45 protein-coding genes, 3 tRNA genes and 1 pseudogene (1 of these 49 running past the window's edge) are annotated in these 57,671 nt (G+C 58.1%); 38 read left to right on the forward strand and 11 right to left on the reverse strand.

The window, feature by feature from the left end:
* Nucleotides 1–52: 52 nt before the first annotated feature.
* The 3 genes from VNM72_09965 (at nt 53) to VNM72_09975 (ending at nt 742) form a co-directional block, all read left to right on the forward strand.
* Nucleotides 53–127, forward strand: a tRNA-Val gene (locus tag VNM72_09965).
* Between the two features lie 70 nt (nt 128–197).
* Nucleotides 198–275 (forward strand) — tRNA-Asp (locus VNM72_09970).
* Between the two features lie 233 nt (nt 276–508).
* Nucleotides 509–742: a hypothetical protein gene (locus tag VNM72_09975; GenBank protein HXF05728.1), complete on the forward strand. Its 234-nt coding sequence runs from the start codon at nt 509–511 to the stop codon at nt 740–742.
* Between the two features lie 289 nt (nt 743–1,031).
* Here the strand turns inward: VNM72_09975 and VNM72_09980 are convergent.
* A tRNA-Glu gene (locus tag VNM72_09980) sits at nt 1,032–1,108 on the reverse strand.
* A gap of 276 nt (nt 1,109–1,384) precedes the next feature.
* On the opposite strand from VNM72_09980, the gene VNM72_09985 reads away from it, so the two are divergent.
* Complete coding sequence (locus tag VNM72_09985) at nt 1,385–2,818, forward strand: tetratricopeptide repeat protein (protein HXF05729.1); 1,434 nt, start codon at nt 1,385–1,387, stop codon at nt 2,816–2,818.
* Between the two features lie 93 nt (nt 2,819–2,911).
* On the forward strand, nt 2,912–3,697 hold the full coding sequence (locus VNM72_09990; GenBank protein HXF05730.1) for a DsbA family protein: 786 nt from the start codon (nt 2,912–2,914) through the stop codon (nt 3,695–3,697).
* Nucleotides 3,698–3,791: 94 nt separating this feature from the next.
* On the opposite strand, the gene VNM72_09995 is transcribed toward VNM72_09990, so the two are convergent.
* The 4 genes and pseudogenes from VNM72_09995 to queC form a co-directional block, all read right to left on the reverse strand.
* Complete coding sequence (locus VNM72_09995; protein HXF05731.1) at nt 3,792–4,880, reverse strand: sorbosone dehydrogenase family protein; 1,089 nt, start codon at nt 4,878–4,880, stop codon at nt 3,792–3,794.
* 321 nt (nt 4,881–5,201) lie between these two features.
* Nucleotides 5,202–5,543: pseudogene (locus tag VNM72_10000) on the reverse strand (peroxidase-related enzyme).
* Between the two features lie 15 nt (nt 5,544–5,558).
* A complete protein-coding gene (locus tag VNM72_10005; GenBank protein ID HXF05732.1) occupies nt 5,559–5,804 on the reverse strand; it encodes a carboxymuconolactone decarboxylase family protein in 246 nt (81 codons plus the stop codon).
* A 68-nt stretch (nt 5,805–5,872) separates the two neighbouring features.
* The gene (queC, locus tag VNM72_10010; protein HXF05733.1) at nt 5,873–6,574 is read right to left on the reverse strand and encodes a 7-cyano-7-deazaguanine synthase QueC; all 702 of its coding nucleotides are present in this window, start codon (nt 6,572–6,574) and stop codon (nt 5,873–5,875) included.
* Nucleotides 6,575–6,693: 119 nt separating this feature from the next.
* Between queC and VNM72_10015 the strand changes: the two genes are divergently transcribed.
* Nucleotides 6,694–7,755 carry an alcohol dehydrogenase catalytic domain-containing protein gene (locus VNM72_10015; GenBank protein HXF05734.1) on the forward strand — a complete coding sequence of 354 codons (1,062 nt, stop codon included), beginning with the start codon at nt 6,694–6,696 and terminating at the stop codon, nt 7,753–7,755.
* A gap of 136 nt (nt 7,756–7,891) precedes the next feature.
* Here the strand turns inward: VNM72_10015 and ispH are convergent, their stop codons facing one another.
* Nucleotides 7,892–8,866 carry a 4-hydroxy-3-methylbut-2-enyl diphosphate reductase gene (gene ispH / locus VNM72_10020; protein HXF05735.1) on the reverse strand — a complete coding sequence of 325 codons (975 nt, stop codon included), beginning with the start codon at nt 8,864–8,866 and terminating at the stop codon, nt 7,892–7,894.
* Between the two features lie 413 nt (nt 8,867–9,279).
* Here ispH and VNM72_10025 point away from each other — a divergent pair, with 413 nt between their 5' ends.
* Nucleotides 9,280–9,603 (forward strand): hypothetical protein, encoded by a 324-nt coding sequence (locus VNM72_10025; protein HXF05736.1) that lies wholly within the window; start codon nt 9,280–9,282, stop codon nt 9,601–9,603.
* Nucleotides 9,604–9,880: 277 nt separating this feature from the next.
* Nucleotides 9,881–10,672, forward strand: coding sequence for a 7-cyano-7-deazaguanine synthase (locus VNM72_10030; protein HXF05737.1), 792 nt, complete (start codon nt 9,881–9,883; stop codon nt 10,670–10,672).
* A 35-nt stretch (nt 10,673–10,707) separates the two neighbouring features.
* On the opposite strand, the gene VNM72_10035 is transcribed toward VNM72_10030, so the two are convergent.
* Nucleotides 10,708–11,778, reverse strand: coding sequence for a tagatose 1,6-diphosphate aldolase (locus tag VNM72_10035; GenBank protein ID HXF05738.1), 1,071 nt, complete (start codon nt 11,776–11,778; stop codon nt 10,708–10,710).
* Nucleotides 11,779–12,121: 343 nt separating this feature from the next.
* Between VNM72_10035 and VNM72_10040 the strand changes: the two genes are divergently transcribed.
* From VNM72_10040 to ftsH, 4 genes are all read left to right on the forward strand, one after another.
* On the forward strand, nt 12,122–12,781 hold the full coding sequence (locus VNM72_10040) for an MBL fold metallo-hydrolase (protein HXF05739.1): 660 nt from the start codon (nt 12,122–12,124) through the stop codon (nt 12,779–12,781).
* Nucleotides 12,774–13,982 carry an acyl-CoA dehydrogenase family protein gene (locus VNM72_10045; GenBank protein ID HXF05740.1) on the forward strand — a complete coding sequence of 403 codons (1,209 nt, stop codon included), beginning with the start codon at nt 12,774–12,776 and terminating at the stop codon, nt 13,980–13,982. Before VNM72_10040 ends, VNM72_10045 begins: the two co-directional genes overlap by 8 nt.
* Nucleotides 13,979–15,445 (forward strand): tRNA lysidine(34) synthetase TilS, encoded by a 1,467-nt coding sequence (tilS, locus tag VNM72_10050; protein HXF05741.1) that lies wholly within the window; start codon nt 13,979–13,981, stop codon nt 15,443–15,445. Before VNM72_10045 ends, tilS begins: the two co-directional genes overlap by 4 nt.
* Before the next feature lie 258 nt (nt 15,446–15,703).
* Entirely contained in the window at nt 15,704–17,644 is a 1,941-nt protein-coding gene (gene ftsH, locus VNM72_10055; GenBank protein HXF05742.1) for an ATP-dependent zinc metalloprotease FtsH, read from the forward strand.
* A gap of 78 nt (nt 17,645–17,722) precedes the next feature.
* On the opposite strand, the gene VNM72_10060 is transcribed toward ftsH, so the two are convergent.
* Genes VNM72_10060 through ftcD form a run of 3 tightly spaced genes read right to left on the reverse strand, consistent with a single transcriptional unit; the run spans nt 17,723 to nt 21,591 of the window.
* Nucleotides 17,723–18,949: a glycoside hydrolase family 2 TIM barrel-domain containing protein gene (locus VNM72_10060; GenBank protein HXF05743.1), complete on the reverse strand. Its 1,227-nt coding sequence runs from the start codon at nt 18,947–18,949 to the stop codon at nt 17,723–17,725.
* Between the two features lie 30 nt (nt 18,950–18,979).
* Nucleotides 18,980–20,023: a glycosyltransferase family 4 protein gene (locus VNM72_10065; protein ID HXF05744.1), complete on the reverse strand. Its 1,044-nt coding sequence runs from the start codon at nt 20,021–20,023 to the stop codon at nt 18,980–18,982.
* Nucleotides 20,020–21,591 (reverse strand): glutamate formimidoyltransferase, encoded by a 1,572-nt coding sequence (gene ftcD, locus VNM72_10070; GenBank protein ID HXF05745.1) that lies wholly within the window; start codon nt 21,589–21,591, stop codon nt 20,020–20,022. Before ftcD ends, VNM72_10065 begins: the two co-directional genes overlap by 4 nt.
* 391 nt (nt 21,592–21,982) lie before the next feature.
* Here ftcD and VNM72_10075 point away from each other — a divergent pair, with 391 nt between their 5' ends.
* The 26 genes from VNM72_10075 to glmS all read left to right on the forward strand — a co-directional run bounded on the left by VNM72_10075 (nt 21,983) and on the right by glmS (nt 55,923).
* Entirely contained in the window at nt 21,983–23,653 is a 1,671-nt protein-coding gene (locus tag VNM72_10075; protein HXF05746.1) for a M20/M25/M40 family metallo-hydrolase, read from the forward strand.
* Nucleotides 23,654–23,781: 128 nt separating this feature from the next.
* The gene (locus VNM72_10080; GenBank protein HXF05747.1) at nt 23,782–25,464 is read left to right on the forward strand and encodes a methylmalonyl-CoA mutase family protein; all 1,683 of its coding nucleotides are present in this window, start codon (nt 23,782–23,784) and stop codon (nt 25,462–25,464) included.
* A gap of 4 nt (nt 25,465–25,468) precedes the next feature.
* On the forward strand, nt 25,469–25,879 hold the full coding sequence (locus tag VNM72_10085; protein HXF05748.1) for a cobalamin B12-binding domain-containing protein: 411 nt from the start codon (nt 25,469–25,471) through the stop codon (nt 25,877–25,879).
* 152 nt (nt 25,880–26,031) lie between these two features.
* A complete protein-coding gene (locus tag VNM72_10090) occupies nt 26,032–26,838 on the forward strand; it encodes a Uma2 family endonuclease (GenBank protein HXF05749.1) in 807 nt (268 codons plus the stop codon).
* Between the two features lie 319 nt (nt 26,839–27,157).
* Nucleotides 27,158–27,607: a thioesterase family protein gene (locus VNM72_10095; protein ID HXF05750.1), complete on the forward strand. Its 450-nt coding sequence runs from the start codon at nt 27,158–27,160 to the stop codon at nt 27,605–27,607.
* A gap of 300 nt (nt 27,608–27,907) precedes the next feature.
* A complete protein-coding gene (locus tag VNM72_10100; GenBank protein HXF05751.1) occupies nt 27,908–28,888 on the forward strand; it encodes a hypothetical protein in 981 nt (326 codons plus the stop codon).
* Between the two features lie 61 nt (nt 28,889–28,949).
* Nucleotides 28,950–29,963 (forward strand): polysaccharide biosynthesis/export family protein, encoded by a 1,014-nt coding sequence (locus VNM72_10105; protein ID HXF05752.1) that lies wholly within the window; start codon nt 28,950–28,952, stop codon nt 29,961–29,963.
* Nucleotides 29,964–29,999: 36 nt separating this feature from the next.
* Nucleotides 30,000–32,285: a polysaccharide biosynthesis tyrosine autokinase gene (locus VNM72_10110; GenBank protein ID HXF05753.1), complete on the forward strand. Its 2,286-nt coding sequence runs from the start codon at nt 30,000–30,002 to the stop codon at nt 32,283–32,285.
* Nucleotides 32,282–33,040 (forward strand): CpsB/CapC family capsule biosynthesis tyrosine phosphatase, encoded by a 759-nt coding sequence (locus tag VNM72_10115; protein ID HXF05754.1) that lies wholly within the window; start codon nt 32,282–32,284, stop codon nt 33,038–33,040. Before VNM72_10110 ends, VNM72_10115 begins: the two co-directional genes overlap by 4 nt.
* Nucleotides 33,041–33,067: 27 nt before the next feature.
* Nucleotides 33,068–34,450, forward strand: coding sequence for a tetratricopeptide repeat protein (locus tag VNM72_10120; GenBank protein ID HXF05755.1), 1,383 nt, complete (start codon nt 33,068–33,070; stop codon nt 34,448–34,450).
* Nucleotides 34,450–35,937, forward strand: a complete 1,488-nt coding sequence (locus VNM72_10125; GenBank protein HXF05756.1) for an O-antigen ligase family protein — start codon at nt 34,450–34,452, stop codon at nt 35,935–35,937. Before VNM72_10120 ends, VNM72_10125 begins: the two co-directional genes overlap by 1 nt.
* A gap of 42 nt (nt 35,938–35,979) precedes the next feature.
* Nucleotides 35,980–36,471 carry a transcription termination/antitermination NusG family protein gene (locus VNM72_10130; GenBank protein HXF05757.1) on the forward strand — a complete coding sequence of 164 codons (492 nt, stop codon included), beginning with the start codon at nt 35,980–35,982 and terminating at the stop codon, nt 36,469–36,471.
* A 165-nt stretch (nt 36,472–36,636) separates the two neighbouring features.
* The gene (locus VNM72_10135) at nt 36,637–37,581 is read left to right on the forward strand and encodes an SDR family oxidoreductase (GenBank protein HXF05758.1); all 945 of its coding nucleotides are present in this window, start codon (nt 36,637–36,639) and stop codon (nt 37,579–37,581) included.
* Between the two features lie 82 nt (nt 37,582–37,663).
* Complete coding sequence (locus VNM72_10140; GenBank protein HXF05759.1) at nt 37,664–39,121, forward strand: oligosaccharide flippase family protein; 1,458 nt, start codon at nt 37,664–37,666, stop codon at nt 39,119–39,121.
* 4 nt (nt 39,122–39,125) lie between these two features.
* On the forward strand, nt 39,126–40,238 hold the full coding sequence (locus tag VNM72_10145) for a glycosyltransferase (protein HXF05760.1): 1,113 nt from the start codon (nt 39,126–39,128) through the stop codon (nt 40,236–40,238).
* A 71-nt stretch (nt 40,239–40,309) separates the two neighbouring features.
* On the forward strand, nt 40,310–41,983 hold the full coding sequence (locus VNM72_10150; GenBank protein ID HXF05761.1) for a hypothetical protein: 1,674 nt from the start codon (nt 40,310–40,312) through the stop codon (nt 41,981–41,983).
* 14 nt (nt 41,984–41,997) lie between these two features.
* Nucleotides 41,998–43,125, forward strand: a complete 1,128-nt coding sequence (locus tag VNM72_10155) for a glycosyltransferase family 4 protein (GenBank protein HXF05762.1) — start codon at nt 41,998–42,000, stop codon at nt 43,123–43,125.
* Nucleotides 43,122–44,381: a glycosyltransferase gene (locus tag VNM72_10160; GenBank protein HXF05763.1), complete on the forward strand. Its 1,260-nt coding sequence runs from the start codon at nt 43,122–43,124 to the stop codon at nt 44,379–44,381. The genes VNM72_10155 and VNM72_10160 overlap by 4 nt, the downstream gene beginning before the upstream one ends.
* Complete coding sequence (locus tag VNM72_10165) at nt 44,378–46,219, forward strand: carbamoyltransferase (GenBank protein ID HXF05764.1); 1,842 nt, start codon at nt 44,378–44,380, stop codon at nt 46,217–46,219. The genes VNM72_10160 and VNM72_10165 overlap by 4 nt, the downstream gene beginning before the upstream one ends.
* 3 nt (nt 46,220–46,222) lie before the next feature.
* Nucleotides 46,223–47,509 carry a glycosyltransferase family 4 protein gene (locus VNM72_10170; protein ID HXF05765.1) on the forward strand — a complete coding sequence of 429 codons (1,287 nt, stop codon included), beginning with the start codon at nt 46,223–46,225 and terminating at the stop codon, nt 47,507–47,509.
* On the forward strand, nt 47,482–48,576 hold the full coding sequence (locus VNM72_10175) for an NAD-dependent epimerase/dehydratase family protein (GenBank protein ID HXF05766.1): 1,095 nt from the start codon (nt 47,482–47,484) through the stop codon (nt 48,574–48,576). Before VNM72_10170 ends, VNM72_10175 begins: the two co-directional genes overlap by 28 nt.
* Before the next feature lie 51 nt (nt 48,577–48,627).
* Nucleotides 48,628–49,857, forward strand: coding sequence for a glycosyltransferase family 4 protein (locus tag VNM72_10180; GenBank protein HXF05767.1), 1,230 nt, complete (start codon nt 48,628–48,630; stop codon nt 49,855–49,857).
* Entirely contained in the window at nt 49,826–50,848 is a 1,023-nt protein-coding gene (locus VNM72_10185) for a DUF362 domain-containing protein (protein HXF05768.1), read from the forward strand. The genes VNM72_10180 and VNM72_10185 overlap by 32 nt, the downstream gene beginning before the upstream one ends.
* 497 nt (nt 50,849–51,345) lie before the next feature.
* Nucleotides 51,346–52,359 (forward strand): GDP-mannose 4,6-dehydratase, encoded by a 1,014-nt coding sequence (locus tag VNM72_10190; GenBank protein ID HXF05769.1) that lies wholly within the window; start codon nt 51,346–51,348, stop codon nt 52,357–52,359.
* A gap of 327 nt (nt 52,360–52,686) precedes the next feature.
* Nucleotides 52,687–53,946, forward strand: coding sequence for a right-handed parallel beta-helix repeat-containing protein (locus VNM72_10195; GenBank protein ID HXF05770.1), 1,260 nt, complete (start codon nt 52,687–52,689; stop codon nt 53,944–53,946).
* Nucleotides 53,947–54,057: 111 nt separating this feature from the next.
* Entirely contained in the window at nt 54,058–55,923 is a 1,866-nt protein-coding gene (gene glmS / locus VNM72_10200; GenBank protein HXF05771.1) for a glutamine--fructose-6-phosphate transaminase (isomerizing), read from the forward strand.
* A 77-nt stretch (nt 55,924–56,000) separates the two neighbouring features.
* On the opposite strand, the gene VNM72_10205 is transcribed toward glmS, so the two are convergent.
* Nucleotides 56,001–57,671, reverse strand: partial view of a GAF domain-containing protein gene (locus VNM72_10205; GenBank protein HXF05772.1) — the end only. The gene runs 2,301 nt beyond the window's last position; 1,671 of the gene's 3,972 nt are visible here — the last part of the coding sequence; its start codon lies beyond the right edge, outside the window; the stop codon is at nt 56,001–56,003.

Below are 57,671 nucleotides of genomic sequence, written 5' to 3' on the forward strand. Positions count from 1 at the left end.
GTGCTTGACAAACCGTTAAACCGACCGGTAACATGATGCTTCTTCTGATCACGGGCGGTTAGCTCAGTGGAAGAGCACCTGCCTTACAAGCAGGGGGTCACTGGTTCGAGCCCGGTACCGCCCACCAGATACCTTGAAAGCGGTGCGGTGGGTGGGAAAGAAGAGAGAAGCGAGCGGATTTTGTGGGAAGTAATGGTGGGGCGGTAGTTCAGTCGGTTTAGAACGCCGGCCTGTCACGTCGGAGGTCGCGGGTTCGAGTCCCGTCCGCCCCGCCATATCACCCGAGAGGAGTAATCCCCCGCGCCTTCATCATCGGCTTGCTCCTCCGATTGCTGAGAGAAAGCGAAGGCTTTCTCCCCGCCGTTAGACATCCCCATCCAGATCTTCAAATAACATGCAGAGATACAGGGACACAAGGGGACAGTTCCCCTCACTTCTGGTTGTGTCCCGAGGGTGTATTTTTTGCCCCCCTCCGGTGCACTAATAGGTTGGAGGTGATGTATTAACCATGAGAAGTCAGTACTTCAGCCGGCAAGAGGCCGAGGCAAAGATTGGCAAGCGTATCCGTAACCTTGTCCCTCTTCCGGGAATTGAGCGCGGAACCGACGGAGTTGTCATCGGTGCTGATTTCTCCGGCAAAGGGTACCGCGTAGCCGTACAATGGTGCACTCCCAGAGGGAGCCGGCCCGCCGTCGAGTTGTTCTACCGCGACGAATACTACGCATTTTTTGAAGAAAATTAGGCGGGTCACTCGATCTCTTCCCCCCGAGAAATGAGTTCTCGTTAAGGTCACGTGGGGCGTGGCCCTCAGGATCTCTCTAACACGCGATTTTAGTCGTCTTGTGGGTTGCCTGCCTGGAGTACGGGCACGGGGAACTTACGCAGCGAAGCTCTCACTGGGAATCAGCAAGGAGACTGGCCCTTGCGTGCTTCGGGGAAGCCTATAATGTCAGGCCCCTTCCGCATTCCAGGTGGCAGATGAGAATCGGTTGGGAACATTGGTGGTGCCACCTGATTCTTCTTTGGGGGCGTGGTACCGCTAGCCGGACTTGAACCGGCAGTCTCCGCCTTGAGAGGGCGGCGTGTTAGCCCGTTACACCATAGCGGCACCATCCAAAACCAGCCAAGATTCTACTCGGCCCGCCCGGTGTCGTCAACTCCCTTTACCGGGGAAGAAAGGCTGTTCTGTTGATCCGCGCGGGGGCACCAAGCGAATCCTTCGGTACACTCATTCAAAGGTGAGCGCCAATTTCCTTTTGCCAAAAATCAATTTGATTCAAAATTTCTTGGACGTATTGTCGGATATGGTATATTATAGGCCTTCCGTTGAGGTAGGCGGTGGTGTCTAACGCATTTCAAAAGTTAGGGGGGCAGGGAGGCAAAAATGACAAAAACGCTTCTTCGCGCAGAGCCCACCAAGCTCGTTTCCCTCCTCAACAATGGAGATTTCGAGCGTGCGTGGCAGCTCTGGGAATCTCTCAGACCAACGCGAGACCCTTTCCTGAAGATTCTGGGTGCAGAGATTGAGCTGTATTTCGCACGGCTCACGGAGGCACAAGCTGAGTTAAGCGACATTGATGATGTCTCGCTCGACCTGGTGAGCGGGGCGCGGTTGGCGCGTGTTCGGGGGATGATTCATTACTGGCACTTTGAATACGAACAAGCGGAAAACTACCTTCAGACAGCTTACCACGTCTATCGGTTCCTACTTCGGGACGAATATGAGACGGCGGTGACACTGTGCGATCTCGGACGACTGAGGCGGCGGCAAGGTCGTTTGCCTGAAGCTGAGCAGGCGCTCGCTGATGCCCGACGCTTCCTCCCTGCATCGGAGGGAAATCGAGCCACCCTCTTCCTTCAGGGGATTATCACTTTCAATCTGGCTATGTGCCGGCATCAACAGGGAGATTTAGACGTCGCCCATACTCTCTACCAGGAGGCGATTGATCTGCTGCAGCGAACAGAAAGGCTCCGCAACTATGCTCAGGCTTTGAGCAGCTATGGGGCTCTGCTCAATCACTTCGGGGAATACACACAGGCGGTCGGGGTCTTCGTGCGTGCCCGTCAGATTTTCGACCGTTTTGGTATTTTCGATGATCTCGCTCACACGACCAATAACCTCGCACGAGCGATGTTGTGTCTGGGTCGGTATAAAGAAGCGGAGTCGCTCGTTCGGGAAGCGTTCGAACTCCGACAGCGTGTGAGCGATCTGTCGGGAGCGGCTGCCTGCATGGAAGTGTTGAGCGAACTCTATCTGGCCAAGGGAGAGCTTGAGAAGGCTTACGATGCTGCCGTGAAAGCCCTCTCCTACGCGGAGGCCGTTCAAAACGCCTTTGAACGTGCGCACGCGCACATTGCTCTGGGACGGGTTGCACTTCGTCGTAGAGATTTCTGGCGAGCTCAACGGTATCTGACTGAGGCGCTCACCGCCGCCGAGAAAATGAATAACAAACGCCTGGAGGCCAAAGCGAAGGTCTATCTGACCGAGCTGTACTTCCAGACCTCGCCGGCCAAAGGATGGCAGTTCGCTGAGCAAGCGAAGGCCCTTCTTCAGGAGTATGGTGAGAAGCTTCTGCGCGATGAATTCCATCGGATCTGTCAACGGGCTCAGACGGCCCCCATTCGGATTAATGAGAACAACGAGTTGGTCATCAGCGGTACGTTCATCCCGAACTGGTACGCCGCCAAGGAAGCTCTCGAGCGATTTTTGATCAAAAATGCCCTGGAGCAGACCGGGAATAATCTCACCAAAGCCGGAAAGCTCCTCGGCGTAACCAAGGTTCACATCTACCACAAGCGTCGGGAATTTGAGACATAAGGGGGAGACAGATACCCGATGGGGAGGGCGCTCTGATGCCCCACCCGACGACAACTCCTGAGAAGAGTCTCACGAAAACCAAGGAGTGACACAATGAAACAACGAACCTTTATTCTTATGCTTCTCGCCGTTTTGACGAGCTGCCCCTCAGTTAAGGTGCGGGCTCAATCGTCGCAAGCCTCAGGTGCCGAAGACATCAAGGCTCTCAAGCAAGAACTTGAGGCGGTCAAAAGCCGGCAGGCCCGACTGGAACAGGAACTCCAGGAGTTAAAGAAGGCACTGGCGGCCCGGGGAATCCCCGTCGGACCCACCGAGGTGGTGATTGATGTCACCGGCACTCACTTTAAGGGGGATCCAACAGCGCGCATCGCCGTAATTGAGTTCTCCGATTATCAGTGTCCGTTCTGCGGCAGGCACGTCCGAGAGACATTTCCACAGATCGAACGTGACTACATTGAGACGAAGAAGATTCGCTACTATTTCCTAGATTTTCCTCTGGAGAGCATCCACCCACAAGCCTTCCGTGCGGCTGAGGCAGCAAATTGCGCGGGAGAGCAAGGCCGATTCTGGGAGATGCATGCGCGGCTATTCGCCAATCAGGCGGCTCTCGGGCCGGATCAGCTCATCGCTCACGCGCAAGCCCTGTCACTCGATCTTTCCCGATTTCGGAGTTGTCTGGAGAGTGGCAAGTACGCGGATAAAATCCGCAGCGACCTGCGGAATGGACAGAGATTGGGAGTGTCGGGAACTCCTATGTTCTTGATCGGATACGTTGAGGCCGATGGCACGCGAGTCAAGGGGGTGAGATGGATTCGCGGGGCCCAGCCCTTCGCAGCATTCCGTGATGCCCTTGACGCACTGCTGACGTCAAACAAATGACCTCCAATCCGTCCTCCCGAGTCGTTGCAATTCTGAAGGCGATACTGTCGTGAATACAGGTAACGACCGCACCGATCGTTGATGCGGTTTGCTCCTACCTCCTATAGCTAATTCGATAGATGACATTAGCCTGATCGTCGGAAACCAGAAGCGACCCATCGGGCATCACCAAGACATCAACCGGTCGCCCCCACGCTCGACTTCCCTGGAGCCACCCTTCAGCAAAGACCTCATAGGAAACGGCTCTATTGTTCTCAACGCGCACGCGGGTGACGCGATAGCCGATAGGTGTACTCCGATTCCACGATCCATGCTCGGCGATGAATATGCTGTTTCGGTACTCAGCCGGGAAAAGCGTGCCCGTGTAGAAGCGCATTCCCAGCGCCGCGACATGAGGACCGAGTTTCATCGCCGGTGCAACGAATTCCTCGCAGCGACGGCGGCTGCCAAATTCTGGATCCGGAATGTCTCCGCCGTGACAATAGGGGAAACCGAAATGGCGTCCCGCTTCCGGAGCGACATTCAGCTCGTCGGGTGGAAGGTCGTCGCCGAGCCAGTCCCGACCGTTATCGGTGAACCAGAGTTCGTGAGTCTCCGGGTGCCAGTCGAATCCCACCGTGTTTCTTACCCCGTGGGCGTAAACTTCGAGGTTGCTTCCGTCGGGCTTCATTCGGAGGATTGAAGCGTAGCGCGGGTCGCTTCGCTCGCAGACATTGCAGGGGGCTCCAACCGGAACGTAAAGCAGACCGTCCGGGCCAAAGGCAATGAATTTCCATCCGTGATGCCGATCCCGAGGGAGCGTATCAATAACAACAACGGGGGCCGGGGGGTTCGTCAACCGGTTTTCAATATCGTCAAAGCGCAGGATCCGATTCACTTCCGCCACGTAGAGCGAGCCATTACGGACAGCCACTCCATTGGGCATATTGAGCCCCCGCGCTATGGTGATGACCTCATCAGCGCGATAGTCCTGATCGCGGTCAATGACGGCGTAGACATTGCCGGCCGTTCGTGATCCCACAAAGAGAATTCCCTTCGGGCTGAGCGCCAGAGAGCGAGCATTAGGAATATTGGCGGCGTAGACGGAAATTTCAAATCCCGGCGGGAGTTTAATTCTGTCGAGCGGTAGATTCTGTGCCGGTGCAGAGGGATTTATCCCCGCTCCCGAACAGAAGACTGTCATACACAAGCCGAGCAGGATTGTGGTGCCCGCGCTCATGGATGTGTGCGAAAAGAAGGGCCGCGTGCGATTACGCTTCTCAATGCCTGAACACGGGCTCTGACTCTTTCTCATCACCATTCCTCCCTCTTCAAACCTGATCGTCTCGCTCCGGTTGCCTCATGCGGTCGAACCGGGTTCGTTGAGACAAGGAGATTCTAGGGAAGGCCCTCCCTCAGGTCAAACGCGCACGCCGGAGACCGGCGGGCGGTCTTCCCATCCACCGATGTCCCGTTTGCCAGGGAAGGGGACATCCGGGCCCGAGCAGATGAACCCTCGCCGATCTCAACGTCTTCCTTGAGCCGCATTGCCGGACTCAATTTCCCGCTCGTCCGTCAGGGAGGCTACGTACATCTCCGGCTCGGGATCAACCCCAAGGGCATCCGCGATACGGTTGATGTAATTGAAATAGGCGATGACCTGGACGGCGTCGAGGATATCACGATCACTTAGTCCCACACGACGGAGTCGGTCCAGATCAGCCGGCTGCATGGCGGATGGTGTCCGCGTCAGCTTTTCAGCAAATTCACAGAGAGCGCGCTGGCGTTCCGTGAGTGGTGCCCGTCGGTAATCCCGTTTGACATGAGCGACGAGGTCCGCGTTGCCAGTTTCCTTACGGAGATCCTCCCCGTGCGCTTCGACTCAGTAGAAACAGTTATTGGCCCAAGAGGTGACCACGGCCAGCAGCTCGCGTTCAGCTCGCGAAAGTTCTGACGGTCCGTACATCAGCGTGAGGTAGAGTTGCATTCCCGCACGTAAGGCTGCCGGATTGAGACTCTGAACCTTGACGATATTGAATACCTTTCCCGCCCGTCGCCGGGCGGCGTCATATTCTCGTTGTAACAAGTTATCCGCTTCGTGCTCCTCGATGATCCGAATCCAGGCCATTGCTCCTCCTTATAGATGACCCGAAGGCTGAAAATCCGTTCTCTGGCCCACTCGCCGGCAAGCGGGTATTACCGGTTGGCATAGGGAAGAGGATCCGTCAATCCAGCTTCACTGAACCCCTTGAGACGGAACTGGCAGCTATCGCAACTGCCGCAGGCCAGGGGCCGCTCGTCTCGCCATACGGGATCGTAGCAGCTCCAGGTAAGAGAGTAATCCACGCCAAGGGTATGACCGAGTTGAATAATCTGTCCTTTGGTCAGCTCCAGCAGAGGAGCGTGAATACGGAAATGCGCTCTGCCTTCCACTCCCGCGCGGGTCGCCAGATTGGCCAGATGCTCAAAAGCACGCAAATACTCCGGGCGGCAATCGGGATACCCGCTATAGTCAACGGCGTTGGCTCCGATGAAAATATCTTCTGCACCGAGGACCTCGGCCCAACCGAGCGCCAGTGCCAGAAAGATAGTATTTCGGGCGGGAACGTAGGTGATGGGGATGCCCTGGCTCAGTTGGTCGGACGGGCGCCCTTTGGGTACAGGAATGTCCGCTGTGAGTGCTGACCCTCCGATCTGTCGGAGATCTATTGTGAGGATAACGTGCTGCCGCGCTCCAAGATGCTCGGCGACAGCCCGCGCCCGCTCCAGTTCAAGCCCATGTCGTTGTCCGTAACGGAACGAGAGGGCGTAAACGTCGAACCCGTCACGGCGGGCAACGGCCAGTGTTGTCGTAGAGTCAATCCCTCCGCTGAGGAGCACGACCGCCTTTTTCCCCATAGAGGCGACAGTATAACTCCGTGAGGGCCCGGTGGCCAGATTCCCTTTTTCTGGAATGCGCGAGATCGTTGCTCTGCTCATCGGGGGAGGCTATAATACGCGGCTTTTTCTCGGAGGCTATGACGAAAGTAGCGGAGACGATGAAAGCGGCCGTTCTCTACGGTCGGCAGGACGTGCGAATCGAGCGAATTCCTCTGGCTCGTCTTTTGCCCGGCGAAGTGTTAGTGAAGATTGAAGCCGCCCTGACCTGCGGCACTGACGTGAAGGTTTATCGTCGAGGCTACCATGCCCGGATGATTCATCTTCCGTCAGTTTTCGGCCACGAGTTTGCGGGAACGATTGCAGCGGTTGGTGACGGTGTCCGGGAATTTACGTCTGGCATGAGAGTGGTAGCGGCGAACTCCGCCCCCTGTGGTCGGTGCTTCTACTGCCATCGCGGGGAGCATGCCGTCTGCGATGACCTCCTGTTTCTCAATGGGTCCTACGCCGAGTATATCACTATTCCCTCGCGGATCGTGGAAACCAACCTGTTACCGATACCCGATCACCTTTCTTATACCGCGGCTGCGATGGTGGAGCCTGTCGCCTGTGTTCTTCGTGGACTGGAGGAGAGTGACATTCGCCCTGGGGATACCGTCGCGGTTCTTGGATTGGGCCCGATTGGCCTTCTCTTCGTCGCTCTGGCAAAGTGGCGAGGCGCTCGTGTTCTCGCCTTCGGGAAACGCCGTTCGCGCTTATCCCTGGCCGAACACCTTGGAGCCGATGCCGTCTTTGACGTGGACCGGATTCCTCATGTTCCGTCTCAGGTTCGTGCCCTCACATCCGGTCGAGGGGCGGATCGCGTCATCGAGTGTGTGGGTCATCATCGAGCGTGGGAACTGGCTCTGGGATGCGCGCGAAAGGGAGCCATCGTCACACTCTTCGGCGGATGCGCGTCAGGAACAACCGTCACACTGGATACGCACCGGTTCCACTATGACCAGCTCACCATCAAGTCGCCCTTCCATCACACACCGAGGCACGTCCGCGAAGCCCTGCGACTGATCGCTGACGGAATCATCGTCCCCGACAGATGGATCTCTCATCATGCCCCACTCGATGATCTTCCCAGTGTAATGGCTCATCTGATACAGCCCAATGGGACACTGAAAGTCGCAATCTACCCGAACGGGACCCGATGAAGGGCCCGGCCCGAACGAGAACCCTCTTCCCGAAGCAAGGAGTGATCCCCTTGTTCGATCGGGGTGGGGCGATCACCTTCATGAAGGGCCCCGGAACCTGATGATCCGACCAGAAAGCAGAGGCCCTTGGATCCGCTCATCTGAGCGTGTGAGGATGGAGGATTTCAGGCGGTAGGGCAAAGGAGACGTTTTCATCTTCGGCGGGGAGCTCTTCGATCTCGGTGGCACCAAGCGCTCGCAGATGGTCTACGACGCGAACCACGAGAGGTTCGGGGGCTGATGCTCCGGCAGTAACACCCACGACGGCCACCCCCTCCAGCCAGCGACCATCAATTTCCGATTCGTCGTTGATGACGTAAGCGGGTACACCCGCTGCCAGAGAGACTTCGCGCAATCGTTGGGAGTTGGAACTGTTGTGCGACCCGATGACGAGCACAAGATCAACGAGCTGACTGAGCTGTTTCACAGCATTTTGCCGATTTTGGGTAGCATAGCAGATGTCATCTTTGGGCGGGGACTGAAGAGCAGGAAATCGCCGACGGAGGGCGGCCACGATGTGAGCTGTATCATCGAGACTGAGCGTCGTCTGCGTGAGATAGGCGACCTTCTCGGGGGTTTCCACCTCTACGCGCTCGGCTTCCTCGACGGAGCTGACCAGTTGCATCGGCGCCTCCCCCATCGTTCCTTCGACTTCCTCATGACCGGGATGCCCGATGAGGATCAACGAATAGCCTTCCCGGGCGAATCGAACAGCTTCCAGGTGGACCTTGGTCACCAGAGGGCACGTGGCATCAATGACCCGAAGACGGCGCTTCTCAGCCGCCGCGCGCACCTGGGGCGAAATCCCATGGGCGCTGAAGATGCAGGTCGCTCCTTCGGGAATCTCATTGACATCGTCAACAAAAATGACTCCTCGGCGACTGAGATCTTCAACGATATGACGGTTATGAACGATCTCGTGGAAGACATAAATGGGCAATGGAAAAAGTCGCAAGGCTCGCTCTACGATGTCAATAGCCCGCACTACACCGGCGCAGAATCCTCGTGGTTTGGCTAAGATGACCTTCCGCAGCGCCATATCTTTTCGCCGTTGAGTGTTCAAAACTACCATTTCTCGTTTGACAGTGCAATTGTCTATGACAGCCTTCACTATCCCGGGCTATTCCCACAAAAGGAGCAATTACGCCACATCACCCCATTCAGAGCCTTATCGTTGTCGTATGTCTGACCATTGCAACGACGGCTGCGAGAGCGCCGATGAAGGGCCAGGCCGCTCCCGATTGGACTTTCAACGCCACCATCATTGAGGCCTTTCGCTGCCCGATGTTTTGCCACCGCTATTTTCACCCCCAAACCACCAGCTCACGCCCGCCGTGAGGATCATGGAGGTGTGTTGAAACATTACTGCCGGTTCAACAATGCCTTTCGGGTGAACGGGGACACTACGGCCCCGTCACACTGGACGGGCTCTGGGTTGCCGGTGAGCTCGGCGGCGATTTTTAAGCCGGACAGTTTGACTGGGCAGTGCTGATCCTCGACCGATCAACCACCAGGGAACAACGGGAGGCGGTTCAAAAGATCCTCGGTTACGTCTATCCGGTGAAATGGGATTCCTTCACGGTGGGTGCGGACGGAACGATGCGGAGTTATACGAAAGACAGCGTTGTCGCTGAACTCGATGGGGGAAAGACAGCAGAAGTTGTGCTGCGACGCCATCCTGGGAATACGGTTCAACCGGAGGTCATTCACAATCTCTGTTATTGGGGCGTTCCCCGGAATGACGGGTTGTCGAGGCTTACCGCGTCGGACCGGAGGCTTACGAGTACCGTGGAACGAACGGATCCATGATCACTATTGACATCACGTCCAGAGATACGAGGTAGCCTCCCGGACGGGCCCCTCGGGCTGTGATGGTAAGAGAAAGTCACCCCTCGCAAATGTACGATTGGGCGGGAGGAAGCGCGTGTTTCCCACCGGTTATCCCTATCAAGAAATTCTCCCGGTGAACGATCTCCCGATCTCGTTCCTCTGTCTGTGACGCCTCGCGTCATGACTTTTTCCGCGAACGAAGTGCTATACTTACGATCTGCGCGGGAGATCATTCGCCGAAACAGGAGCGATAGAGATGGGTAAACAGAGCAGAGCAGACGAGCGGGAATCCATAGCTGAAGGCCAGGGGCAGGACCCAGTGCAGGCGGGAGAGAAGGACAATCGCCTGAACAGTGCGCAGAGAGGAGAGGACAGTGGGGGAAACAGTTCCATTTGCGTCCTGACAAGCGGTGGCTTGGATAGCGGTGTCCTCGTGGCTGAAGCAACGACACACTATGATGGCGTGTGGCCCGTTTTTGTCCGAAGCGGCCTCCGCTGGGAGGAGGTTGAGCTTTTCTGGTTGACGCGATTCCTTCAATCACTCTCAGCACCAGCGCTTCGACCGCTGAGAGTTCTCGATTTTCCTTTGACGGACATTTATGGTCAGCACTGGAGCACCGGCGGAGGAGGGGTTCCCGGTCGGGAGGCCCCGCTCGATTCGGTTTATTTGCCGGGTCGAAACATCATCCTGCTGGCGAAGGCGGCTGTGTTTTGCAGTCTCGCCGGGATCAAAGAAATTGCTATCGGTACACTTCGCGCCAATCCCTTTCCCGACGCCAGCGCGGAGTTTTTCCGTCGCATCGGAGAGGTCTTCAGCGAGGGACTCGCCTACCCCGTTCGCGTTTGTGCGCCTTATCATTCGCTGTCCAAGGCGGAAGTCATTCGTCTTGGAGCACGGTGGCCGCTGGAGCTGACGTTCTCCTGCATTTCACCCGAGGGGAATCATCATTGCGGGCTATGCAGCAAATGTGCCGAACGACATCAGGCATTCGTTGATGCTGGCATCCCTGACCCGACCCTTTATGCGACGAACTTTCCCTCCTCGTGAAGGCGCATCCGGCTTGATCCCCCAGATGTCATTCTCTAGGCCTGATAGCGTCGGTGCCATTCGGGCCCGTGATCACGCAGCCGAATATCCCGTTTACTGCCGTAGCGACGGTGGGCGAACCAGGGGCGAGCCTGTTGAACGATCTCGATCAGCCGCTGGAAGTTGGAACGGGCGTCGGACCGGAGGGCTTCCACGAGTTTCGTCTCGTCCGGATATCGGGCCACAGCATCCTTCCAGATCGCGCGCCCGGCGAGGAAACCACTGGCACCGGCTTCTACTGCCAGCCTGGTGTTTTCGATGAACTCCTCAATGTCAACGCCGGCGCTGAGGATGACCCAGGGGACCTCGGCGGCCTGATCGAGCATCCGACAATACTCTTTCACCTGCTCCAGGTCGTACACCGGGGGCGAATCTTTCTTTCCGAAGGGCGAGGATTGAAATTCGCGGCAGTATTTTAAGTTGGCCGGAAATTCCAGTTTGAGGATGTCCACCCGATATTCCGGTCGAGAGAACTCACGGGCACTCCGGATAACGAGATCCGGCTTCGCTCGGGCATAGTCTGGGGTGCCCGTACCCGACCCATCCAGAGCGTAGGCCACCAGCTCAAGGACGAAGGCGATATCGTGTTGGGCACATTCCTCGCCCACGCGGCGTACGAGGTCCTGCTGATGACGGCGGGCTGCTTCATCCCCATCAGGGTGGTAATAGAGCAACAGTTTGACGGCATCGGCGCCTGCTGCCCGCGCTTTAGCCACGGACCAGCCCTCGATGAGCCGGGTATAGCGGTTTCCGTTAATCGTGTCGTACTTCGTCTCCTCATAGGTCAAAAGAAGTCCCGGCCCGCGGGGAATGTCATGAATCGAGTAGGGGTATCCATACACCGGGTCTGTGAGCACAGCCGATGCCAGGGGGGCGAGTTCTCGCGTCACGAGCTGCTTGACGCGAGCAACCTCATCGAAGGTAATCTGCTCCTTTGGGCGTCCCGATGATTTCGCGAGAGAATCAATGAGCGATCCCCGTTGATCAATGGCCATCATCGTGAAGCGACCAGCTTCGTCGGCCAGCCGCGTGAGGCCGCGCAATTTTCCCGCCGAAAGTTCCGCCATGTCCGACCTCCTCTTCGTCTATCTTGCCCTGACCGTAGGCGAACCATTCTAACCGATAATCGGTACGCATTGCCAGAACCGGTAAGGCTCTCTTTCTCATGTCTGAGGACAGAGCGTGAAAACCAAGCGCTCTTTGTTTCCGTCCGCGAGAAAGCTAGATCTGACCCTGACGGGAGGGAGAATGATTTCTCTCAGACTGCCGTGAATTTTGCCTCCGGATCCTGTGCCTCGAACGGCGTTCGGGGGCCAAGATAGGTGTGCGGTGTCAGCTCACGGCCTTCCGAAGTGATTGCTTGCACGGGTGGGGATTTTCGTTGAAAATTTGTCAGGCGGAGAGAGAGTTATGGTCGAAACAGGAGAACGCGCGGTGATTCTTGAGAGCCATCCCGTAGGGCCGCTGATGATGAACACTTACGTCCTGGGCTGCCCGGTGACACGAGAAGCTGTGATCGTTGATCCCGGGTATGAAGCGGATGTGATCCTGGGGATGTTGAAGAAGCATCACCTCCGGCCCGTTCATATCCTCTGTACGCACGGCCATCTCGATCACGTCGGCGCGGTTGCGGAAGTGAAAGCGGCGACGGGGGCGCCCGTTGCTCTTCATCCGAACGATTTATTTCTCTATGAGCGGGCGACCGAGTGGGCTCCTCTTTTCGGAATGCGCGTGACGCCGCCTCCGCCTCCCGATCGCTTCCTCGCCGAAGGAGATGAAATTCGTTTCGGTCAGTTCTCTCTTCGTGCTATTCACACACCGGGCCACACGCCGGGCGGGATGTCCTATTTGATCGGCACATGGGTGTTTGTCGGCGACACTTTATTTGCCGGTTCGGTGGGACGCACCGATTTGCCCGGCGGTTCTTGGACGGACTTGATCCGCTCGATCAAAGAAAAACTCTTTCCCCTCGGCGATAGCACCATCGTCTATAGCGGTCACGGCCCGGTGACGACCATCGGCCGGGAGAGACGAACCAATCCATTTCTTCAAGGGGGAGATTATGATTGACTTTCAGCTCACCGAAGATCACCTCGCAGTCGAGAAGATGGTGCGCGAATTCGCCCAAAAGGAGATCGCACCGCGCATCAAAGAACTCGATGAAAAGGGGGAGACCGATCCCTCGATTCTGCGTAAGATGGGCGAACTGGGCATTCTCGGAATCTGCATTCCGGAGGAGTACGGAGGAGCCGGATTTGATTACATCTCGCTTGGACTGGCCTGCGAGGAGTTGGAGTACGTGGATACGGCCTTTCGCGTCCCCATGTCGGTTCATGTCGGACTGAATTCGCTCACGCTACTCACATGGGGAACAGAGGAGCAAAAGCGACGCTATCTTGTTCCCCAGGCGCGGGGAGAAAAGCTGGCCACATACGCCTTGACCGAACCCAACGCCGGTTCGGATGCCGTTGGCATCCAGACGACGGCCATCCGGGATGGGGACGATTATATTCTCAACGGTGAGAAAGTATGGATCAGCCTGGCCGATCTGGCCGACCATTTTCTTGTGATCGCCTGGACTGACCTGGAGAAGAAGAAGGTTCGGGATCACACGGGAATCTCCGCTTTCATCGTCGAGCGCGGAATGGCAGGAGTCACAACGGGCACCATTCACGGCAAGCTCGGCATTCGCGCGGGGAATACCGGCTGGATCTCGTTTCAGGACGTGCGGGTGCCGAAGGAAAACCGGCTCGGCGAGGAAGGCGAAGGGTTCAAGATCGCCATGTTTGCTCTCGATCAGGGACGTTACACTGTCGCTGCTGGGGCGACCGGATTGATTCGCGCCTGTCGAGATGCCTCGGTTCAGTACGCGCTGCAGCGGCGCACCTTTGGCCGTCTCATCGGTGAGCACCAACTCATCAAAGAGATGATCGCCGAGATGGAGGCCGACTACAATGCCTGTCGCTTGCTCTGGCTGCGGGCCGGTTGGATGAAGAACGTCGGACTCCGGAACACAAAGGAAACCTCATTGGCCAAGTGGGTGGCCACCGTCGCCTCGGAACGCGCGGCCTCCAATGCCGTGCAAATCTTCGGGGCCTACGGCTACTCCAACGAGTATCCAGTCGAACGCTTCTATCGCAATTGCAAGGGGGCCGTGATTTACGAGGGAACCCGCGAGATCCACAAATTGATCCAGGCTGACTATCTGCTGGGTTTCCGCAGCGATAAGCCGCTCCGTTGTTCTTTGCCGAAATGGGAGCCGAAGAAGTGAACCGATCGCTGCCTGCTCATGGGTCAGATCTCGGGCAACGAGATGTGCCCGTCGGCGTTGTGACCTTTCTCGACAAAGTGAGGCGGACGATTCGCCGATACCGGATGGTGGAGGATGGGGATCTCGTGGTGGTGGCTGTTTCCGGAGGGCCTGATTCGCTCGCGCTGCTTCATGTTTTACGACTCCTACGGACAAAGACTTATCCTCGACTTCGTCTGCATGTGGCCCATCTCAATCATCGGCTGAGGGGAGAGGAGTCGGATGCTGATGAAGAGTTTGTTCGACATCTCGCCGAAGAGTTGGGCCTTCCGGTGACGACGGCTCGGATGGATGTGGCAGCACGTGCGCGGGCCCAGCGACGAAACGTTGAGGACGTCGGACGAGAAATTCGCTATCAGTTTCTCCGCACTGTTGCCCGAGACCTCGGAGCTGACCGAATTGCTACCGGTCATACGCTGACGGATCAAGCGGAAACGGTTCTCCTGCGCCTCGTTCGAGGGACGGGGGGAGACGGGTTGAGCGCCATTCATCCGGTGGTGGACCATTTGATCATCCGTCCGCTTCTTGGCGTTCGACGAGAGGAAACGCGGGACTTTTGCCAGCAGTTGGGCATCGCCGTGAGGGAGGATCGGACGAATCTCAGCCTCGCTCTGAGCCGGAACCGAATCCGGCTCGAGGTCCTGCCTTTGTTAAACCAGCTCAATCCGCAGGTCGTGGAAGCTCTGGGACGCGCAGCGGAAAATCTTCGCCTCGACGAAGAGTATTTCGACGAAGTCGTTCGGTGCCTCTGGCCGGAACTTACCATGAGGGTAGAGAGGGAAAGGGTCGCGTTATCGGTCGAAAGGCTAAACACCCTTCATCCCGCTATCCGGTGGCGCGTCATTCGTCGCGCAGTGGCCGAACTGAAGGGGCACTGGCGGCGGTTGACGCATGCTCATTACATGGCGGTTGACTCGCTTCTCGCTAACGGGCGGAGCGGGCGGCAGATCGAACTTCCTCTGGGGGTGCGCGTGCAACGGGAATTCGATGCCCTCATCGTCTCCTTCCCAGGCGAACCGATCATGTCATATCGGTATGAGCTTGCCGAGAGCCAGCCGGTTCAGGCCGGGGAGTTCACCATCACGCTTCGGCGTGGCGTTAGAGCAGAAGAGGCCGTGCATTATACCGGCTCGATCCGACTCGATGAGAGGAAACTTCCGAGGCATCTTGCCGTGAGGAATCGTCGGCCCGGTGATCGTTATGTCCCAGCAGGGAGGCATCATCCCCGAAAGGTCAAAACCCTCATGCACGCCGCGCGTATCCCTCTTTCGCAGCGGGCGTGGTGGCCCCTGGTTGTGACATCCGATGACCAGATCGTGTGTGCACCCGAACTTCCTCCGGCCGCTGCATTTGTCCCTGATGAGACGACGGATACCTTCGCGCTCATCACCTTCTCTCGGTTGGGCTCTCAGCCCATTAAGTAAAGAGGTTGGCGGTTTCGGCAACGGATGTGCGACAGTCATAGTCAAGGGGAGGACCAGGATCAGGGTGGTTGACAGGATCGGAGGAAGGCACCGATCCCTTCAATGAGTTGTGGCTGAGGCTGAGCGTTTGTGATAAACTATCGGCCTGGAGACACAACGATGAGACGGAACCAACCGCGCGGGCGAAGAAGACATCTGAGAGGCGTGGTGATACTGAACGGACGGGTTCGCTGATCTCATCAAGGAGGATCACAGGGCTTGGATTCAAAAGCGAAACAACTTGTCTTTTGGGTGCTGCTGGTTGGGACGGCGCTCCTGCTCTACAATCTGTTTCAGAATTCGAGTCGGACGACGATGGCCGACATTCCCTTTTCTCAACTGGTGACGTACATTCGCACGCGCCAGATTGAGTCGGCCGTCCTTCAAAACGACCGTATTACGGGCAAGCTCCGGAACGGCCAGCACTTCCGCTCCGACATCGCCAATCCGCAGGTGGCTGCCAAGGTCGCTGAGATGCTCACCGATCCCCAGATCAACACCGACGGGCTACCAACGGTGACCTTTAAGGACGGCAGCAGCGGCCAGTGGATTTCCGTTTTCCTGACCTGGATCCTGCCGTTTCTCTTGTTCGCCGGATTCTGGGTCTTCATGCTGCGGCAAATGCAGGCCAGCGGCAACAAAGCGCTTAGCTTCGGCAAGAGTCGAGCGCGCCTGGCGTCGAACCATCAGAAGCGCGTGACATTCAAGGATGTGGCCGGCGTGGATGAAGCGAAAGAGGAGCTGCGCGAGATTATTGACTTCCTGAAAGATCCTCAGAAATTCCAGAAGCTTGGCGGTCGCATCCCCAAGGGCGTCCTTCTTATGGGTCCTCCGGGCACGGGCAAGACGCTGCTGGCTCGTGCGGTCGCCGGGGAAGCGGGCGTTCCATTTTTCTCCATCTCGGGATCGGAATTCGTTGAGATGTTCGTCGGCGTGGGAGCCTCGCGCGTGCGCGATCTCTTTGAGCAGGCGAAGAAGCACGCCCCCTGCGTCGTCTTCATTGATGAGATTGACGCGGTCGGACGTCATCGAGGCGCCGGGCTCGGAGGCGGCCACGATGAGCGGGAACAAACCCTTAATCAGCTACTCGTCGAGATGGACGGGTTTGAATCCAATGAGGGGGTGATCCTCATCGCCGCGACGAATCGTCCCGACGTGCTCGACCCGGCCTTGCTCCGACCGGGGCGGTTTGATCGCCGCATCATCGTCAACCGGCCGGATTTGAAGGGGCGGGAGGAAATTCTTCGCGTTCACACGCGCAAGGTGCAACTGGGCGAGGATGTTGACCTCAAGGTTATTGCCCGAGGAACTCCGGGATTCACCGGAGCCGATCTGGCCAATCTCGTCAATGAAGCGGCACTGATTGCCGCACGCTACAACCGGAAGGCTGTCACCATGCTTGATTTTGAAGAGGCCAAGGATAAGGTTCTCATGGGAAGCGAGCGGCGTTCGGTTATGCTCAGTGAGCAAGAGAAACGGAACACAGCCTATCATGAAGCCGGTCACACGGTCGTGGCGCTTAAGGTTCCTCACGCCGATCCGATTCACAAGGTAACGATCATCCCACGCGGGTTGGCGCTCGGCGTCACTCAGCAACTGCCTGAATCGGATCGCCATATGCACACCCGCGAATACCTGGAGAGCCAGATCGCCATCATGATGGGTGGGCGCGTGGCGGAAGAAATTTTCCTCGGGAGCATGACGACCGGGGCCAGCAATGATCTGGAGCGCGCAACTGAAATTGCCCGGGAAATGGTCTGCAAGTTCGGCATGTCGCAGCTTGGCCCGTTGACTTTCGGCAGCAGCGATGAAGCCATCTTCCTCGGGAAGGAGCTGGTCCGTCATCAGAACTACAGCGAGGATACGGCGATCAAAATTGACCAGGAAGTGAAGCGGATCGTCATGGAGCAATACCAGCGGGCCCGCCAGATCATTGAGGAGAATCGCGAAGGTGTGGAGCGTCTCGTCCAGGCGCTTCTGGAGAAGGAAACACTCGATGCGCAGGAAATCGAGCGGTTGGTCAGCGGTCTTCCGCTCGAATCGAAAGAAGCCGTGACCTCTCCAGTGCCATCCACGGAGCCGAAAACGGAGAAAGAACCGAGCCGTCGGAAAAAGCCAATTATTCCGCCTGTCCCGGAGGATAACCCCGCTACGGCATGAGTTGCCCGTAAGCTTGCCCTGCGCTCACATCCTCCACAGGTCGGGCGATGCGCCCTCTAGCTTCAAGCCAGAATGGGATTACTCTGCCCCCTCCCTTTTGCTCCACCAAACGCAAAACCGGCTGTAAAGATGAGGCAGATGTTCGCCGGGACGCTCGGTGAACGTATCGGGCTGAATATCTATCCAGGAAAAATCATCCTGGGGAGGACGGCGTTTCTTCCCTTTCCAGGAGGACACCGTTTTTACGGCAGCTTTGGGGGTGCCATCTGCTCGCCAGAGGCCAAACCAGCGTTCGTGTGGAGCCCGGTCGAGTGGCGGGAGGCCCCAGAGGTCTTGCACGTAATCGCTATAGCACCAGAGCATCGCTCCCATACATCCGACGTCATGGAGTGCCATCAAGGCCCGGTCAGTGTACTGACTGGCCTCCTCCTCGCGCAGGAGTGGAACGGGTGAGGGCACTTCTCCCTCTGGCGGGCTCGTCGGTGCGCCGAACTCCTCGAACAAAACCTCTCGCCTGCCAAGCCACCGCGTCAGCAGTGCAAGGAAGGGAAGGACACGGGCATCGGTAGGACCCTCAGCCCACCGAGCGTATACCGGGTAGCCATGCATGGAGAGGAAATCGCACACGCGACCGGCCTCGGCAGGTCCGAGGCGACGGTCTTCTTCGAGGTCTTCTGCATGGAGACCAACCGTGATGGGCCGATGTGGATCGTACTGGCGAATTGTCGCTGCCATGCGCTCCAACCAATCTACCGCCGCCGTCGGCGACGGGGGCTGGACACAGTTGGAACTTTCGTTGCCCAGGTCCCACGCCCAGATCGCAGGGTGGTCCCGCAGCGAACCCACGATCTCTCTGATGAGAAGTTCTTGAGCACGCGCGATGTCCTCGTCCGTGTACCAGTTCCTGATCGTCGCGGCAACGACCCGACCCCCTGAGACGATCGGAAATCGTGAGCCATCACTGCCGGAAGCGAGAGCCCATGGCGGAATCCAGTTGGCTCCGCTCATGTGCCCGGTGAAGAAGGTCGGTATAAGGGAGAGTCCCAGGCGGAAGCCGCAATCGGCGACGAATCGAAGCCGGCTGACCGTATCACGAGAAATCCGGTTCGGTGCCGGTTGAAAATCCTCCCAGAGAAGAAAGATTCGCACGCTATCGAAACCCGCCTCGCGGATTCGGCCGAAGTCGCGCTCGACATCCGAAGGATTGAACCGTTGCCACCAGAAAAACGCCGTTGTCGCCGGCCAATAGTTGATCCCGAGCCGGAATGATAGTTCCTGAGAATTTCCCGTTGGTTCCTCTCTCATCGCGATCCAGGATAGTCGCGGGAGGAGTGATCACTCTCTTCGCTGCGCGTGTCGTCGCAGCACTTCGTGATACGCGCGAATATATTCGTCAACCATTCGCTCCTGCGAGAAGTGCATTTCGACATGGCGGCGCACGCGTTCCCGGTTGATCTGAGGAAGACGAGCCACAGCCTCGACAGCCTCGTCCACCGTGTCCACGATGAACCCCGTCTCGCCATCCCGAATGATCTCGGGAACGGAACCGCGCCGTCGAGCGATGACGGGTGTCCCGCAGGCCATCGCCTCGATCATGCTCAGCCCGAACGGTTCATTGAAATTGATCAGATGAAGAAGGGCCCGTGCTCCACCCAATATATCGTTATGACATTCGGGGCCGACGGAGCCGAGATACTGAATGCGATCGCCGTCGAGGAAAGGAGCTACCTCGCGTCGAAAATATTCCTGGTCGTGAATGATCCCGGCGATGAGCAATCGCAGCCCCGTTCGACGAGCAACCTCGATAGCCTCGGCGACGCCCTTGTCATGATGGATGCGCCCGAAAACGAGAAGATAATCTCCCGGTTCTCGACGAAGTCGGTAGTCTCCAAGAGGGATACCGTGATGGATGGTCGCAATGTAATCGAGCCGGGGATGGCGGTCGGCATGGCTTATAGCGACGTAGTAGACCGTCCCGTTGTACTTTTCATAGACGGGCAAGATGCGTTCGGAAGAGAATCCATGAATGGTCGTGAGAACAGGCGTCTGAATCAGTCGGCTGTAGGTGAGAGGAAGGAAGTCGAAGTGGTTGTGTATCAAATCGAACTCGTGCGCGCGCTCGAAGACGGCGGAGATGTGCAAGCATTCCAAGACTTTAACGTCGAGCGTGGGATCTTCCGAGTAGGGACGCGGGCATACAGCCGAAAGACGCGCGCGTGTGACGGAGTCCGCCGTCGCAAACAGTGTGACATCTAATCCCCGATCCACAAGCCCCTCGGTCAGGAGCGAGACGACTCGTTCCCACGGTCCATAATGGCGCGGAGGCACGCGCCAGGAGATGGGGGCTAACATGGCGATGCGCAGGGGTTCTCTCGTCATATCCAGGCGCATTGAGAACGGAAGACATTTTCGATCTTATCGGCCAGCGCTGCGGCGCGGGTCGTTAGTTCGACAACACGCCGACGTTGCTCGTTGTTGAATTCCTCATCGGTGATGGAACTCAGGTTGATGAGGACGTTGTAGGAGGCCCCTTTCACCGCGGCGATAGCCATCTGGCACCCGACAGCCACATCCGAAAGCGCATTCGGGTTGCCGATGTCCGCAAGCTCAGCCAAGAGTTCCAGTACGGTGCAAGCATCCATCGCCGTTTCCAGAGGGATCCTGGCCGCCTCTCTGGTTGCTTTCTGAACGGCTTCGGCGCGAACCAGCCGGTCAGCATCGGTATCGGCGGGAAGACGAGAGGCTGCCAGGACGCGATCGAAGCTTTCGGCATCCCTCTCGATTGCCATCGTGAGCGAATGGCGCAGGTGAGTGAGCCGGTCGAGAATATCTTTGACTCTGGACTCTCGGTCAGCGAACTTCTTCTTGCCAATGGTGAGGCGACAGACCATTTCTCCTAGGGCAGCGGCCAGGACACCAGCGAAAGCAGCCACGCTGCCGCCGCCGGGTGTCGGTGTTCCCGCGGCAACGCGGTCGGGGAAGGACCCGATGCTCTCGGCACCTGAGGATAAACCCGCGTCAGTTGTCCCTCGCTGCGCTTCGGCCAGAGCCGCGTTCAGTCGGTTCTCCAGAATCTGATCAGGAGTGAAATTCTCCAGTTGCAGATACCACTCAGCGCACTGATCCAGCGCTGCCTGAGGAACGAGCCCGACGATCTCGCTACTTAGGACGCTCACACCGTATCGTTCGGCTTCGCGCTTGACCATCTCGAAAGCGCGAAAGATGGGGGTCGCTTGATAATCGGTGAGGTTCATGGAAACCTGAACGAGTCCCCGATCCTTCAGTTCAAAGCCAAGAGCCTTGACGTACCGGAGTCCGCCATCCCGGCCGCGAACGGCGCGGGCGATCTTCCGGGCGACATCAAGATTGGTTGTGTTGAGGTTCACGTTATAAGCGATGAGAGGTTGGCGCGCCCCGACAACGGTCGCTCCCGCCGTGGGATGGATCCTGGGCTCGCCAAAGTCAGGACGGCGATCCGGATCCGTCCTGATTGTTTCCCTCAAACCCTCAAATTCACCCCGGCGGATATTGGCTAAGTCAACCCGATCGGGTCGCGTGGCAGCTCGCTCGTAGAGATAGACGGGGATGCCTAATTCCTCAGCGATTCGTCGCCCCGTCCGGCGAGCCAGCTCCACGCATTCGTCCATTGTGACGTTGCGAATGGGGATGAAGGGAATGACATCGGTCGCACCGATGCGGGGATGTTCTCCCTTGTGCCGGTTGAGATCAATCAATTCTGCAGCCCGTCGGGTGGCTCTGACCGCTGCTTCCACGGCGGCATCGGGGTCGGCGACAAACGTGATGACCGACCGATTATGATCGGGATCCATCTCGCGATCGAGAAGAACAACATCGGGAACGGAGCAAATGGCTGCCACGATCTCATCCACAACCTCTCGCCGCCGTCCTTCGCTGAAGTTCGGCACGCATTCGACAATCCTTTTCATTTTGACTTCGCAGGCCTCCGTCGCTCACTTTTTTATCGCTTCTGATCGGCCCGCGCCCCAGGGGCGACGGGCACTCTCTCCCATCTGACATCTCCCCGATCCGACGAGATGTCGGATGGGTCTAATACTATAGGCCGTCGAGAAGTGTGAGCGCAAAGGGTGCTTTCATCCACCAGTCCCGTGTGATAGAATGCCAGCCCGCGTCATGGGGAAAACACCATGGGTCAAGCCGGTAACTGATGCACGTGACCGTGGCCAGGGGGCGTCGTGATGATCCCTCCGATGGATGGGCATGGCATTATACCGGATTCCCATGAAAGCGGCTCGCCGTCAGGCAAGTGGCGACAGCCAAAAGATCATTTTATGAAATCTCACCAGCGAGGAGGGTGACATGTGGAGACAAGTTAAAGCGGCAGTGCTGCTCGTAATGCTTATGCTACTCGGTCCGAATCCTCTCCTGGCTCAAGGACCACAGGAGAAGGTGGATTTGGACGTGATCGCTAAGATCAAGGAAGAGGGGCTTCAGCGATCGCGATACATGGAGATTCTCAGTTATCTCACCGACGTTTATGGTCCGCGCCTCACCGGCTCCCCACACTTCAAGGAGGCGGCCGAGTGGGCGCGACAAAAATTCACCGAATGGGGACTGCAGAATGCTCATCTCGAGCCCTGGGGACCATTCGGTCGTGGGTGGTCGCTGGAAGGCTTCACGCTGAATATCATCAAGCCGCGGTTCGCGCCGCTCATCGGCTATCCTAAGGCATGGTCGCCAAGCACTAAGGGTACGGTGCGCGGTCCCGTCGTTTATCTCGATGTCAAGAGCGAGGGGGACCTGGAAAAATATCGGGGCAAGCTCAAGGGAGCTATCGTCTTGATTGCGCCGGAGCGCCAGGTGAGCGCTCACTTCCAGCCGCAAGGGGCGCGCCTCTCTGACGAACGTCTTCTGGCGCTGGCCAATGCGGATCCTGCGGCCGGTCCCGGTCGTCGGTTCCAGCCCTCGCCCGAGCAGCGTGCTGCTCAGCAACTGGAAATGAAAAAGTGGCAGTTATGCTATTCGGAAGGAGCGGCGGTTGTTCTAGAGCCCGGTCGGGGAGACGGGGGCACGATTTTCGTAGGAGCAGTGACGTATCCCGTTTCGCCCGACACGCCGTTTGATCGGCGGCCCCGTCCCTGGGCCCAAGATGCTCCACCGGCAATCCCTCAGGTCGTCGTGGCTGTCGAGCATTACAATCGCCTTGTCCGAATGATTAACAAGGGAGTTCCGGTTGAGCTTGAGGTGGGAATTACGAGTCAATTCCATGATCAGGACCTCAACGGCTACAACGTCATCGCCGAGATTCCTGGCACTGATCTCAAGGATGAGATCGTCATGCTGGGTGCGCATTTTGATTCCTGGCATTCGGGCACAGGGGCAACCGATAATGCCGCCGGATCGGCTGTCGTCATGGAAGCTGTCCGCATCCTTCAGGCCCTGGGGATTCGCCCTCGCCGGACGATTCGCGTTGCTCTCTGGGGTGGAGAAGAACAGGGATTGCTCGGTTCGCGCGCATATGTGGCTGAGCATTTTGGCCGACGAATTGATCCGCAGGGCCCGCCCGGCAGTGGGGGGTCCGATCGGTCCGACTCGTCGGCGAGCCCTCGATTCGAGCTTAAACCGGAGCACGAACGATTTTCCGCATACTTCAATCTCGATAACGGGACAGGCAAAATCCGGGGCGTTTACATGCAGGGCAACGAGGCAGTACGACCGATCTTTCGCGCCTGGCTCGCCCCCTTCCGCGACATGGGCGCATCAACGCTGTCATTGGCCAATACCGGAGGGACCGATCACCTTTCGTTCGACGCTATCGGGCTGCCCGGATTTCAGTTCATCCAGGATCCCATCGAGTACGACACCCGGACTCACCACTCGAATATGGACGTCTATGATCGGATTCAAGAGGAGGACATGAAGCAGGCCGCGGTCATTATGGCTTCGTTTGTCTATCATGCTGCCATGCGGGATCAAAAGCTCCCGCGTAAGCCGCTGCCGGGTACCGTTGTTGCTGCCGCCAGACGGTAGCGCCAGTTCGTGCCCGGTGACGTTATCCGGAAGGGCAGCCAAAAGCGATGGTTTGACAGCCCCGCGCTGGCTGCCCTACCATTAGGACGGTCATCATCTCGGAAGTCTCAAGCGAGGAGCATCTCGGCATGACAACGACGAAAGAGATAACAACCAGTCTGGAGGACGCTCTCAGCCGATGGGAAGAGGAGACGCTTAAGCCCACGCTGGCGCGAATGCCAGAACGGGCGGAGCAGTTTACCACTACATCTCTCGTGCCGATCAAGCGGCTGTACACACCGCTTGATATCGAGGATATTGATTTCTATCGCGACATCGGCTTCCCCGGAGAGTATCCCTTCACGCGGGGAATCCATCCGACGATGTACCGGGGGAAGCTCTGGACCATGCGCCAGTTCGCCGGCTATGGAACGGCCTTCGACACCAATAAACGGTTCAAGTACCTTCTCGAACAAGGTCAAACGGGTCTGTCCGTGGCCTTCGATCTCCCGACGCTGATGGGGCTGGATTCCGATCATCCTCTGTCGGAGGGTGAGGTTGGCAAATGCGGCGTTGCTGTCTCCAGCCTCGAAGACATGGAGGTGCTCTTTGACGGGATTCCGCTGGAGCAGGTGACGACCTCCATGACGATCAATGCCCCGGCAGCCGTCATTTTCGCCATGTATCTCGTCGTCGCCGAGAAACAGGGAGCCGACTGGAAGAAGATCTCGGGGACGATCCAGAACGATATTCTCAAGGAATACATCGCTCAGAAAGAGTGGATTTATCCTCCGCGCCCGCACATGCGGCTGATCGTTGACACGATTGCTTTCTGCACCCGAGAGGTTCCTCGCTGGAATACGATCTCCATATCCGGTTATCACATTCGTGAAGCGGGAGCGACGGCCCTGCAGGAACTGGCCTTTACGTTGCGCGATGGGATCGAGTACGTGGAGTGGTGCATGGCCGCTGGTCTGGATGTTGATGAATTTGCTCCCCGGTTGTCGTTCTTCTTCAACTGTCATAATGATTTCTTCGAGGAGATCGCCAAGTTCCGGGCAGCGCGTCGCGTCTGGGCGAAGGTCATGCGCGAGCGATTCGGGGCTAAGAACCCGCGCTCCTGGATGTGCCGGTTCCATACGCAAACGGCCGGATGCAGTTTGACCGCGCAGCAGCCCTACAACAATGTTGTGCGCACGGCGATTCAAGCGCTCGCGGCTGTGCTTGGGGGGACTCAAAGTCTCCATACGAACTCCCTCGATGAGGCGCTGGCCTTGCCCACCGAGTTCGCCGCCACGCTGGCCCTGCGAACGCAACAGATCATCGCGCACGAATCGGGCGTCACCAATACGGTTGATCCTCTTGCCGGAAGTTATTTCGTCGAACGCTTGACCACCGATATGGAGCGCGGCTGCTTCGAGTACTTTGAGAAGATTGATGCCATGGGCGGGATGATCGCGGCCATTGAACGCGGCTTCCCGCAGAAGGAGATTCACGAGGCCGCCTATCAGTATCAGCAAGCCATTGACCGCAAGGAAAAGATCATCGTCGGCGTCAATGAGTACGTCGTTGACCGGGAGCCTCAGGAAATTCCCATTCTCTACATTGACGAAAGCGTCGCTGAAATCCAGAAGCAACGTCTGCGGGATCTGCGCAAACGTCGGGATAACGACAGGGTGCGCAAGAGCCTCGACGCTTTGAAGAGAGCGGCTGAGGGGACGGACAACACCATGCCCTATATCCTCGAGTGCGTTCGTGCTTACGCCACGCTCGGCGAGATTTGCGATGCGATGAAAGAGGTCTTTGGCGAATATCAGGAGCCTCCTTTCTAACCCTATGGTGGACCGAAGGATTCGCGTTCTTATCGCTAAACCCGGTCTGGACGGACATGACCGGGGAGCGAAAGTCATTGCGCGGGCATTGCGCGATGCCGGAATGGAGGTCATCTACACTGGCCTGCGTCAGACCCCGGAGCAAATCGTCACCGCGGCCATCCAGGAAGACGTTGATGTCATTGGTCTCTCCATCCTCTCCGGGGCCCACATGACGATCTGTCCGCGCGTCATGGAGCTTGTCCGGCAAAAGGGGCTGACGGATGTTTTGGTCGTCGTCGGTGGGATCATCCCCGATGAAGATATTCCCAAGCTCAAGGCCATGGGAATAGCCGAAGTCTTCCTGCCGGGAACGCTGCTGGAAGACATCATCCGTTTCATTCGAGAGAACGTCAGACGACAGGCGAGCGTGTAAACGGTGGGTGCTCGGGGGCCCGATTCCTGATTCTCCTGATGCCGGGAATTGCAAACCATACCCGCCTATGCATGGAAGACGCGCCGCCGGTCGCATGGCAGTCTCGCGGAGAGAGAAATTCAGGCTGAAAGAATTGCTCACAGAGAGTGAATATGACGACACCGATTGAAACAGTTCCCTCGCTGGCGGAAGAGGTGGCTGCTGCCATCAAGGAGCTGTATGCGAAGGTGCAGAATCTGGTCACCGAGGATGACGAACCCGTGGATAATCTCTACTCGGAGAAGCAACAGCGTCTGTTGACCGAGCCACTCTATAGCTCGTGGGCGGGGCCTGAGCCGGAGGTCGAAGGAGGTCAGCGGCGCCCGTTTCTCGTCTCGGCGAACGTGGGTTTGTTCTTCTCGATCAATGAGCCGCCACTTGTGCCCGATGTCTTTCTCAGCCTGGATGTGACGATCCCTGAGGACTGGCATGAGAAACACCGCCGCACCTACTTTTTCTGGGAGTTCGGCAAGCCGCCTGACGTGGTGATTGAAGTCGTCTCCAATCAGAAGGGGAATGAGCTGGGCAGCAAGCGGCTCAGCTATGCGCGGATCGGCATCCCCTATTACATCGTGTATGATCCGGCCCGGCAGTTGAGCGAGCAGGTCCTGCATATCTTCCAGCGCAACGGGACTGAGTACGTGGCGCGGACCGATCCCTATTTCAAGGCAGTGGGGTTGGGGGTAACCCTCTGGGAGGGAGTCTTCGAGGGCGTTCGGGATACATGGCTACGTTGGTGTGATAGTAGAGGAGAGGTTATCCCTACAGGAGCCGAACGTGCGCAGCGAGAAGCCGAGCGCGCCCAGCGAGAAGCCGAACGCGCGCAGCGAGAAGCTGAGCGCGCCCAGCGGGAGGCTGAACGCGCAGACCGACTGGCCGCCAAACTGCGGGAGCTGGGCATTGATCCCGACACGATCTGAAAAGATCCGAAATCATCTGCTGGCGGCTCGACCGCACGGCGGTTTTGACTGACTGGAGATGACTTCTTCGGCATACGAGCACGCTCGACATCATTCTTCTCCTGATGGCCTGATGAATGCTCATCGGAGGGGGCTTTCGTTTTCATCTGCAACCGGCCTTCCCCCGGTCATTCCTGGTTCGATTCGGAGGTATTATTCGTGGCGCGAACGTTGCCATCCCGAAACAATGTAAATGGAACGCGGACCGTAGATGAACTCGGCGGGACGCGGAGATAAGGCAATGCGTGTCCGAATATGGTGACTTTTGGAGGGGAGAATCATGAAGGCGACGGATCGTATTCCTGTGGGTGCGAGTGCGACCAAGTCGTGGGTTGTGACAAAAGAATTGACCATTGCCCGTCGAGATGACCGATTACCACCTGTGTTTGCTACGCCGATGATGATTTATCTCATGGAAATTGCCTCAGCAGAAGCGATTCAATCTTACCTGCCAGAAGGATGGTTATCGGTTGGTGTGCTCGTGAACGTCAAGCATCTGGCCCCGACGCCGGTTGGAGCAACTGTCACAGCGCGCGCAGAGGTCATCGCCGTCACCGATTCATCGGTCACGTTCGCTGTCGAAGCCTATGACGGGGTGGAAAAGATCGGCGAAGGAACCCACGTCCGCGTGCCGGTTGAGCTGGAACGCTTTCTCAAGCGGGTGAGGAGCAAGACGACTCCGCCGACCCTGCTCGAACCGGGAGGCAATTGCTCCGCACAGATGCAATGAGAGAATGAAAGAGAAAGGAGACGCAGCCGAGCAGGTGATGGATCAAGCCCCCTAAGCGGCCTCCCTTTTGCTGTCCAAGGGGAGCGCTGCGGAAAGGGCGAAATACGAAGAGGTTCCCCTTTTCGGAGCGATCATCGGATGCTCGGTGTCTTAACTTAACGTGATTTCTCAATCCTGTGGTGTAAATGGGAAAATCTGCTTGACACTCGGGTGGCAAGCTCATACAATCTTGGCCGTGTACATGACGATAATTTGAGGCGCTCCGTCTATGGGTGTCGGCTGAGACAGGCGGATGATTCTATGGCGCTACATGTGGTTGCGGAAGCGACAGCTCGATCAGCACAACAGGGAGATGACGGCGGGGCTCAAACGATAGGCTGGAGCGGCCTCCTCTTTATGGTCGGGCGATGGATTCTCCTGGGACTTTTGGTGATGATGAATCTTCTCCCCGCTCGCGGTAACCAGGGCTCAGGGGTGAGGTCGGGCCTCACCGGTCGAGTTCCGGTGGGGGAACTCATCCTGATCGGCGATGGAGAGGTCAGGATCAACGGCTGGCGGGCTACCTGGGGGAGCACGGTGTTCGAGGGAAGCGAGATTGTGACGACATCGAGCGTGGCTTTTGTGAAACTCATGAATGGGGCCGGAGCCATCGTGATTGAACCCTCGAGCCAGGTGAAAATCTCTCGTCGAGTAGCGACACCGGTCGTGCGGGTCATACGAGGGAAAGTAATGGTTCGCAGTCAGGAGCCCTTTGAGCTGGAGACACCGGACCGGACGATTCGCTCGATGGGAGAGGAGCTTTATTCGGTTGTTGTCTCGGAGAAGCGGGTGCGGGTGGAATCGGCCAGGCCTTCGCAGACGCTTTCCGTCGGCCGTGTGCTGGCCATGGCGGCGCCAGCCGTTGCGGGAGCGGCTCTGATTCAGGCCGCATTGGGCTCGCATCCTGCGCCAGCCATTCGCCGGGCCACCAGTGAAGAGCAACAACGAGTGGTTATCGAGTGTCGGACAGAGAAACTTCCCGGTCTGGGATTGCGCGTGGTTGGGAAGGTGCACCGTGGGTTTGTTCCTGTAGCGGGAGCACCGGTCATTATCCGGGTGATGTTCCGCAGTCAGCTCATGATGCCGCTGGTCTCGCATGTTTTGACCGGGACAAGCGGGCCCCATCGCGGGTTCTTTCAAACGGTTCAGGCGGCGACGCAAACCGATTTAAGTCGAGGTGGCGTCGTCGAAGTGGTGACCCAGGTGGATCATGAGCTGGCTCATAACCGATGTCTCTTTTAGGTAGAGTCACTACTGCCGATAACTCATCGGGAGCGTGCCGACGACTCGGCAAGGAGGGACGATGATGACAGCAAAGACAATCGGCCTCCCTCTCACGCTGGTCCTGGTGCTGACTTTGGGGGTCCCGGGACAGAATCAGAATCCCCCTTCGCAGCAATCCCGTCCCGCCACGGAGAATCCGGATGCCCCTCGATCCTCAGGGCCCGCCGAATCCGAGGAAGATTATATTATCGGGCCGGAAGATTTGCTGGAGATTCGCGTCTTCGAGCAGCCGGATTTGAGTGGTGAGGTTCGCGTCTCGGCCCGGGGATTCATTCGTGTGCTACCGTTTCCCGATCCGATCAAAGCGGCGGGACTCACCGAGCTGCAACTGGCCGATCTCATTCGTGAAAAGCTGACGACGCTTTTGCGTAATCCCCAGGTGGTGGTCCGGGTGAAGGAATCACGGAGCCGCTTCGTCGCCGTCATCGGAGCCGTGCGGAAGCCCGATCGGTATGAAGTGGTTCGGGGAATGCGGTTACTCAATCTGCTGGCGGCAGCCGGAGGTCTCACGGAAAATGCCGGCCATACGGTGCACATCATCCGCACGGGAGGCATGATGCCAGCCGATGTCATAACTTCAAACGAAGGCCCCACCCCTACAGTTGATGTTGTTGATCTCCGCCAACTGATGAGTGGTCAGATCGAGGCGGTCAATGTCATCGTTCGTCCCGGGGACATCGTGAGCATTCCCGAAGCCGATCAGATTTTCGTCACGGGGAATGTGACCACTCCGAGCGCCTTGCGCATCCGGGGCGATATGACGCTCACCAAAGCGATTGCCATGGCCGGCGGCTTAAAACCGCATACGCAGAAGAATAAGATCACCATCCTCCGTCCCATTCCCGGAAAAAGCGAGCGGGTGGAGATCGTCGTTGATCTGGAGAAGATCGAGAAGGATCATTCGCAGGATCCAGTTCTTCAGGCTAACGATGTGGTTTTCGTGCCGTCCTCCTCGGCACGCAATATCGGCATGGCGATGCTGAACGCCTTCAGCCTCGGCGCTGCTTCACAACTCATCTGGTTGTTGCGCTAGAGATGATCCGAATCCGACAGGGAGGGAGAGAACTCAGTGCCTGATTCTGACGACAGACCCTATTTGCCTGCCACGCCCTCATCGGAGCCTCCGGCGGTGCCACCGGGGAACGTGGTGAAATTTTACCCGGCCAGTACCTTCTCCTCCCGGTCAAGCGAGTGGGGAGAGCGAGATGTTCATTTGCTCGATTACTGGCGGATCATCAAGAAGCGTCGGTGGATCGTGCTCGGTGTCGTCTTCATCATCGTGACCGTGGTGACCATTCGCATGTATCGGATGCCTTCGATCTACGAATCGAGTGGACGGATCATCATCAACCAGCAAACGCCGCTGCGACTGACGCGCGAGAAGGAAACGTCGCCCGAAGTGTACACCAACGATCTCCAGTACCTGGAGACGCAGCAGAACGTCTTGCGAAGCCGGGAGCTGGCCCGTCGCGTCATCGAGGAGCTGCACCTGGAGACCCACCCCGATTTTGCCGACATCGTCAGCCGACTCCCTGACCCCGAGCAGCGACGAACGGAGATGATCAATCGGTTTCTGGCCAATCTCGATGTCCAGCTTGTGCGGAATACCCGGGTCGTCTCCGTCACCTACAGTGCGCACGATCCTGCGCTAGCGGCACAGGCCGTCAATGAGCTGTTTAATCAGTACATCAAGTACACGCTCGAATCGCGTTCGGAATCCACGCGTAGCGCCAGCGAATGGCTTAACGAGCAGATCACTGACCTGCGGAGCCGAATCGAACAGGCCCAGGAAGAGCTCGTCAAATACAGCCGGGAGAACGAAATCATCCAGTTAAACGAAAATCAGACGATCACCGTCGAGCGCCTGGCAGACCTCAATCGGCGACTCGTCGAAGCGGAGACCGAACGCATTCGCGCTGAGACCCTTTATCGGTTGAGTCGGGAAGGGGCGGTTGATTCGCTCCCGCCGATTGTGGCCGATCCGACTGTTCAAAGTCTCAACAGCCGGCTGGCTGAACTCAGGCAGGAACTGGCTCAGTTGAATGTCGAGTATCAACCCACCCATCCCAAAGTCCAGCGCGTGCGTGAGCAAATCACCGAACTGGAGCAGCAGTTGGCGCAGGCCAAGCGGCGGATCCTGGGAAACATCGAGGCCGAATATAAAGCCGCCGTCCGGCGCGAACGCGACCTGCGCCGGGCCCTCGAAGAGCAGCGGGCCGAGACGTTGAAGCAGAACGAGCGGGCCATCCAGTTGAGCCTCAAACAGCGGGAAGTGGCCGCCACGGCGCAGCTTTACGAAGGATTGCTGGAGAAGCTCAACGATGTGAAGCTGTTGTCCCGATTGACGACGACGAACATTCAAATCCTCGACAAGGCCGAGATCCCCATGTTTCCCGCTCGCCCGCGCAAGCTCTTCAATATTGGATTGAGCCTGCTCATCGGACTGGTTGTTGGAATCGGCCTGGCGCTGTTCATCGAGTACCTGGACAACACGATCAAATCCGCTGAGGAGGTGGATCGTTTGCTCGGTCTACCGGTTCTCGGTGTTGTTCCGGCGCTGGAGACGCTGGAAAAGCGCGGGTTGCTGGCGCTGCCTCGGGTAGCCCGGTCGAGAACGGCCGATCGGCCGATTCTTATCACTGACCGCCAGCGATCGAGTTTCGCTGAGGCATTTCGAAGCCTGCGCACGTCAGTTTTATTGTCGCATGCCGAGCGTCCTCCTCGAACGATCCTGTTTACCTCATCGAGTCCGGGCGAGGGCAAGACGACGACGGCCATCAATACGGCGCTGTCGCTGGCGCAAACAGGAGCCCGCGTTCTGCTCGTTGACGGTGATCTGCGCAAGCCGGGTCTCCATAAAGCCCTTCGGGTGAAGAATCATCCCGGCTTATCGGCCTATCTGACACGTCCGGTCGAGCTGGACACGATCATCGTGGGAGAGACCGTAGCCAATCTCTCCGTCATCCCCTCGGGAGCCATTCCGCCTAATCCTTCGGAGCTGTTGGGCTCAACCAAAATGCGCGACCTCCTCAAACACCTGAGCGAGCGCTATGACTTCGTCATCCTCGATTCGCCTCCCGTGTCCACGCCCGATGCCCTCATATTGTCGGCGCTCGTTGATGGCGTGATCCTCGTCATTCGATCGGGTGACACACCGCGCGATCTCGTTCGACGAGCGACCCAGGCGCTCGAAGACGTCAACGCCAAGATTTTCGGCGTCGTGCTCAATCGAATTGATGCGAACCAGGACGGCTACTACTATTACTACTACCGCTCCTACTACGGCGAGAGCGATGAGACGCGGGCTCTCTCTGACGGTGACGACGGACCGGAGGGACCGACGAGCCAGTCATGATTGACGTGCATTGTCACATCTTGCCCGGGGTTGATGATGGGCCGAAGGCGTGCGACGAAGCGCTCGCCCTGGGCGAGCAGCTCATTGCCCAGGGCGTGACGACGGTGATCGCAACGCCGCACCATCTTCATCTACAGTTCCCGGAATGCCCGGAGGAGAAGCTGGCGGCCCTCCGAGAAGCGCTTCAGCAGGAATTCGGTGGGCGCCTTCGCATTTGTCCCGGAGCTGAAGTGCGGTTCGTCCCGGAAGTGAAACGCCTGCTCCACCGGCGCGATCTCTTCCTCAACGGGAGTCGCTATTTGCTCGTCGAATTTCCTCACGATTTTGTCCCGCATGGGATCGAACATCTCGTGTTCGAGCTGACCAGTCGCGGAGTCGTTCCCCTCATCGCCCACCCGGAACGCAATCGGCAGTTCAGGGAACGACCCGAACGACTGGCGGAGTTGATTCGCCTCGGCTGCTATACTCAGAGCGATGCCCCCAGCATTGTCGGGGACTACGGTCGCCGGATTAAAAAAACTGTCCTCGGCTGGATTGAACGGGGACTCGTCCACATCATTGCCTCCGACGCACATGGTGTGAGGTTTCGACCGGCGAAACTCGATCAGGCTGTCGCAGAGGTTGAAAAGATCTTCGGGACAGATGTGGCTCGTGCACTCTTTCGAGATAACCCACAGGCTGTCATTGATGACGGTGAAATTGCGTTTACGTTCGAGGTAACTCAAGCGAGATCGTTCCTGCGCTCGTTCGCGTGAACTGCGCGTGTTCGTGTGAGTGTTGGAATGGCTGAATCCGATGTGCGTGATGTCTACCTGCGTCTGGACCGGCCTGAGGTGAGGGTCGGTCTGGTCGTGGTTGCGCTGGTTGCGGCGGGTGCGACCCTGCTGTGGGTTCGGGCGGGGCACCGTGTAGTCCAGCTCTCCTCGGCACTGGACGGGGCCAATCTCACCGCAGCCCTGGAGTACGTTCCCGATCATCCTCTTGTTCATCGGCGGTTGGGATTGCTCTCCCTCTACGACCCCCTGACTCTGGAGCCTCTCCGGGCGGTGGATCATTTTCGCCGAGCCGCACGGGGAAATCCATTCGATTTCCAGTCGTGGATGTTGCTTGGTCAAGCGTTAGAAACCGCCGGACAAGGGGAAGCTGCCGAGCGGGCGTATCGCAAAGCCCTTGAGCGAGCACCTCGGTACTTTCTCCCGCGATGGCTCTACGCCAATTTCCTCCTCCGGCAAGGGGCAAATGCGCGCGCTCTCGCGGCGTTTGAGCAGGCGGTGGAAGCAAATCCGCCGGCTGCCGAAATTTTCTCCGACATGATCTGGCAATCAAGTTCCGCGGCCCCGCATGATCTCGTACAGGCTGCCCTCCGCCTTCGCTCTCCCGAGGCGCGGGAAATCATCACCGGGTATCTCATCGCTCGCGGAGAGACCGATGAGGCGCTCCGGCTCTGGGAAAATCTCACGTGGGATGCGTCAGGGATGGAGAGACTGACCCGATCGCTCGTCGCGGAGCTAATGCGCCAAAAGCAGTTCGGGCGCGCAGCTCGCGTCTGGCATGACGGGATGAAGCGAAAGGGGTATGCCGTGAGCGACGGCGACGAGCGGTTCTGGAATGGCGGATTCGAGTACGGTCTTGCTCCCGTCACGTCTGAACCCGGGTTTGACTGGTGCGTCCGGAGCACATCGGACGTGAAAACCGACATCGTCGAGTCAGGAGCATCGGCGGGACGACGGGCGCTCAAACTGACATTTCTTGCCCGGGAGCAGGTGACCTTTGCTGGGGTGTCCCACTCTCTCGCTCTATCACCGGCGACGGCCTATCGTCTTCGGTTCCGTTACAGGACAAAAGAGATGGTGGCACCGACAGGCCTTCTCGTCGAGATCGCCAGAGGATTCGGCGACGGTGCACTGTCTCTCCTGACGCGTTCTCGCCCGCTCGGCCCATCGGCCAACTGGGCGGAGGTTTGTCTTCCTTTTGAGACCCCGGCGACCGATGACCTCATCACTGTGCGAATTGTGCGGCGACCGATAGGGCCATTGTATGATTACATCTCAGGCAGCGTGTGGTTCGACGAATTCACGGTGGAGCCCGTCTCCAGCGCCCATTCTGCCTGCGATGATCTCTCCGGTGAAGGGAGTCGTCTCGACCAGCGAGGTGACGTGCGGTGATGCCTACGGCCATTGTTGAGGAGGATCGTCTCGTTGCTCTTGACGTGACCAGGACCTCTCGGCTCGGGAGCCAGAGGGACCAGAGGCATCCTTCTGTTGGGGTTGTTCAGGCATTGGAGTCCTTCATCTTCTGGGGTCTCACGCTCATGGTCTGCAGTGCACCCTGGCTTTACGGCGGGCAGAGTCCCTACGTTCTCGGATGGCTCACGGTTGGACTGGCAGCACTCGGCCTGCTTTGGTCGGTGAAGAGTGCTCTGGAAGGAGCGATTCGTCTGCTATGGTCGCCGATTCATACGCTGTTTGGTGCCTTTGTGATCCTCGGCGTGGTTCAGGGGTTGCCGCTCCCCATGGCCATTCGCTCGATCGGGACGGAGACCGATCTGCTCGGCGTGGGGAGTGCATCCTGGAAGTGGATCACGATGAATCCTCAAGCGACGGGCGAGATCGTATGGCGGCTGATCGTGCTCTTCGCCTACTTCCTCCTGGTGACGGCAGTTATGCGAACGCGACGACAGGTCAGGGCTCTCATGTGGGTTCTCATCATTAGCGGCTGCGCCATCTCGGTCGTCGCTCTCATGAATCGCGTTGCACCGGAAAAGGCGCTTCTCTGGCGTTTCGACGGGGAATCGCTCGCTTTCGGTCCGTTTGCCAATCGTGCGCATTTTGCTGCGTTCATCGAGCTGGTGATGCCGTTCGCTGTTGCCTTTCTGGCGGCTTCGCCTCGCCGCCGCGACTTCTGGCCGATCGTCGGCGTCGCCGTGCTCCTGATGAGCGTAGCGGTCGTGCTTTCGGCTTCGCGGGCCGGTGTTGTGTTGATTGTGCTCGAGGTACTCGTCCTCATTGTCCTTAGTGGAAGGAAGCGAGTCCGCTGGCTCGTGATAGGCCTTGGGCTGGCGCTGGGCGTTGCCGGTGTCGTCTGGCTTACCACCGAAGGGGCCTTTGAGCGGATTCTTCGCCGGTTTACCGAGGAGACTCTGGTCTTCAGTCCGGGGTCGCCGACGACCCGACTGACGATCTGGAGCACGACACTGACGATGATTGCCGATCAACCTCTTTTAGGAGTTGGGCTGGGCGCCTTCGACGTGGCCTATCCTCGTTACGACGCGGGGAATGGCCTTCAATTGACCGCCCATGCCCATAACGAATTCCTTCATGTGGTGAGCGAAACGGGTGTGGTGGGAGGACTGATGAGCCTTCTCTTTCTCCTGTCCGGCGTTCGGATAGGTCGTCGTGCACTGCGACAGGCGGATGCCGAACTTCGGCCTCCGGCCTTCGCTGCTGCTGTTGGCTGCGGGGCACTCGCAATCCACAGCCTCGTAGATGTTCCGCTTCACGTTATGGCCAATGCCTTGGCCTTTTTGAGCGCGATGGCTGTACTGCTTGTGATCGAGAGGATGAGCGCGGTCTCGCGCCCCTCTCTGAGCGCGAGCGCCCCAAACCACCCGGCAGCGCTCGCCCGTCAGGAGGTATCGCACGCGGACTTATGATGTCGCCGGTCAGTGGCCGGCGTTTGCACACGAGGAACAAACATGATGTCCTGGTACGCCATTCACACGAAGCCCCGACAGGAGGACGTCGTGGAAAGAAATCTCCAGCGTTGGGGCCTCGTTACCTTCAATCCCAAACTGGAGAAGGTCCGTTACCTCGCTGGGAAGCGACGGTCACACGTGGGACCATTGTTCCCTGGCTACATTTTCTCCCGATTCGATCCTGCCGTCTCGCTCCGGCTCGTCCGGTATGCGCACGGCGTCCGCGATGTCGTCCGATCGGGCGGTGAGCCCGTTCCCGTAGCGGATGAGATCATTGAGCTGATTGCCGCGCGGATGTGCGAAGGGTACGTTCGCATCGAACCGCAGTTTCGCCCGGGGGACCGCGTGCGTATCGAGAGTGGTCCGCTCAGCGGCCTGACGGGTATTTTCGAGCGGGAGATGAGCGATCGGCAGCGCGTCATGATCCTGCTCGCGGCCATTGAATATCACGCTCGCGTCATCGTCGAGAAGTCGTGTTTGAGGAAATTATGAGCTAGAGGCCAGGAGTCAGAAGCCGAAGGCTCACCTTCCGGCTCCTCGATCTGACTCCCGGCCTCTTTTCCAGCGCGTCGCGCTGATGAAAACCGGAAGGAATATCGTTGGGGGCAGGTGGCGCACCTGATGGGCGGCAGCCTGCCTTGAGGGGGAACGAAGAAGATGGCTTTCTTTCTCGTGACGGGTGGAGCCGGGTTCATCGGCTCGCATCTTGTTCATCGCCTCGTCGGCGAGGGCCACCGGGTCAGAGTCCTCGACAATCTCTCGGAGGGACGACGAGAAAATCTCGCTGATGTGATGGATGCCATCGAATTCATCCTCGGCGATCTCCGCGATCGCGCCGTCGTGCGCCGGGCGGTCACCGGTGTGGAATACGTGTTGCATCAAGCTGCCTTGCGGTCTGTGCCTCGGTCGGTGGCCGATCCTTTCGCCACGCACGATGTCAATGTGACGGGCACTCTCACGCTTCTTCTGGCGGCGCGGGATGCGGGCGTGCGTCGTGTGGTTTTCGCCTCGTCCTCTTCGGTCTACGGATCGGCGGCAGAGCTTCCGCTTCGGGAGAGTCAGATGCCTCAACCCATTTCTCCCTATGCAGCCTCAAAGGTTGCCGGAGAGTTTTACTGCGCGGTGTTCACGTCGCTCTATCAGGTGGAGACCGTGTGCCTGCGCTACTTCAACGTTTTCGGCCCTCGACAGGACCCCACATCGGAGTACGCAGCGGTGATTCCTCGATTCGTCATGGCGGCTCTCACGGGCGCTCCCCTGGAGATTCATGGCGATGGGCTGCAATCGAGGGATTTCACTTACATTGACAATGTGGTGGAGGCGAATCTTCTGGCCGCCACAACGCCGGGGATTGCCGGCGAGGTTTTCAATGTCGGCGGAGGCGAACGCTATTCGGTACTGGAGATCAAGGCGCATCTCGAAGAAATTCTCGGCACACCTTTGGCGGCCTATCACACACCGGCGAGAGCCGGCGATGTCCGTCACACGCAGGCCGACTTGACCAAAGCGGCCGAACGGCTGGGCTATCGCCCGACGATTTCCTTCCGTGAGGGATTGAGGAGAACGGTCGAGTCTATTCGTGTTGCGCTCGGCCCCAGGTAATGGGGTGAGTATCAAACGAAATGAAAGCGTTCTGTTCGATTCGCAGGGGCGAGGCATACGCCGACACCACTTGATTATCTTCATGCCGAAGAAGATCACGGAAAAGACGATGAAAGGCGTCGTAGCCCTGACGGCGACACAGGGAGCCGTGCTGGCCCTTACCCTGGGAACGAACATCGTACTGGCCAGGTTGCTCGAGCCCGGCGACGTCGGAATTTACGCCCTGCTCAACATCGTCGTTTTGGCGGCCTACTTCTTTACCGATTTCGGGTTAGCGGGAACACTGATTCAGCGACCCGAAGAGCCGTGTCGGCGAGAGCTGCGAACTGTGTTCACGGTTCAAATGGTCCTGGCCCTCGCTCTGACGTGCGGCCTTGTGATGCTTGGCCCGACGGTGCGCCATTTCTACCGGCTTGATGAGGGAATCGGTCCGGCGCTCCCCGTACTCAGCCTCATTCTCCTGGCGACACCGTTCGAATCGGTTTCCGGTGTCGTCTTGGAACGGAGGTTGAACTATTCGGCGGTGGGAGTCATTCATCTGCTTGGAGGAATCAGTTATGCCGGGACGTCCATTAGCTTGGCCGTGACGGGAGCGGGCGTGTGGAGCTTGATCGGGGGAAACGTGGCATCGAGTCTCACCCGGGCGCTCGTCGCCGTGACGCTCTCCCGGTGGCCGATAGGTGTGGCGCTTGAGGGGCGATTTCTCCGCGAGTCCTTGTCATCGGGGATCTCCTATCAACTGGGCGGTATTTTGCCTCTCGTTCGGGACAACGCGCCGCTGTTGATGGCAGGGGTGCTGTTCGGCCCGATTCCGGTGGGATATGTGGCCTGGGCGCGAACGCTGACGTATGGTCTGACGAATGTCTTCGCTCATGCCTGGGCGCGCGTGGGCTATAGTGCGACGGCGCGTCTGTGTCAGGAACGGCAACAGCAATCGGTCTTGATCGAGAAGATGACGCTCACTCTGACGCTGGTGATCCTCCCGCTCAGTATTCTGCTGATCGGTCTGCGGCGACCGATGATCTCGGTGATCTTCGGTGATAAATGGTTGCCGGCCCTGCCGGCGGTCGTTCTCTTTGGTATGCGCATGATTGGGGCCAGTCTGGCTACGCTTTTTGTTGCGGCGCTTAACGGGAATGGACATTTTCCTCTGGGAGCCCGAATCCTCTCCATCTGGACGTTGCTCGAAGTACTCGTTTCCACGCCACTCATTCTCATGTTTGGCGGAATCGGAGTCGCTATAGGTGCGGCGGCGACAGTTTGGGTGGCCGTCGTATGGATGATCCGCGCCCTTCAAAAGATAAGCTGTCCCGGTATTGTGAAAGCCGTGACTAAACCCACTGTGGCTGCTCTCATCACCAGCCTTTTCCTCGAGGTGATGAGCAGCTATGTCACCGGAGTGATCTCGCTCGCAGTCATCGGCCTGAGCGGACTTGCTGTTTACCTGGTGGTCATTGTCCTCACCATCCCGGAGATCTCGGCGAGCGCCGTCAGGCATGCGGCAGGGTTACGGCAGCGCTTCGTGGTAGGAGAGCTATGAAGCTATGAAGGACGATCGTTGGGGACCATCCGATGGTGCTCCTGATGTGGGATGGCGCGACCTGTATCCTTCCGGAGCGGCTCCGTCGTTTGCTATCGCCGTTCTGGTTCCGACATATCGGCGACCGGAGTATCTGTCCCGCTGTTTGCAATCACTGATGGAGCAAACGAGGCCCCCCAGGGAAGTGATTGTGATTGTGCGCGATACTGATCGGGAGTCTCACGAAGTCGTGCGAAGGTTTCAGGTAGGATCGGCAACAGTGTGCGTAACAATGGTTCCCGTCACGCAGCCGGGACCCCTTGCCGCCATCAAACGAGGTTTCGCAGCAGTTGCCGGAAGAGGCGACATTGACCTGGTTCTGGTCATTGATGACGATGCTGAGGCAGAACCGGACTGGGTCGAAAGGATAAGCCGTCATTTCCTTGACCCGTCGGTGGGGGCTGTGGGAGGACCAACACCCAACTTCATCGGGGGAGGATCAGGCGAACTGCCGCCAGCCACCGTGGTCGGGTACATTTCCTGGTACGGCAGGCATATCGGCAACATGTACCGATCTCCCTCTTTCACCGACGTGCGCCCGGTGCAGAGTTTCATGGGAGGCAATGTAGCGTTTCGACGAACCGTGCTCGATTGCCTCGAGGTGGAGATGCGGTTGATCGGCAGTGCCGTCGCCTATGAGGTTGACCTGGCCTTCCAGGTGATCGGGAAAGGGTATCAGGTTCTCTTCGACCCACTCGCGCGAGTTCGCCACCATGAAGTACCCCGTCCGCCTGACGTCGAGTCGCGGGAGGATGTCGCGCGAAAAATCTACTCCTACAGCCACAACCACACCTACGTGATGATGAAGCATCTGCATCTGTGGAGAAAGCTCGCCTTTCTCGTCTATTTTTTCCTTCGGGGCGAGCGGGGTTCCTGGGGCCTGGTGACGGCTCTTGGCGAGACGATACTGCGGCGGCGAGTATCCCACTGGCGACATGTCCCGCTGGCCTATCGGGGCAAGATCGCGGGCCTGAGAGCCTATCTGGACTACCGAAAGGAGCAAAGATCGCGCCTGTGCCGGGAGGCCACTCGACCAAACGGAGGTGATCCGGTCGGGAATCCGATCAGCATAGCATAAGGTGCACATTCGAGAGTGTCGCCATGCAGCGTATCGCTCATCTCCAGCACAGTTTTCAGATGAGATCCTCCGTGAGCGCCATAGCCCTGGCGCTCTCGATAGGATACGGCCTGGCGTCGTTGCTCACTATGGCCAACTGGCGCTGGATACTCATCGGCGGCGTCTTTATCGTTACTCTGGTGGTTGGGTTGCAGATTCTCCGTGACTGGCGACGGGGGATCACGGCATTCTTTCTCTGGATCGTGGTAGAAGACCTCATACGAAAATACATGGGCAACCAGATCATCCTCTATGCCGCTAAGGACCTGCTCATCGTCATGACCTATGCCAGCTTTCTTCTATGGCGGAGAAGGTCGGCGAGCACAGGAGGATGGCAGAATCCCGTCGAGGTTCCCCTGCTGGTGTGCCTGGGCGTGGCCATCGTGAATTGTTTCAACACGGAGATTGATCACCCGCTGGTTCCCCTTGTCGGGTTGCGGATGAATTTCTTCTACCTCCCGCTTCTGGTCCTCGGCTATGTTTATTTTGACTCGGATGCGCGAGTCCGCCGATTCCTTTTGCTGTCGCTCGTCGCGGGAGGAGTGGTCGCGCTGCTGGGCCTTGCGCAGTCGCTTGTTGGACTTGGGTTCCTCAATCCGGGCGGATTTGTCCCTGGCTTACGCCTGGAACTCATTCGCGTGACCCCCGAAAGTCAGTTGTTGATTCCTCGCCCGAACTCGGTCTTTGTGGATGCCGGACGGTTCTCTCAGTACCTGTTTGTGCTCTTCTATTTGGGTCTGGGGGCGATCTGTTACTGGCATCGGTGTGATACCGGGCGCAATTCAGCGGGTGCGGATGCCTGGTCGGAGAACCGCTGGCCCGAGGGTCAGAGGCGATTCCCCTGGGAAATGCCTCGTCCCCCACGCTGGCCTCGATGGACGAAGGTGAGGCAATCGGCCTACCACACTTTTTTCCGTGGCGGCATCTTCGTCTGGGTTTGCTTCGGTCTCATCGTGGCGGGCCTTTTTGTTAGCGCGCAACGGGCCGTCATCGTTCTCCTCGGCCTATCGTTTGTTGTGATCGTGGTGATTGCCTGGTTGGAAAGGCTCCGCTCCTGGGTCAATCGCGGCAAAAGCAGTCGTTTTCCCCTGGCGAAGACAGCAATCTGCGCCATGGGTGTGATCGGTTGCTACAGTCTCATTCGTTGGGATCATCTCGTGGCCGTTTATCGGTTCTGCCTCGAAACGCTCTCGCCACTGGCGCGCGAAACGGAGCTGACCTGGCGTCCCTATGTCTACTGGCAGGACATCCTCAAGGCTGTGCGACAATCGGGAGTCGTCGGTCATGGGACGGGGACGGCGTCGCTCGGCTTGCAGTACGTTTACGACCTCGATTACATGTACGCGGATCAGATCTACCCCTACGCCATTGAGGGTGGCTATGCGTCGGTGATCTGGGAAGCTGGACTCCTCGGACTGGCCGTCTGGTTGTGGTGGACGACACGGCTTGTGATCGCTGGCGTGCAAACGACGCGCTTGCTTCGGGGATCGCGGTTCCACTGGCTCGGGATCTCGCTTTCGATCTTCATCTTTTGCTTCCTCTTCCCCTACTTTTTCCTGGGCATGCAGGTTTATCAAAACTACGTCACCAATGCCTATCACTGGTTTCTCTGCGGGTTGTTATTCCGCTTGCCCGCACTGATCGGGCAAGCCAAATCGTGCCACGATGCCGGTGAAGTGCGACGACCTCTCGGTGCAGGGAACTGATTTCTGGTTTCGGTATGACGAATGGCAAACGGCGCTGTCTCGTGTTGACCAGCGAACTCAACACCTGCGGTGGCATTCAGCGATATACCCGTCATTTGATTCGCTGCCTGAGGGAGATCTACGGAACCGATGCAGTTCGGTCGGTTTCGCTCCTCGCCCGGTCACCGAGGAATGGGTGCGCGACGACGCCAACACTCCTGGATAAGATGGCGTTCAGTTTTCAAAGCCTGCACGAGGCCATTCGCTGGAGACCACAGGCGATCGTCTGCAATCACATCGGGTTGGCTCCCGTCGCGATCGCGTTGAAGAGGATGATGAAGGTGCCTTACGTTGTGCTCACCCATGGCGATGACGTGTGGCGTCCCGTCTCTCGCTGCCAATGGGAACAGGCAGCGATGCTTGTTTCCGTGAGCCAGTACACAGCCCGCTTTCTTTGCGAGCGACGCGGGGTGGAAGTGGAGAAAGTTTGGATTATTCCGGCAGCGCTGGACCCTGAGCTGATTGCCTCTCCGGTTACGGAGGAGGACGTCGTCGCGCGCCACCGGCTCGCAGGCAAGCGCGTGCTCCTGACGGTGAGCCGGCTTGACAGTCAGAGTCGCTACAAAGGCCATGAACAGGTCTTCCGTGCCCTGGCGAAGATTCGACGGCACCTCCCCCCCTGCGTTTATCTGGTCGTCGGCACCGGCAATGATCGGACGTATCTGGAAAGACGCGCTGCCGAGTTCGGCCTCGGGGACATTGTGGTTTTTACCGGTGCGGTGGAGGATAACCTGCTCCCGGCCTACTATCGGGCATGTGATGTCTTTATCATGCCGAGCCTCACCGATTGCGAAAAGATGGTCGGCGAAGGATTCGGCATCGCCTATATTGAGGCAGCGGCCTTCGGCCGTCCGGCGATTGCCGGACGCGGAGGCGGCGCGACTGAGGCCGTTCTCGACGGCGTGACCGGGCTTTTGGTCGATCCTCAGAGCGTGGATGAGATCGCGCAGGCCATTCTCACACTCCTCACAAACGATGACCTTCGTCAGCGTCTGGGCGAACAGGCGCGGGCGCGGGCTCAGCGCGAGTTCACCTTTGATCGCTTCCGGCAACAGGTGGCCGACTTGTTTACCGTCCTTTTCGCGGAAGGCAGCGGCGCATGAGGATTTTGAAAGTCGTCCGGGTCTTTTACCCTGCCGTGACGTGCGGCGGCCTGGCGCTCACAAGCTATGACATTGCACGGCTGCTTGCGCGACGCGGTCATGACGTGACGGTCTTCAGTTCCGATATTCTTGATCGCCATCGCACACTATTCGGTCACACCGTTGAGGATGAGGTTGACGGTGTGCGCGTGATTTATTTTCACACGGTCCTACGCTATCGCTGGGATGGACTTCAACCTGATCTCTGCGACTATCTCGATCGGGTGAGGGAATTCGACCTCATCCATGTCTACGGGTATCGGGATTTTCTCTCGACGCTTGTTTGCAGTTTCGCTCGTCGTGCCGGAGTACCTTATGTGATCGAGCCGATGGGCATGCTCCGGCCTATCTGTCGGAGCCTGCGGAAGAAGAAAGTCTACGACCGCCTCTTTGGACGGCGCTTGGTGGCGGGGGCGCGACGGGTGATCGTTACCTCGGAACAGGAACGGCAGGAAGCGCTCGCCTGGGGTGTTTTGCCCGATCAGCTCGTCGTCCGGCGCAACGGCCTTGATCTCTCGGAGTTCGAGAAGTTGCCGGAACCCGGCGCGTTTCGGCGTCGGCTGGGCCTGAGAGCGACCGACCGCCTCGTCCTGTATCTCGGACGCATCAGCCGAAAGAAAAACGTTCCTCTTCTCGTTGATGCCTTCGCCGATCTGGGAATGCACGGGACGATTCTCGCCATCGTCGGTCCGGACGATGGCGATGGCAGTCGCGAGGACGTCCTGGAAGCAATCGAGCGCCGGCGGCTCAACGGATCAGTGGTGCTCGTGGGGCCTCTGGTGGGGACGGAGCGGCTGGCCGCATATGTGGATGCGCATGTTTTTGTTCTGGTGTCGGAAAGTGAGAACTTCGGCAATGCAGTGGCGGAAGCCATCGCCTGTGGAACTCCGGTGATCATCTCCGAGCGCTGCGGCATCGCCCCGTTGGTGTCGGGTCGAGCCGGACTGGTGATCCCCGTCGAACGAGCCGCGCTCACCGAGGCTCTCCGACATCTCCTCACCCGCGATGACGAACGGCGAGAGATGGCCTGCCGCGCACGGCACCTGCGAGAAGAACTCTCCTGGGAGGAACCGATTACTCTTCTGGAGGATCTCTACGAGGGCATTGTTCGCGACGATCGGTCCGCGACGTATCGGCGGAGTGCGGAATCATCTGCTGCCCCTTCAGCTCGAGGGGAAAATATCGCTCAGATGATCCTGCAGGGGGAAGCACCATGATTGTCCTGGGGATCAATGCCTATCATGGAGATGCTTCGGCAGCGCTTGTAGCCGATGGCCAATTGATCGCAGCGGCGGAGGAGGAACGCTTCAGCCGGATCAAACATGCGGCGGGCTTCCCTCGCCAGGCCATCCGGTACTGCCTGAATGCTGCAGGAATTCGAGCACAGGAGATCGCCCATATCGCCATCTCTCGACGACCGAGTGCCCATCTCTATCGGAAGATTCTTTACGCGCTGGCGCATCAGCCCGATCATCGGTTTCTGAAGAACCGATTGGCCAATGCCGCCCGTGTGCGTGACGTGAAACAAGAGCTGGCACTGACGCTGGATCTGTCACCGCGTGAGATTCGAGCGGAGGTCCATCTGGTGGAGCATCACCGCGCTCATCTAGCCAGTTCGTTCTTCGTCTCCGGATTCGATCAGGCCGCTCTGCTGTCGCTCGACGGATTCGGTGATTTCGTCAGTACGATGTGGGGCGTCGGACGCGATCGAACGCTCCGCATTGATGGGTACGTGACATTTCCTCACTCCCTCGGCGTGCTGTACACGGCGGTCACGCAATATCTGGGCTTTCCCCGGTACGGCGACGAGTACAAAGTCATGGGACTGTCAGCCTATGGCGAGCCGATGTACCTCGACGAGTTCCGTCAAATTGTGCGCGATGGTCGAGGATTGGGATTCAGGCTCAATCTCTCTTACTTCGTTCATCACCGAGAGGGGATTAGCATGACGTGGGACGATGGTGCGCCCACAGTCGACTCGATTTACTCCGACGCCTGGGCCCGGCGGTTCGGCCCGCCCCGCCTGCCGGGAGATCCGGTGGAGGACCGTCACGCTCATCTCGCCGCTTCACTTCAGGGCGTTTTGGAGGAAGTGATCCTGAATCTTCTGAGGCGATTGCACGAGCGAACGGGCCTGAAGGACCTTTGTCTGGCCGGGGGCGTCGCCCTCAACTGCGTGGTCAATGGAAAGATTCTGGCCGAGACGCCCTTCGAGCGCGTTTACATCCAGCCCGCCGCCAATGACGCCGGGACGAGCATTGGAGCGGCCTTCTATGTCTGGCATCAGATTCTGGGTCAGCCGCGCCGATTCAGCATGGACCACGCCTACTGGGGACCTGCTTTCAGCGATGAATCCATTCGCCAGGTGCTTGACCGAGCCGGTGTGAGTTATCGTCGCCTGAAGCGAGACGAACTCGCCCGGACGGTTGCCGAACGTGTGGCGCGGGGCCAGATCATCGGACTGTTCCAGGGCCGGATGGAATTCGGTCCTCGGGCTCTCGGCAATCGAAGCATCCTCGCTGATCCTCGCCGCGCGGAGATGAAAGAGATCTTGAACCGGCGCGTCAAGCACCGAGAGCCGTTCCGCCCGTTCGCCCCGTCCATCCTGCAAGAAGCGCTCGGCCGCTATTTCGAGCAGACCCATCCCTCGCCCTTCATGCTGATGGCTTACAAAGTGAGACCCGAAAAGCGCGCGGAGATTCCCGCTCCCACGCACGTTGATGGAACCGGACGCGTGCAAACGGTCACCCGTGAGGCGAACCCGTTCTTCTGGCAGGTCATTCACTATTTCGAGCGGCTGACCGGAGTCCCCCTGGTCGTCAACACGTCGTTTAATGAGAACGAGCCCATCGTCTGCACGCCAGATGAGGCAATCGCTTGTTTCCTTCGCACCCGAATGGATGGATTGGCCATCGGTGACTATTTCGTCGTGAAGAGGGACGGCGACCCTCCGGTCTTCGAAGACTCCCAGGCGAAAGAGTTTGCGCAACGAAGTCGCGGGGACCTTCCCCTTTGCGAAGAATCACGAAACCGTGCGGTTCAGGGAGAGAGATAGCGAATGCCAAAGCCTGAACTGAATCAGCTTGAGCCGAGGCCGCTGCGGATTCTCGTGCTGAATCAATACTTCCCCCCGGATACGGCGGCGACGGCGATGATGGCTGCGCGGATTGTACAGCACCTGGCCCGGCGGCATCGGGTGACCGTGATTGCCGGCCGACCCTCCTACAATCCCACGGACCGCCATGGACTTTATCTCTGGCGGCGAGAGCACCTGGGGTCGGTGACCGTTCTTCGCGTGGGGTCAACAGCATGCTCGCGTTATCGCATGAGAAATCGGCTGGCGAACTATCTGTCGTATCTCGTGCTGGCCTTCCTGCGAGCCCTTTGGGTGAAGGCGGATGTCATTATTGCCATGACTGATCCGCCGATCATCGGTCTTGTAGCCGCTCTGGTCGCCAGGTTTCGCAGATGTCCCTTTGTGTACAATATCCGCGATCTCCACCCTGATATGGCGCTGGCCAGCGGATTAATCACCCCCGCCTGGTGGGTGACGTTGTGGGAGCGGCTCCATCGGTGGATACTGAAGGAGGCGGCGTGCGTCATCGTCCTCGGCGAGGATATGCGGCGGCGCGTTCTCTCAAAGGGTGTGACTGCCGACAAGATCGCAGTTGTGCGGGATGGGGCGGAGGTTTCGACGCTCTCCCCGCCGCCGGATCATCCGATAGTGCGCGAACTTCGTGCCAATTTCCCTTTCGTTGTCCTTCATGCGGGGAATCTCGGCCATTATGGGGCCTGGGAGACGGTGGTGAAAGCGGTCAAGCTCCTTGAGGATGAAAACTTAGGGGTGGTCTTCGTCGGAGAAGGAGCAGCGAGAGAGAGGATTCTGACGCTCGCGGGAGGATGTCCGCGAATTCGATTCTTTCCTTTTCGGCCTGTCGAGGAGGTCCCGTATGTTCTGGCCGCTGGTGATATCCATCTCGTGACGATGCGGCGAGGGTTGGATGGATTGGTCGTGCCGAGCAAGTTCTATGGGATTGTGGCCGCCGGGCGACCCGTGCTGGCTGTTGTGCCCCGAACAAGCGACATTGCCCGGATCGTCGAGCAATCCGGCTGTGGGATTGTGGTTGATCCCGAGGATCCTTCTTCCCTTGCTGCCGTGATTCGTGATCTTCTTCATCATCCAGAGCGGGTGGACGAGATGGCTCGTTGCGCCCGAGTCATCGCCCCCCAATTCATCCTGGATCATCATCTGGAGCGCTTTGTTTTCCTGATCGAACAGATCGCACGGGCGACATCTCATGCACAGGAGGTAACACCATGTGGTATCAACGGAATGTTCTCGTGACCGGAGGTGCATCCTTCATTGGCTCCCATCTGGTTGACGCGCTGATTGACAGGGGAGCCTGCGTTCGCGTGGTTGATGATCTCTCCAGCGGAAAGATCGAGAATCTCCATCATCACATCCGTACCGGACGAATCGAGTTCATTCACGCTGATCTTCGTGAACCGGGAGTTGCTCGGTTGGCTGTCCGGGATATGGACACGGTCTTTCATCTGGCGGCGGATCATGGCGGACGAGGCTATGTAGAGCTCCGGCAGGCGGGACCCGCCTCGAATCTCCTGCTCGATGGCCTCGTTTTCTGGGAAGCTCTGCGAGCGCGGGTCGAGAAAGTGGTCTACGCTTCGTCGGGTTGCGTTTATCCCAATTACATGCAGAGCGATCCGAACGAGGTTCTTTATCTGAGCGAAGATCTGGTCTCGAGCCCCTACGATGCCGACAACATGTACGGATGGGCCAAGCTCATGGGTGAGCTGACGTTGCGGGCTTATTGTCAGGAATATGGATTGAAGGCCGTTTCCTGCCGATATTTCACCGTCTATGGGCCTCGTGGTGTGGAGAATCACGCCGTCATGGCCATGATTGCGCGCGCCTTTATCGGCCAGGACCCGTTTGAGGTGTGGGGCGACGGCAACCAGGTGCGGAACTGGACCTACGTGGACGACATCGTCCGGGGAACGATCCTGGCTGCCGAACGCATTGATGACGGGACAGCAATCAACCTTGGGACGATGGAGCGCATCCGGGTCATTGATGCTGTTCTGTTGACGCTGGAGTACACGGGGCATCGGGCCACTCTTCGATTTCGACCGGAAATGCCAACAGGACCCCTCAATCGTGTGGCCGATAATCACCTGGCCAGGGAACTGCTGGGGTGGGAACCTGAAGTGTGCTTCCGCGAAGGCCTGAGGCGAACGATCGAGTGGTACTACGCCACCAAGGATCGTGAGCAAGTGCGCGCAATGCTCGATCGCCTGCTTCTTGACCGAAAGCCTAGTGGGGGAGAGATACTCTCCTGGAATAATCCCCAGCCATTGGTTGCCCCCTACCGGTGGTCTCATCCGACGGGTTGAAACGACTCCGGGAATGGCTTGGGATAGCCGGGAACGCTGAGGAGGTCGCGCGTGCACGCTCAGAGAGCGTCGGAGCAACCGGTGACCGGATTCGCTCGGTCCTTATGCAGCCGTCCGATGGATGCTCGAACCATCCCTGACGCCGGGCCGCTCCATGTCGTGCTCAATGCGACGGCAGAAGAGCTGAAGTCAGTCGGAGGAGATTATTCGCTCTACCGTAACTGGCTGAAGCTCACGACCGACACCCTGCGGTTTCATCTCCTTCCGTCACATCGGGTGCGACGTCACCATCTGATCATGCGCACGATTGTGGAAAAACTCTGTTATCGCTGGCAACCGGAAAAGGTGCGACGGACCCTGTTTCTCGCCTCACGCCTTATTTCTCTTCCCGGTCCAGCTCTTGAGCGGGCGGATGTCCTGCTCTCGCATATTCTCTTCCCCTGGGTGTCAGGGGCCTCATCGCCTCCGATCATCTGGAGCACGCAGGGGCTGTCCCCGGCCGTCTACTACGATCGCTACAATGGCCGGCGATGGACCGTGGAGGACGTCATTCACCTGTTTCGTGTTCTGGGCCGCCGGGCTGATGCCCTGCTGATCTCGACCGAGACGTGCGCTCGAAATCTTTTCTCCGTGTGTCCCGAACTTGAGGAGAAAACCTTCCTGGCTCCGGCTCCGGTATTCCCTCGCAGCGAAAGCCTGCCCCTCAAGCCTTCGCTGGAGGATGGGGTGATACGTCTGCTTTTCGTCGGTGTGAATGCGCAACTCAAGGGATTGCCGGAAGTCATCGAGGCATATCGTCATATCAGGCGCCGGTATCCTCAGATGCGGCTGGACATCGTCAGCCGCCCACCAGCCCCGTTGCGAAGGCAGATCGAAACCCTTTCCGGAGTTCGCCTCTGGCCTCTGCTTGCTCATGATGAGGTTATGGCATTGATGGCTCAAGCGGACATCTTTGTCCTGCCGACCCATGCCGATACCTATGCCCTTTCGGCTGTTGAGGCAATGGCCCACGGCGCGGCCATCATCATCTCTGATCTCGATCCTCTGCCGGAAATCTGTCCTCCGGGCGAAGTGGGTTTCACAGTTCCGGCGGGAGATGCGGTAACACTGATCGAGAAAATCGAAGCCCTCGTCGCCAACCCCGAGCGGCTGAGACAATTCCAGGGGAACGCGCGCCGGCGATACGAGCGCGTGCATCATCCGACGGTCGTAGCCGAGCGCCTCCAGTGGATCATCGAGAGAGTTAGCCGTGAAACAAAAACGAGTCTACGTCGCCGGTGAGGTGATCACAGGCAGGCTTATCGAGCGAGTGCGCGATGCCTTTGCCTTCATCGGAGGAGAACAGATTATTCCGATAGGAGCGACCGTCTTCCTCAAACCGAATCTGACTTCACCCGGACCGACACCCGGGGTCACCACCCGTCCGGAGTTCATCGCGGCTGTGGTCGAAGTCCTCCGAGAAAGGACGAATCGTATCATCATCGGCGAATCCGATGGCGGTTATCACAGCTTTCGTGCAGAGGAAGCCTTTGCCGGACACGGGCTGTACGAGCTGGCGAGACGGTTCGATGTCCGCCTGGTTAACCTCAGCCGAGAACCGACGGTCATCGCGGAAACGATCGTCCGGGGAAAGTGCGTGAACGTCGAACTTCCTGCTCTTCTTGTTGGCGGCGTGGATGTTTTCATCAGTCTGCCGGTACCCAAAGTTCATGCGATGACGGGAGTGAGCCTGGCGCTGAAAAACCAGTGGGGATGCCTCCCGTCGCCCATGCGCCTGCGCTACCATCCCCAATTCACCGAAATGATTGTGGCAATCCATAAGATTTTGCGACCACAAGCGGCATTCTACGACGGCATGTATTTTCTTGACCGATCAGGCCCGCTTGTGGGAATGCCGGTGTCAATGAATCTGCTTGTGGCCGCCAATGATCTCGGGGCTGGCGATCTCGTCTGCTCTCGGATCATGAACATTGATCTGCGGTCCCTCTGGGCCTATCGTGTGGCCTGGAAAGATGGAGTCTTTCCTGAGTCCTTCGAGGACCTTCATCTCAACCAGGGGATTGACCGGTTTCGCCATCATCGGTTTCGTCTGGAGCGAACGATCCATCAGTGGATCACGCTGGCGGCTTTCCGCACTCGGCTCGGCACGCGGCTTATTTATGACTCGATGCTAGCCGAACCGTTGCACCGGTTGTACTACCGCCTCCGCCGGATCCCTGTCGTCCGTCGAGTCCTTTTCGAGGATCTGGAGATGTTGCCGGACGAAAAATAATAGTGTCCTCGGGATTGATTTTTTAGTCATGTCTTATCTAAAATACTCCGCCTTTTTGTTAAAAATACGGTGGTTGACCGGTTGATCCGTGTGCTGAAAGAGGGGCATACTATAGCGACAAATATGGAAGTTAAGAAGCAAGCTTGGATATCGTCTGGGGCAAGCCGATAAATAGTCAGTGTTAGCGAGGGGCGTGTGTGAGCTCACGTTCGCTACGAGAGGGGGGCAAACAGGGGCAGCGCCCGCGTGAGGGCTGGTTCACAATCGCCCTCTATCGGGCGCTCCCCAAAATTTCCCTGGAATCTATCAGGTCGTAGGGCGACACGAAACCAGCGCCACGCGGGGGAGCTTCCGTGCCGATGGAATCGCTCGGGCGCAAGAGCCTACCACAAAGGATGAAAACCTGAGAGCGCTCGCATCTTGCGGGCATCTTTCGGAAACAAAAGAGCAGGCAAGATGCCCTGGCTCTCAGCGCTTTTCGGAGGAGGATGCCGGATATGAGATGCTTAATCACGGGGGGAGCCGGTTTCATCGGTTCTCATCTTGCGGAACAACTTCTCGTCGAGGGCGAGGAAGTCACGATCATTGACGATCTTTCGACGGGAAGCATTAAGAATATCGAGCATCTGAAATCAGATTTTCGCTTTCGTTATGTGATTGATACCGTCCTCAATCGGTCCCTCATGACCGAATTGATTGACTGGGCGGACGTGGTCTTTCATCTGGCAGCCGCCGTGGGGGTCAAACTGATCATCGAAAGCCCCACGCGGGCTATCGAGACCAATATTAAAACGACCGAAGTCGTCTTGGAGCTGGCGGCGCGAAAGAAAAAGAAGGTGCTGATCACCTCGACCAGCGAAGTTTATGGCAAGACGCATAAGATTCCGTTCCGGGAAGACGACGATATGGTACTCGGATCCACGGCCCGGTCCCGGTGGAGTTATGCTTGCTCAAAGGCGATCGAAGAGTTTCTCGCTCTCGCTTACTGGAAAGAACGGGGGCTCCCGGTCGTCATCGTTCGGTTGTTTAATACTGTCGGTCCCCGACAAACAGACCGGTACGGGATGGTCATTCCGACGTTTGTTCGCCAGGCCCTGCGGGGCGAGCCGATCACCGTCTATGGCGACGGAACTCAAACGCGATGTTTCTCCTGGGTGGGCGATGTCGTACAGGCCCTGGCTCAACTGATTCGTCATCCGGGTGCCGTCGGGGAGATCATCAATGTCGGCAGCGATGAGGAAGTCCGGGTTCTGGATGTCGCTCATCTGGTCAAGCGCATCACCCGCAGTCCGTCGGAGATCGTCCTCATTCCCTATGACTGCGCCTACGGAGATGGATTCGAGGACATGTCTCGGCGCGTTCCGGATCTGACCAAGATCAGATCGCTCATCGGATACAGACCGACCATGACCCTGCCCCAAATCATAGCTCGGGTCGTCGCTTACTATAAGGAAAAGGAGGCCGACTTGCTTCACGTTGGCTACGGCAGCAATTTGAAAAAATACGCCTAAGGGTTGTGCTTTTGCTTTTTTTCCGGCCAACTTCGGTCGGATTCGAACCTCGATTCTGGTGCGAGAGGCCTCTATCGGTGATCCGCTGACAGCTCCATTGTGTGTGTAATGAGTTTCGTCTTGACAGTTGGCGATGAGCTCTTTATTCTGCGTTGTCGAACCGCCGGGGTAATGGCCCCTTGATCTTTGAAAAGGTACGGCTCGCATCAGAGGACTGAAACGACAGGGACCAATCAAGCGATTTTCCAGTTGACGCCACGTGTTCCCGCTGTTCTGAATTTGTGTGAACAAGCGCACTCATGCGAGTTCTCGTAAGGAGGTGAGACCATGTTCAGGAAGATGTTCACGCTCGCGTTCATGCTCTGGCTGGTGATGTTTCTCATCACCCCGGGCCAGGTATTGACTCAAGGATCCGGACGCGTTTTCAATCGGCGGACGCGAACGGTTTTCTCCTCGATCAATGAAGCGCTGGCGGCTTCTCGGGGTGGCGATGTCCTTCTCGTCGCCGGGAGGTTGGAAGAAGCCGTTAACCTGTCACTTGCCCCCGGAGCGATCACCATTGTGGGACAGTCGAATCCCCTGGGCTCAGCGACCATCTCCGTTCCAAGCTGCCCGGCGAATGAGGCGGTCATTGATGCAAGCAGTCGCAACGGTCGTGTTCTGCTTATTGGACTTACCATCGAGGTTCCGGAAAACTGCATCGGCATTCTCAGCAACGCCAATCTCGGGACAGGTGATGGAAAACCTCTGACGGTGCGCGGCTGTCGCATCCGGGGGACTTCTCCCTCAGCTCACCTCAAAGGAGGAATCGCGCTGTTTGACGAGTCGGGGGGACCCTATCTCTTTTTGAATAACACGATCTCACGCGGCCACTTTGACTTTGGCATTATCGTTGATGGGGACATCCTCGACAGTCTTCAGGCTACCATTCGAAATAATGACATTGGTGGGCGCGACACGGTAGTCGGCGCAGGCATTGTTATAACCGACATTCTCGACTCCGCAACGGTCGTCGTGGACCGCAATAGGATTGATGGCGGCGGCCCGTCGGTGGGAAGCATGGTCGGGATCGCGCTCGGTTGGGGCGATGACAACGTCGGAGGACAGGCGGTTACCGTCCAACGAAACACGGTCATCAACTTCTCCAACCCCAGCGTTCCGGGACGCGGTATCGTCGTGGATGGTTCACCCGGGGCGAAAATTTTGGCCAATGTTATCCGGGATAATTTTCTCGGCATCGTCGTTGATCCCGGGCACGATAGCAGTGAAACGCCCGTGATTAACAACAACAACATCACCTGCAGTAACCTCGCTGCTTGCAAGGCCGCCGGGTACAAGGGACTCTTTTTCGGATCAGCTGGGTACGCACTTGATGCGCGAAACAATTACTGGGGGGCCAATACAGGACCTGATTCCACTGATGCGGGAGCCATTTGTCCCGAAGCCACCGGATCCCGGTGCAACGGTCCTGGTGGCGGTGGTAGCGGGCTCCCTATTGATGCCATAAACGTTGACTGCGGAACGAGTCAGGGGCAGGTAATGGTGTGTCCCTTCCGGACGTCGCCCAATAGTAACGCCGGAGCGTGAAACGCGATAAAATCTATCGCGTGAACCCTGGCGTCCGGGGAGAGAAGCCGCGTCAGATCGTGCTGCCTCGATGGTCCAGGAGGAGGTGGGCCGGCTAATTGGTTTCCCCTTATGTGTGGAATTTTTGGCTACATCGGCCATCAATCGGCAGTTCCGATCCTGCTCGACGGCTTGCGACGATTGGAGTATCGCGGCTACGATTCGGCCGGGATCGCTGTGATTGATGCGGAGGGTCGTCTCCAGGTTCGTCGAGCGCAGGGGAAACTTCATCGTCTCCAGGAAGCAATTGGCGCGGACCCTGTTGAGGGAACCTGTGGTCTCGGTCATACGCGGTGGGCCACGCATGGGCGACCGAGCGAAGAGAACGCTCATCCTCATCGGGATTGTTCCGGGCGCATCGTCGTCGTTCACAACGGGATCATCGAGAACTACCTGGTGCTCAAACGGCGGCTGGAGGCCAAGGGACATCGTTTCGCTTCAGAGACCGATACGGAGGTGATCGCCCATTTGGTGGAAGTTTATCGTGCCAGTGGGAAAGATGTCGTCGAGGCCGTCCGGTGCTCGGTTGAGCAGTTGCAGGGAGTCTTCGCTTTCGCCGTGATAGATTCCAGTTCTCCCGATGAGATCGTTGCTGCCCGGCAGGGACCTCCTCTTCTCGTCGGATGGGGGGATGGAGAATTCTGGGTCGCTTCCGATATTCCCGCGCTCCTCGCCTTCACGCGCCGTGTCTCCTTTCTCGCCGATGGAGACCTGGTTCATCTCACCCGCAGGGGTATTCGACTGCTGGATTTTCACGGTCGGGAGAAGTCTCCTGAGATTCGGATGATCGGCTGGGATCCCGTCCAGGCCGAGAAAGGGGGCTTTCGCCATTTCATGCTCAAGGAAATTCACGAGCAGCCACGGGCGATTCGCGACACGGTGAAAGCCTACACCTCCGTGGAATCGGCCCTCATTTATTTTGATTGCGATGATCTCCTCCAGCGATCCATCCAGGGAATAACCATCGTCGCTTGCGGAACGAGCTACCATGCGGGGCTCGTCGGGCGAAATGTGATCGAGGCAGCGACGGGCCTGCCGGTGATTGTCGAGTATGCGAGCGAGTTTCGGTATCGCCATCCTCTGGTTGATGAGCGCCATCTCGTGCTCGCCATCTCCCAGTCGGGGGAAACGGCCGATACGCTGGCGGCGGTGCGCGAGGCCCGACAGCGCAGGGCTCCTGTCCTCTCGGTCACCAATGTCGTCGGCTCAACCATTACCCGCGAAGCCGATGGCGTGATTTATACCCATGCGGGGCCAGAAATTGGGGTCGCTTCAACGAAGACTTTCACCACGCAACTCATCCTTCTTTTGCTCGTGGCGGTGAAACTCGGCCAGCTCCGCCAGCGCCTTTCCCCAGAGCAGGCCCGGTCGTTGATCGAGTATCTTCACGCCCTTCCCGTGCGGTTGGAAAAACTCCTTGAGCGGGAAGAAGACATCGTGGCGCTGGCTCGCTCGATGTCCTCGGTACACCATGCTCTTTATCTCGGCCGGGGGCTAAATTATCCCGTTGCGCTAGAGGGAGCGCTCAAGCTAAAAGAGCTGAGTTACATCCATGCGGAAGGGTACCCGGCGGGTGAAATGAAGCACGGCCCGATTGCGCTGGTTGACGAGACGCTGCCGGTGATCGTCATCAATGCATTCGATCGGTCGGAGACCGATGGCCGTATCCTTTACGAAAAGACGCTCTCCAATATGGTCGAGGTGAGGGCTCGGGGAGGACGACTGATAGCGGTCGTCGTCGAGACCGATGAAGTGGCATTGAAGGACTGCGGGGAGGACGTCGGAGCGCATCTCATCCGCGTACCACCAACGCACCCCTGGCTGCTTCCTGTCCTAGCAGTCGTTCCCTTACAGCTTCTGGCCTATCATGTGGCCGTCCTGCGAGGCTGCGATGTTGATCAGCCGCGCAATCTGGCGAAATCCGTGACGGTGGAGTAATTGGATCCGGGCGGACGACCCTTGTTAAGGGAAGGAAGCGGGAGCATCAGTTGCTCAGATTCGGCGGCGATGTCGCCTTAGTCTTCGTCCAAAACACGCCGAACGGTCATGGCCAGCTCCTGCATCTGGTAGGGTTTTTGGACGAAGGCGGACGCGCCTTCCCGCATGACAATGTCGGCCTTTCCCTCCTGCGTGTAGCCGCTTGACAGGATGACCTTCAGCCGCGGGTTCTCAGCTTTTAACGCGCGGTATGTCTCCAGCCCGCCCAGCCGGGGCATGGTCAGATCGAGGATCACCAAATCAATTTCCTCCTTGTGCTGACGGAAGATCTCCAGTCCCCGCTGGCCATCTTCAGCCTCAAAGACCCGATACCCCAGTGCGCGGAAGATGCGTTGAGCGAGTCGGCGGACCGACTCTTCGTCGTCAATAACGAGCAGCGTCTCCGTCCCTCCTTTAACAGAGATCGCCTGCGTGTTGACGCTTTCCGGCTCGGTCCAAGTTCGGACGGGGAGATAGATGCGGAAGGTCGAGCCATGACCCCGTTCACTGTAGACGTTGATGAACCCGTCGTGGTTTCTCACGATGCCGTAAACCATGGCCAGTCCCAGACCGGTCCCCTTGCCGGGTTCTTTGGTGGTGAAAAACGGATCGAATATTCTCGCCTGCGTGGCCTGGTCCATGCCGATGCCGGTATCGCTGACGGAAATGACAATGTAGGGGCCGGGCTTGGCATCGGGCAGGCGATGAATGTAGGGGTCCTCAATCCACTCGTAGCGCGTCTCGACCGTCAGGGTGCCTCCCTGGGGCATGGCTTCACAGCCGTTGAGACAGAGATTGAGCAAGGCCTGCTGGATCTGAGCCGGGTCTCCTTCGATCACAGGCAGTGGTGTCGCCAGTCGCTTCTCAATGGTGATCTCGGCGCCCGCGCCCCGTCGCACCAGTTCCAGTGTTTCCTCGACAACATCGTTGATCTTGACGGCGTGCGTCTGACGACGGCTCCCTCGGGCAAAGGTGAGAATCTGTCGCGTCAGTTCGGTGGCCCGGAGGGCTGATCGTTCAATCATATCGAGATGTTCGTATAACTCATCTTCTGGCTGGACCAGCGTTTTGGCCAGCGAGGCAAAACCCAGGACACCGGTGAGGAGATTATTAAAATCATGGGCAATGCCGCTGGCGAGCGTGCCGACAGCCTCCATGCGTTGGGATCGCAGAAGTTGTTCTTCGAGTCGCTTTCGGTCGGTGATGTCTCGAAGAATTGATCGCAGGCCGATCGGCGTCCCTTCATCATCGTACATGACGCGCGTGTCGCAGGTGACGTAGAGCAAATCACCATCTTTCCGCCGAATCTGAAACTCCACCCCTTCCAGCCATCCCTCGCTGAGAAGCTCCGGCCACCGCTGTCGTAAAATTTGAGCGGAATCCTCCGGCAGGAGATCGTAAATCGAGCGACCGATCAGCTCATCCTTGGCGTATCCCGTGGCATCGGCTTCCGTTTGATTGCATTCGAGGATGATCCCGTCGAGGTCGGTGGTGTGATACATCGCCGGTGCACGCTCGTAGAGGTCAAGGTATCGCTGCTCGGACGCTTTCAATTCCTCATAGAGCCGGGCGTTATTGATGGCTATGGCCGTTTGATTGGCAAACGCCTGAGCCAGTTCGATCTCTTCCGTCGTGTAGGTCCGAGGGGAATTGTGATAGAGGGCGAGTGTTCCCAAGGGCCGGCCTTGATAGACAAGAGGGATCACCAG

It is taken from the genome of Blastocatellia bacterium, assembly GCA_035573895.1.
GTDB lineage: Bacteria > Acidobacteriota > Blastocatellia > HR10 > HR10 > DATLZR01.

Excerpts from the sequence above, each read along its gene's own strand:
- VNM72_09975 (HXF05728.1), top strand. The coding sequence starts at position 509 with ATGAGAAGTCAGTACTTCAGCCGGCAAGAGGCCGAGGCAAAGATTGGC.
- VNM72_09985 (HXF05729.1), top strand. The coding sequence starts at position 1,385 with ATGACAAAAACGCTTCTTCGCGCAGAGCCCACCAAGCTCGTTTCCCTC.
- VNM72_09990 (HXF05730.1), top strand. The coding sequence starts at position 2,912 with ATGAAACAACGAACCTTTATTCTTATGCTTCTCGCCGTTTTGACGAGC.
- VNM72_09995 (HXF05731.1), bottom strand. The coding sequence starts at position 4,880 with ATGACAGTCTTCTGTTCGGGAGCGGGGATAAATCCCTCTGCACCGGCA.
- VNM72_10005 (HXF05732.1), bottom strand. The coding sequence starts at position 5,804 with ATGGCCTGGATTCGGATCATCGAGGAGCACGAAGCGGATAACTTGTTA.
- queC (HXF05733.1), bottom strand. The coding sequence starts at position 6,574 with ATGGGGAAAAAGGCGGTCGTGCTCCTCAGCGGAGGGATTGACTCTACG.
- VNM72_10015 (HXF05734.1), top strand. The coding sequence starts at position 6,694 with ATGACGAAAGTAGCGGAGACGATGAAAGCGGCCGTTCTCTACGGTCGG.
- ispH (HXF05735.1), bottom strand. The coding sequence starts at position 8,866 with ATGGTAGTTTTGAACACTCAACGGCGAAAAGATATGGCGCTGCGGAAG.
- VNM72_10030 (HXF05737.1), top strand. The coding sequence starts at position 9,881 with ATGGGTAAACAGAGCAGAGCAGACGAGCGGGAATCCATAGCTGAAGGC.
- VNM72_10035 (HXF05738.1), bottom strand. The coding sequence starts at position 11,778 with ATGGCGGAACTTTCGGCGGGAAAATTGCGCGGCCTCACGCGGCTGGCC.
- VNM72_10040 (HXF05739.1), top strand. The coding sequence starts at position 12,122 with ATGGTCGAAACAGGAGAACGCGCGGTGATTCTTGAGAGCCATCCCGTA.
- VNM72_10045 (HXF05740.1), top strand. The coding sequence starts at position 12,774 with ATGATTGACTTTCAGCTCACCGAAGATCACCTCGCAGTCGAGAAGATG.
- VNM72_10060 (HXF05743.1), bottom strand. The coding sequence starts at position 18,949 with ATGAGAGAGGAACCAACGGGAAATTCTCAGGAACTATCATTCCGGCTC.
- VNM72_10065 (HXF05744.1), bottom strand. The coding sequence starts at position 20,023 with ATGACGAGAGAACCCCTGCGCATCGCCATGTTAGCCCCCATCTCCTGG.
- ftcD (HXF05745.1), bottom strand. The coding sequence starts at position 21,591 with ATGAAAAGGATTGTCGAATGCGTGCCGAACTTCAGCGAAGGACGGCGG.
- VNM72_10075 (HXF05746.1), top strand. The coding sequence starts at position 21,983 with ATGTGGAGACAAGTTAAAGCGGCAGTGCTGCTCGTAATGCTTATGCTA.
- VNM72_10080 (HXF05747.1), top strand. The coding sequence starts at position 23,782 with ATGACAACGACGAAAGAGATAACAACCAGTCTGGAGGACGCTCTCAGC.
- VNM72_10085 (HXF05748.1), top strand. The coding sequence starts at position 25,469 with ATGGTGGACCGAAGGATTCGCGTTCTTATCGCTAAACCCGGTCTGGAC.
- VNM72_10090 (HXF05749.1), top strand. The coding sequence starts at position 26,032 with ATGACGACACCGATTGAAACAGTTCCCTCGCTGGCGGAAGAGGTGGCT.
- VNM72_10095 (HXF05750.1), top strand. The coding sequence starts at position 27,158 with ATGAAGGCGACGGATCGTATTCCTGTGGGTGCGAGTGCGACCAAGTCG.
- VNM72_10100 (HXF05751.1), top strand. The coding sequence starts at position 27,908 with ATGGCGCTACATGTGGTTGCGGAAGCGACAGCTCGATCAGCACAACAG.
- VNM72_10105 (HXF05752.1), top strand. The coding sequence starts at position 28,950 with ATGATGACAGCAAAGACAATCGGCCTCCCTCTCACGCTGGTCCTGGTG.
- VNM72_10115 (HXF05754.1), top strand. The coding sequence starts at position 32,282 with ATGATTGACGTGCATTGTCACATCTTGCCCGGGGTTGATGATGGGCCG.
- VNM72_10120 (HXF05755.1), top strand. The coding sequence starts at position 33,068 with ATGGCTGAATCCGATGTGCGTGATGTCTACCTGCGTCTGGACCGGCCT.
- VNM72_10125 (HXF05756.1), top strand. The coding sequence starts at position 34,450 with ATGCCTACGGCCATTGTTGAGGAGGATCGTCTCGTTGCTCTTGACGTG.
- VNM72_10130 (HXF05757.1), top strand. The coding sequence starts at position 35,980 with ATGATGTCCTGGTACGCCATTCACACGAAGCCCCGACAGGAGGACGTC.
- VNM72_10135 (HXF05758.1), top strand. The coding sequence starts at position 36,637 with ATGGCTTTCTTTCTCGTGACGGGTGGAGCCGGGTTCATCGGCTCGCAT.
- VNM72_10140 (HXF05759.1), top strand. The coding sequence starts at position 37,664 with ATGCCGAAGAAGATCACGGAAAAGACGATGAAAGGCGTCGTAGCCCTG.
- VNM72_10145 (HXF05760.1), top strand. The coding sequence starts at position 39,126 with ATGAAGGACGATCGTTGGGGACCATCCGATGGTGCTCCTGATGTGGGA.
- VNM72_10155 (HXF05762.1), top strand. The coding sequence starts at position 41,998 with ATGACGAATGGCAAACGGCGCTGTCTCGTGTTGACCAGCGAACTCAAC.
- VNM72_10160 (HXF05763.1), top strand. The coding sequence starts at position 43,122 with ATGAGGATTTTGAAAGTCGTCCGGGTCTTTTACCCTGCCGTGACGTGC.
- VNM72_10165 (HXF05764.1), top strand. The coding sequence starts at position 44,378 with ATGATTGTCCTGGGGATCAATGCCTATCATGGAGATGCTTCGGCAGCG.
- VNM72_10170 (HXF05765.1), top strand. The coding sequence starts at position 46,223 with ATGCCAAAGCCTGAACTGAATCAGCTTGAGCCGAGGCCGCTGCGGATT.
- VNM72_10175 (HXF05766.1), top strand. The coding sequence starts at position 47,482 with ATGTGGTATCAACGGAATGTTCTCGTGACCGGAGGTGCATCCTTCATT.
- VNM72_10190 (HXF05769.1), top strand. The coding sequence starts at position 51,346 with ATGAGATGCTTAATCACGGGGGGAGCCGGTTTCATCGGTTCTCATCTT.
- VNM72_10195 (HXF05770.1), top strand. The coding sequence starts at position 52,687 with ATGTTCAGGAAGATGTTCACGCTCGCGTTCATGCTCTGGCTGGTGATG.
- glmS (HXF05771.1), top strand. The coding sequence starts at position 54,058 with ATGTGTGGAATTTTTGGCTACATCGGCCATCAATCGGCAGTTCCGATC.